The sequence below is a fragment of the Paenisporosarcina sp. genome (assembly GCF_049671445.1).
Classification (GTDB): Bacteria; Bacillota; Bacilli; order Bacillales_A; family Planococcaceae; genus Paenisporosarcina.
This window is the reverse complement of the sequence record NZ_JBATUX010000060.1, coordinates 1-57671: the sequence shown is the minus strand read 5'-3', so window position 1 is coordinate 57671 and position 57671 is coordinate 1. Positions and strand designations below refer to the sequence as shown.

Below are 57671 nucleotides of genomic sequence, written 5' to 3'. Positions count from 1 at the left end.
CGATAAGACGCCAGCACAAATTATTATTCGTTGGCATCTGCAGCATGACTTAACGGTGATTCCAAAATCAGTAACACCTGAACGAATTGCTTCAAATGCAGACGTATACGATTTTGTATTATCATTTGAAGACATGAAAAATATTGATTCACTAAATTTAAATGAACGAACAGGCGCTGACCCAGATAATTTCAATTTTAACTTTTAAAGATAAGGTTTTATTAACGACTGCTGTTGATATTACAATACGAAATAATCAGAAGAGCATGTTATAGAGAAGAGGGAATTAGCTCCCTTTCCGCTGACGAACAGTCAAGTTTCTCTCATAGTAACTTCGACCATAATCTTGGCGACGAAGCTAGCGCAGCGATGCAGAAATAGAAACAAATGTTTTTGAACCGATTCCTTACTTCAACACAATTTAGTTGAACCATTAGAAGTGCAATGTGAAAGAGTGCTATTGATATTGAAGAACAAACAAGAAACTACATTTTCGCCTAGCATGTAGCAAGAAAGAATATTGGGCTATCTCATAAGTCCCTAATACAAATAAGTGAAACATGCGTCTTTTTTCTGTACCTACATTCGAACATTGTAAACAGTTATAATTGTTTGTTTTGCAAATAAACTTAAGGCTGATTGGAGTGAAAGACGGCGACTCCAGCGGGAATAGCATGAGCTGAAGACCCCGGAGGCGAGCTTGCTCGTCGAGGAGGCTGAGGCCATGCCCGCGGAAAGCGTCCGTCTAGAACGGAAATCAGCCTCTACTAAGTATAAAAAGGGAACTGTAATAGTCATATTTTCTGTCTTTTAGGACAGCTCAGTATTCTTTGCGACGAAGCTAGCAAAGCGATGCAACTTACTTTCATGTTACGGAAAGTGAGGCTAGCGCAACTGTACGATAAACAAAAGCATACTTTTTACAGAACCGAAGAAAAGAGATTCACCGAGTTGAAAACACTCGGGAATCTCTTTTAATTTTTTTACTTATAATCTTCAACAATGACCATTTCTTTTGTAATCGGATGGACAAATTGCAATTTACGAGCTTGAAGTGAATAGTTATCCTGTCTCGTTCTTGAACCATACATTCTATCACCTGTTACGGGATGGCCAATTGAGCTAAAGTGAACTCGGATTTGATGTGTACGTCCTGTTTCTAAAATCACGTTTACTTTAGTGAAGTTGGCATCTTGTCCCACTACTTCAAAGTGGGTAATCGCTGTTTGACCAGATGGGGAAACAGCACGACGAGCCGAATCGTGACGGTCTGTACCTATTGATGTTCGAATAGATCCGCTTTTTTGTGTCATATAGCCGTCTACAATTGCTTCATACGTGCGAATAATTTTTTTCTCTTCAAGCATACGATCAAGCATTGATTTGATAAGTGGATGCTTCGCAATTAACACTAATCCTTTAGTTCCTTGATCCAGGCGGTGGACGTGTTCTGCATATACGCCACCTTGCTTATTCACATGGGCTATGACATGATTCATACATGTTCCAGTTTGTCCTGGTTCGTTTGGATGTGTAGCCATGTCTGCAGGTTTAGAGACGACAAGTACATGAGCGTCCTCAAATAAAATTGGTACTTCGCAATTGTTAGTTGCCACATAAGAAGAGGGTTCCACGTTTATATTGAAGGTAAGTTTAGTACCTATTGGAAAATGGTGTTGCCATACAATAGGCTCTCCGCTTTCATTCAAAATACTTTTAGCCATGCGCATCTCGTGCATGATTTTCTTGCCGATATGGAAATCGTCACGGAGAAGTTCTTCGATTGTAATATTATCTTGTTGTAATGCATATTGAAAAGTTGTAATCATTTTTATTCCTCCTAAAAATAGACCATGTACGATGACATGGTCTACGTTATCTTCTATTTTAATACAACATCACTTAAAAATGTTTTAATATTTTCTTCAGGTTGATTTCCAACCATGCGTGAAACTTCTTTTCCATCTTCAAAATGAATCAGGGTAGGCGTTGCTTTTATCTTATAATCTTCCCAACCTTGTTCAAATTCATAAACATTATATTGAACTATTTCAGCATCCATTTCTGCTACTACTGGCATTAAAACGGGTGTCATGGCTTTACAATGCACACAAATAGGGCTAAAGAAGTAGGCAGTTACAGGCTCTCCACTTTCTACCTTAGCTTTCAAGTCATCAGGTAGAATGATGTTTTGATAGTTTTCATCGTCAAGCTGGTCAATTGTTTCTTGTTTCAAGTCGTTAGTTCCGTAAGGATTGTCCGCTAGTTTATTGTTGTTGGACATATTATTCAGGACAATAATCAATGCGAAAACTGCGACAATAATTCCACCGATAATTAATAATTTTTTCATCTTTATTTTTCCCCCTTTGAATCTTTTAAAATCATGAAGCTGCTGATAGCGATGAGAATAAATGCAGTTAATGCTAAAAATGGAATGGTGATGAAGCCAAAGATGTTGATATACTCACCAGTACAAGACACGCGCCCACAAGCAGGTGCATTTTCAGATAAAAAGCTAACTTTTTGTAAACCATAATGATACAAAGAAATGGCTCCTCCAATCACGGAGAAGATTGCAGTCGTTACAGCAATTCTTGCATTTTTTTGCACATAGGCAATTCCTAAAATAAGAACGAGTGGATACATGAAGATTCGTTGGATCCAACATAACTCACAAGGTTCATAACCCCTAATTTCAGAAAAGAAAAGGGACCCCATTGTGGCTGTTAATGAAACGACCCACATAAACAATAAAATATTCTCTGATTTTTTCGTCATCGTTAATTCTCCTCTTCTGAGGGTAAACCCATAACAAATTATAATTCTAAGTGTCAAACAAGTAAAATATTTTCAACGGAGTCCGAAGTTCTATATAATAAAATAAGTAGCTTTTGTGAAGGAGATTGATCCACATGTCAGAAGAATTCGATTTATCCCAGTTTGAAGTAAGCATGGTCATCCGACAAACGACCATGGAAGATATAGAACCAATGTTAGCCATGCAAAGGCTTTGTTTTCCAGGAATGGATCCATGGAAAGTTGATCAATTACGTAGTCACTTAACTGTCTTCCCTGAAGGACAACTTGTTGCAGAACTTGATGGACATATTATCGGGTCTTGCTCAAGTTTAATTATAAACTTTGATGAGTATGATGATCGTCATTCGTGGTCAGATGTTACAGATGATGGGTATATTACGAATCATAATCCAGAAGGATACAATATGTATGGTATTGAAGTAATGGTACATCCCGAATATCGACGTATGAAAGTCGGTCAACGTTTATATGAAGCACGAAAAGAAATCGCCCGTCAATTTAACTTGAAATCCATTATTATTGGTGGACGTATTCCAAACTATCACAAACACTCAGACGAGATGATGCCACGTGATTATGTTGACGCTGTATCGAGACATAAAATTTATGACCCGGTGTTAACATTCCAAATTATGAATGGCTTTACGCTTATGCGTATTAACCCGAACTATTTACCGGATGATACTGCTTCGGGCAAATATGCGACGTTAATGGAATGGAATAATGTTGACTATAAACCAATGTCAAAACGTCATTTTAAAACGAGTTATCCCGTTCGGATTTGTGTGGTTCAATATATGATGCGTGCGATTGAATCGTTTGACGATTTAGCCAATCAATGTGAGTACTTCGTTGATGTTGCTTCCGATGCACATTCAGATTTTGTGGTGTTCCCGGAAATTTTCACTACTCAATTAATGTCATTTTTGAATGAGCCCTCACCAAGTCGAGCTATTCGACGTTTGACTGAATACACACCTCAATATATTGAGCTCTTTACCGATTTAGCTGTTCGCTATAACGTTAACATTATTGGCGGTTCACATTTTGTGAAAGAAGAAAATGATGAGATTTATAATATCGCTTACTTATTCCGCCGTGATGGTTCGATTGAGAAACAATATAAAATTCACATTACACCAAATGAACGTAAATGGTGGGGCATTAGTGCTGGTGATTCCGTTCGCGTATTTGATACAGATTGCGGGAAAATTGCCATCCAAATTTGCTATGATATTGAGTTCCCTGAAGTTGCACGTATCGCAACAGATATGGGTGCCAACATTATTTTCGTTCCTTTCTGTACAGAGGATCGACAAGGATTTTTGCGCGTGAAATATTGTGCACAAGCTCGAGCTGTTGAAAATCAAATTTATACGGTTATTTCAGGAACGGTTGGAAACTTGCCTCAAACTGAAAATATGGATATTCAGTATGCTCAGTCTGGCATTTACGCACCATCTGATTTTGAGTTTGCACGTGACGGTATTGTTGGTGAAACGAGCCTTAACTTAGAAATGGTGTTAATTGGAGACGTAGATTTAGAAATTCTACGTCGTCAACGACAAGACGGAACGGTTAAACAGTTGAAAGACCGTCGTCATGATATATATAGAATCGACTATAAAAAAGGGTGAAACGTATGCCGCATGTAGCAGTGATTTGCGATGCCATCTAGATTGAGCTTTCATTTATAGCGGATTTTTAGTTATAAAGTGTATGGATAGATTTAAGATGCCAAGCTTTTCATTGTTACTATGTGCTTCTATGCATCTCGGGGCTAGGAGTAGCAATTCCATCGTTTCAATTGGAGGAGAATGTATGAGTTATCAACAAACTGCTGCAAAATGGTTGGAGTACACTCAGCTTGAAGCTGAATGGAAGGATCAACTGTCTATCATCGTTCAAGATGATAAACGTTTGGAAGATGCCTTTTATAAGGACTTGGAATTTGGCACAGGTGGAATGCGTGGGGAAATTGGTGTTGGTACAAACCGCATGAATACCTATACAGTTCGCAAAGCTTCACAAGGTGTAGCAGATTACGTTAAAGCAGCCGGGACAGAAGCGATGAAAAAAGGAATTGTTATTGCTTATGATAGTCGTAGAAAATCACCTGAATTTGCACAAGAAGCTGCAAGTACATTTGCCAAAAACGGGATTCACGCCTTTGTATATGGCGAACCTCGAACCACACCACAATTATCATTTAGTGTTCGGGAACTAGGGGCATTTATGGGGATAGTAGTTACGGCAAGTCATAATCCTCCAGAGTATAATGGCTACAAAGTATACGGTGAAGATGGTGCACAGCTTAATATTGAAGATGCTGAAGCAGTGATTTCTTTTGTTCAAAAAGTTGGCGATGAGTTAGCTATTGAAGTGGGGAACACGGAAGAGTATTTACAAAATGGCTTGATTCAAACGATTGGGCAAGATTTAGACGAAGCTTATCTTGACAAGGTCGCTTCTATTCAACTTCAACCTGAATTTGCTGGTAAAAATGCGTTGAAAGTGGTGTTTTCACCTCTCCATGGAGCTTCAGGTTCAACCGTTCGTCAACTAATGAAACATACGGGATACGAGAATTTTATGTATGTTGAAGATCAGATGGAGCCAAATGGTGAGTTTCCAACACTAAAATCTCCTAACCCAGAAGAAGCAGGTGCTTTTGAGTTAGCGATGAAAATAGGAAAAGAAACAGCTGCAGATGTATTAATAACTGCTGATCCAGATGGAGATCGTGTCGGTGTTGCTGTTAAACAAGGGGAAGATTACGAACTATTAACGGGCAACCAAACTGGCGCAATCTTAATTGAGTATTTACTGACTCAGTTAAAAGAGAAGGGCCAAATGCCAGCAAATGGTCGCGTATTTAAAACCATCGTTACGTCTGATTTAGGTCGTGTGATTGCAGAATACCATGGTTCTTCAACAGAAGATGTACTAACTGGTTTTAAATTTATTGGAGAAAAAATTCAACAATACACTGAAACTAACGAATATACTTTCTTGTTTGGTTATGAAGAAAGCTATGGTTACTTAATTCAACCATTCGTTCGGGATAAAGATGCGATTCAATCTGTCTTGGCTATTACGGAAGCAGCTGCTTATTACAAAGCGCAAGGCAAAACATTGCTCGATGTTTTGGATGACTTATTTGAACGTCACGGCTATTACTTCGAAGGGTTAGTTTCGATAACTAAAAAAGGAGCGGACGGTGCACGTGCTATTCAAGGTCTGCTAACCAATTTGCGTCATCAACCTCTAACTGAAGTTGCAGGGATTGCCATTTCTTCTCAAGAAGATTATTTAATGCAAACTCGAAGCTTTACAGATGGACGTAAGGATGAAAATATTACATTGCCAAAAGCTAACGTATTGAAGTATTTCTTAGCGGATGGTTCATGGGTTTGTGTCCGACCAAGTGGGACTGAACCGAAGATTAAATACTATATTGGTGTAACGAGTCCAACTAAAGCTGAAAGTAAAGAAAAACTCAATACGATTAAAACGCAATTCACAGATGAAATGGAACAGCGTTTCAGTATGTAAAAGTGGACCCTATTAGTGAAAATGCTAATAGGGTTTTATTTTTTATGGAGGTATAAATATGTGGCAGTTACATGGAAGTGAGTTAAGAAGAGCCATCCAAGACGTCAACGGGGACGATATGTTGTCTTATTTAGCACGCAATCAAAAAGAAGTATTGCACCGAGTTAATCTTGAAAAGAAAAGCGTCATGAAAGTGATTCAAATTCACAATGAAGTGGTGCTGATTAAATTACATATTTTAGATAAGGAGCTCATCTTATCGTTTCCACAACTAATGAACCCAAGCAGGGAAGTTTCTAAAGCGGTGACTGACTTTGTTGATGAGTGGTTTGATTTATCACGTGATCTACAACCTTTCTATGATTTAGCGTATCGGGATGAGATTTTGAAGAAAGTCGTCCTAGCATACAAGGGACTTCGGATAATAGCTGTGGAGGAACTGTTTGAGGCACTTAGCTGGTCCATTATGGGACAACAAATCAGTTTACATGTTGCATATGGTTTAAAACAAAAGCTTGTTACAACGTATGGAGAGTCGATTGTGCATGACAACATAGAGTATTGGCTATTTCCTACATCGCAACAAATTGCTTCTCTAACAGTAGAAGATTTGCGCAAGCTCTCTTTTACTCAAAGAAAAGCAGAATACATTATTGGTGTTGCAAAACTAATTGCCACTGGTCAGTTAAATAAAGAACAGCTATTGATGATGTCTTTGGAAGAAATGGAGACACGTTTGACTGCCATTAGAGGTATTGGAAAGTGGTCTGCCAATTATGTCATCATGAGATGTTTACGTCATACGGATGCATTTCCATTAGCCGATGTAGGTTTACATAATGCGTTGAAAAAAGTGCTTAATCGAACTGAAAAACCATCATTGGCTGAAATTGAAGATTGGGCTAAGAATTGGAGTGGATGGCGTGCTTACGCGACATTCTATTTGTGGAGAACCCTACAAGAGTAACAATTCAGTCAAAAGTATGAACGATCCCTCATGCGAATGCATGAAAACGAGTGGTATAATTGAGGATATAATGACAAGTAAGATGGAGGCGACTGTATGCAATCAAACGAGCATTCTAACATCGGATTATTGAAAGAAATTGCCGAATTGTTGAATGAAGAAACCGAAATGATACCGATGCTACAGGGCGCATTACGTAAATTTTTAACAGGTACACAGTTTGAAACAGGTTGGATTTTCTTTATTGATACAAAAGGAAAGCATCAATTAGTGGCTCATGAAAACCTTCCACAAGCACTTGAATACGGCAGTTGTCGTCATTTGGAAAAAGGTGGTTGCTGGTGTGTTTCGAAGTACCGCAATGGAGAGTTGAAAAAAGCGACGAATTTGATAGAATGTCAACGAATAGAAAGTGCGATTGATGCAAAAGTGGGAGACCATGAAGGCATCACACATCATGCAACCGTACCTTTACAATCAGGACCAGAAAAATTCGGGCTGTTAAATGTGGCGTCTCCAAATACTGTGGCATTTAATGAACACGAGCTTGCTTTGTTAGAGTCTGTGGCCTTTCAACTAGGTTCAGCCATATAGCGCATTTTGTTAACAAAACAAGAACAGGAAATGGCGCTTGTTCAAGAACGAAACCGCTTAGCTCGAGATTTACATGACTCGGTCAACCAGCTGCTTTTCTCCGTCACCTTGACCGCTAGAGGTGGTAGCGAAATGGCAGATCAAACAGAAGTCAAAGAAACGTTCCGAGAAATTCAACATTTAACACAAGAAGCATTGACCGAAATGCGTGCACTTATTTGGCAACTGCGTCCAAAAGGATTAGAAACTGGATTGATTGAAGGAATTAACGGTTACGCCGAGATGCTAGGACTTACGCTAAAAGTTACGGTTTCAGGTGTAATTAATTTACCATCACGAACTGAAGAAACATTGTTCCGTATCGCGCAAGAAGGTTTAAATAATGTTCGAAAACATGCAGGAGTCCAGGTAGCGGAACTATTTATCACCGTGACACAAACGGATGTACTAGTCGTTTTAAAAGATGAAGGTTGCGGATTCCAGATGGATGCAAATGTACAAATCCCATCCATCGGTTTGCAAAGTATGAAAGACCGTGCAAAAGCTGCTGGGGGAACTGCTGACTGGGTCAGTCACATTGAAAAAGGAACGGAATTATTAATCCGTTTGCCACATTAAGGAGGAATCTGCATGATTAGAGTACTGATTGCGGATGATCATCATGTTGTTCGACGAGGCTTATTATTCTTTTTGAAAACGCAAAAAGATATGGATGTTGTGGGTGAAGCTACGAATGGTAAAGAAGCCGTTGAATTGGCAGCCAAGCTTAAACCTGATGTGGTATTAATGGATTTGGTCATGCCTATTATGGATGGAATCCAAGCGACCAAAAAAATCAAAGCACAGCATCCACAAACACAAGTGTTAATGCTGACAAGTTTTTCAGACCGTGACCACGTCATTCCTGCGATAGAAGCGGGAGCTGCAGGTTATCAATTAAAAGATATTGAACCCGACGATTTAGTGGAGTCCATTCGTAAATTAATGCGTGGAGAAAATACTCTGCATCCACAAGCTACCTCACAACTGATGAAAGTGAGAGAGCCACATGTCGAACCACCGCATAAACTTTATCCACTGACGCCAAGGGAACAAGATGTTTTGTCTGAGCTTACAAAAGGGAAGAGTAATAAAGAAATTGCTTCGTCATTGTTCGTGACTGAGAAAACAGTGAAGACTCATATATCAAATATATTTTCAAAATTACTTGTACAAGATCGTACACAAGCTGCACTGTATGCTGTTAAGCATGGATTAACTGAACCTAGCTCGTTGTGATCTGAATTGTTAAAAAGGAGAGAATAGAAATGAACATATTAGTAATAAGTGGTGGACCCAGAAAGCATGGACGGACTGCAATTGCAGCTCGATTTATTGAACGTACTTACGGATTCCACACAGTCGATTTAAGTATTGTGGACATGCCGATGTACACGGGAGAAGAAGATCAATCGTCTAATCCTTTTGTGAAATCATTACGACAGTCTGTTCTTGATGCAGATGCTGTTTTACTTTTATCACCTGAATATCATAGTGCAATGAGTGGAGCTTTAAAGAATACACTCGATTTCTTAAGCAGTACACAATTCCTGTACAAGTCAGTAGGCTTAATCGCTATGGCTGGTGGAGGTAAAGGTGGGATTAACTGTTTAAATAATATGCGAACGGTTATGCGTGGGGTGTATGCTAATGCAATTCCTCGTCAATTAGTGCTCGATCCTAGTGTTTTTGATTACGACCGCGATGGTTTGAATAGGGAAGCGGCTGAGCAAGTAGACGGGTTAGTTGAAGAATTAAAAATGTACGCTCGAATAGCAAAAGAAGTAAAAGAACAACAGTTGATATAGATAAAAGTAAGAACCGCATTCCTTTTATTATGGGATGCGGTTCTTTCTATGTGGGGGAATAATGGGAAGGTACACTCGTTTTGAAAATCTCAGTCTGACTTTTCGAGGTTGACGTCTGAAAAAATGGAGTTGACGTCTGAAAAAACGGGCATCACGTCTGAAAAATAGGCATTGACGTCTGAAAAAGACTAAAAGCACATACAGCTAGGTGAAAGAGTGCTTTCCAAAAAAAACAGAAAAGCCAGCCCATATTTGATGGGCTGGCTTTTGGATAATTATTATCTCTTTTTCCCAGGTCGCTTGCGCATGTCTTTCGTGATCTGTTTCCATTTCCCGCGCTCCGCTTTTTGAGCAGCAGCATCAGCTTTTCTTTCAACATAAGCTAGTTCACGTTTTAACTTTTCATAACTTGCATAGCGTTCACGGGTTAAAGAACCATTTTCAAGCGCCTCTTGGACGGCACAACCTGGCTGATTCGTATGTTGGCAATCAGAGAAGCGACATGAGCTTGCAAATTGCTTGACATCTTTGAAGCCTGTATCAAGACTTTCACTATTGTCCCACATCTGAAACTCGCGCATACCAGGTGTATCAATTAATAATCCTCCACCAGGCATACGGAACAGTTCACGATGAGTCGTTGTATGGCGACCTTTATCATCATCTTCTCGAATGTTTTGAACCGTCATAACGTTTTCACCACATAGTGCATTAGTTAAAGAAGATTTTCCTACCCCTGATGAACCGAGGAGAGCAGCTGTTTTCCCATCTTTTAATAACTCTTGAAGTTCAGCAATTCCTTCCCCCGTTACACTGCTGACGATATGAATCGGCACGCCAAAGGCAACATCTTTAGTTTGATCCACATAATACTGAGGATCATCACAAAGATCTTTTTTTGTGAGGACAATCACTGGGTTAGCGCCAGAATCCCAAGCGGCAATAATATATCGTTCGAGCCTCCGAACGTTAAAGTCTAAGTTTAAAGACATCACTAGAAAAACAATATCAACGTTAACGGCAACAATTTGTTCGACAGTCGTCTGACCCGCAACTTTTCGAGAAAATATCGATGTTCTTGGCAAAATACTGCGAATAATACCTTTTTCTTCACCAGGCATTTTTTCTACAGCTACCCAGTCACCAACAGCAGGGAAGTCTCTTCGATCATGTGCTGTATGCTTAAAGCTCCCTGAAAGAGAAGCTAACCATTCACCTTCATCTGTTACAACTCGGTACATATGTTTATGCTCAAGCAAGATACGACCTGCGATGCAATTTTGTAATTTTTCATTATTGGATTGGTCTGCCCATTTGGCATTCCAAGAATCGTTCCAACCGTAATTTTCAACTATTTTCAATGTGTATTCCTCCTGTTTTGTGTAAATAAAATAACCGTGTCTGCGAAAAGGCAGCCACGGTTAAAAATACACATCACAAGATACGGTCTACTTTTAGAAAGCACACGTGTGAAGAGATACCTGGAACATGCCAATTCGCATTTTTACATACTCATATAAAATTGTCATAATACCTCACCTGCTTTCTTTTAATAGTATAACTTTACCAAAAGCATATTCATTTAGTCAACCACTAAAATGAGAAATTTGTTCCTATTCTGAAAAAACATTTAAGTGAAATAAGAAGAGGGGAAAAGCAAAGACCTGACAAAGATAAAAACCATCCAGGTATCTTTATTTAGAGACACATCTAATACAAACGTGCTGATTCATTTTTTTTCGGTGGTACTGGCATATAGGGTTCGATATGGACCAAAACCATACAAAATGGTTTAACAATATGAATTTTTCTCTCGATTTCTTCCGTAATTCGATGGCTTTCTATTACATTTAAAGACGGATCTACTTTAACCGTTAAATCGACAAACATGAGATTTCCATGCATGCGTCCTTTAAAGTCTGTTAAAAGAATAACGCCTTGAACTTTTTTAACAAGGACCGATAATGTTTCAACTTCTTCTTCGTTAAAGCCATCTGTTAATGTAAGAACCGCTTCGACAAAAATATCAAATGCTGTTTTCATAATTAAAAAACCAACTAAGATAGCAGTAATTGAATCGAGAATAGGGACACCAAAAATTGCTGCTAGTATACCGATTGTGGCTCCAAGGCTGACAAGTGCATCGGATCTATTATCATAGGCAGCCGCTCGGACAGCTGAGCTATTAATGCGGTTCGCGAGCTTTAAATTATAGCGATAAACGAAAAACATGACGATGGCACTGCCACCTGCAACAAAAGCCGTTAATAGGGAAGGGGTTTCATGTATCGGGTGTAGTAAATTACCACCTGCATTAATTAGCACCTGCAATCCAACAGCAGCCATAATGAAGGCTGCTACAAGTGAGGCAACGGTTTCGGCACGAAGGTGACCATAATGATGATTTTCATCAGGAGGTTTTTGAGAAATACGTAGACCGATTAAAACGGCAATAGATGCTGCAATGTCTGTCGTATTGTTTAGACCGTCAGCTTTTAAAGCTTCAGATGTTCCGATATATCCAATTGTTAGCTTTAAAGCACTCAGTATAAGATAGGTTCCGATGCTAATCCATGCACCTTTTTCCCCTTCTCTTAATTGTGTATATAGCTCCATTTTGTTTCCCTCCTACAACACTCTCAGACATAAGAAAACGACTCTCAAAGTGAGAGTCGTTTATTTCTATGATTACACTGACTGATCTTCGAGAATATCAGCAATTTCTTGTTTTGTTAATTTGTTAACTTCTAGATACAGTATGTGATGACCTTCCATATCTTTAATCGTAAATTCATAGCCTTGCTCAATTATTTTTTCACCTTTAATGGCTTCAAAATGTTTGGTCAAGAACCATCCGCCGATTGTATCGATATCCTCTTCATCAATACCAATGCCTAAAAGATCATTGACATTTTCAATTAAGATTTTTGCATCAAGAATATAATGATGATCTCCTAATTTCTGAACATCTGGTAATTCATCGTTATCAAACTCGTCACGAATGTCACCGACAATTTCTTCAAGAATATCTTCGATGGTAACCAATCCAGAGGTTCCACCATATTCATCCATCAATACTGCCATGTGAATACGTTCACGTTGAATTTTAAGTAATAATTCACCGATAGGAATCGTTTCAATAACACGAATAATAGGCTGCATATATTCAATGACTGGTCGATTGATCGTCGACTCATCTTTAATGTAGGCCGTTAATAAGTTTTTCATATTCACCAATCCAATTACGTGGTCTTTATCACCGTCGGTAACTGGATAACGAGTGTATTGCTCAACATTGACTTGGTCGAACACTTGTCTAAGAGTTGTATCTTTATCAATGGTGCTCATCTCAGTACGAGGCGCCATGATTTCCTTGGCAATCCGATCGTCAAATTCAAAAATTTTGTTTACAAACTTATATTCTGATTGGTTAATTTCACCACTCTTCAAGCTATCCGAAAGAATCATACGAAGTTCTTCTTCTGTATGTGCAAGTTCAGATTCGGATGCTGGCTTTAATCCAAAAAGACCAGTTAGAGCACGAGCAGAACCGTTCAAGAATTTAATAATTGGATACATGATGCGGTAAAACCAAATTAATGGAGTTGCAGTAGCTAAAGCAACTTGCTCCGCTTTTTGAATAGCTAACGTTTTCGGTGCCAATTCACCGACAACTACGTGCAAGAATGTAACGAATGAGAACGCAATTCCGTAAGAAAGGATGCTCGACATGCTTTCACTAAGCTCGAAACGTTCAAATAGTGGATGTAATAAAAGCTCGACAGTCGGTTCTCCAAGTAAACCTAAACCTAATGCGGTCATTGTAATACCTAACTGACATGCTGATAAATATTCATCTAAATTTGAAATGACTCGCTTTGCGCGTATAGCACGCTTATTTCCTTCCTCAATTAATTGATCAATGCGTGTTGCTCTCACTTTTACAATAGCAAACTCACTTGCAACGAAGAATGCCGTAAAGGCGATTAAGACAGCAAATGCTGTCAATCGTATGGCTATGTCCAAAGAATTCCTTTGTTCCAAACCCGAATGAGGGGGAGAACAAAGTGTACACCTCCTGTTTTCTTAAAAATAGTTAATACCTATAATAATAAAATACTTACCTATAAAAAACAAATATTACTTTCTATCGCGATTAATACTGTTAAGCTGTTTGTTCCTCTTGTATCATATAAGAGTAAACTTATATGTTAGGAAGTGAATGAGATTTGAAGGAGAAAAAAACAGGTCGTTATCTTGAAATCTTAGCTGCATCAACCAAATTAGGTCTTACGTCTTTTGGAGGACCAGCAGCACATATTGGATACTTCAGAGACGAATATGTACAAAAAAGAAAATGGCTCGATGACAAACTTTATGCGGATTTAGTGGCTCTATGCCAATTCTTGCCTGGACCAGCAAGTTCACAAGTAGGGATTTCAATTGGTATGTTACGTGGTGGTTTGCTTGGAGGAATCTTATCGTGGATTGGTTTTACTTTGCCTTCAGTTTTTTTACTTATGGCATTTGCATGGATTATTATGCAAACCGGTTCTTTTGAAAGTGGTTGGATTCAAGGTCTGAAAATTGTGGCTGTTGCCGTTGTAGCACATGCCTTAATGGGAATGAGTAAATCATTAACACCTGATAGGACCAGGATCACGGTTGCGATGATTGCCGCTGCCGCCACATTGTTAATTCCAACAGCATGGGGACAAATTGCGATTATTGTGTTGGCTGGAATTTTTGGTGTTTTGTTTTACAAAAATGAAAAAGCACCAGAAGCGGTTGAGATGCCTTTATCTTTTGGAAAAAAGACAGGTATTATCGCTTGGTTACTTTTCTTTGCATTACTGATTTTACTACCTATCTTTAGACCATTCGTTCAAGCTACTTGGTATGCGATCTTTGATATTTTTTACCGAGTTGGTTCGATTGTCTTTGGAGGAGGACACGTCGTGTTGCCTATGTTAGAGCGAGAAGTCGTTCCAGCAGGTTGGATGTCCTCCGAAGCGTTTATTGCAGGATATGGTGCCGCACAAGCAGTTCCTGGACCATTGTTCACGTTGTCTGGATACCTTGGTCAAATTATGGGAAGCTTTTCAGGAGCGGTCATTGCGGTTATCGCGATGTTTTTACCTTCATTCTTACTTGTAGTGGGGACATTGCCATTTTGGACTGTAATTCGTACAAAGCCAAGAATACAAGCTGCCTTGAAAGGTGTTAATGCTGCGGTAGTTGGGATTTTACTAGCAGCTCTTTATGACCCAGTCTTTACGAGTGCTGTACATGACCCGATTGATTTTGTCATTGTGTTAATTTCCTTTACTCTGTTAGTATTTTATAAACTAGCACCGTGGATTGTCGTAATAATCACGGCGATTTTAGGTGCACTAAGCTTTGCCATGTTTGGCTAAAAGGAGAAATGACTGTGGATACAACTGTGCAGTTTGCGAAGGAAATGGACAAGCAAGACGTGTTAAGTGGATATAAAAAGGAATTCTATTTACCAGAAAACCAACTATATATGGATGGTAACTCTTTAGGGCTCATGTCAAAACGTTCTGAGCAATCGCTTGAAAATTTAGTATCAAGCTGGCGTGATAAAGGAATTGATGGATGGACAGAAGGGGAAGACCCTTGGTTTACCTATCCAGAAAAATTAAGTGAACGAGTGGCAACCGTCGTCGGTGCTAATGGCAATGAAGTGATGGTCACTGGCTCGATTACGGTTAATATTCACCAAATGCTCTCTACATTGTTTCATCCAACTGCTCAAAGATCAGTAATTGTTGTAGACGAATTAAATTTCCCTTCAGATATTTATGCTGTAGAAAGTCATTTGAGATTACGTGGACTGAATCCAGCAGTGTCGATGAGAAAAGTGAAAAGTGATGATGGCTATACATTAACACTTGAAGCTATTGAAGAAATGTTGACTGATGATGTAGCTATTTTAATGTTGCCATCCGTGTTATATCGAAGCGGGCAATTGTTGGATATGGGACGTATTACTGAAATGGCTCATAAGAAAGGGATTTTAGTTGGGTTTGATTTAGCACACTCAATTGGAGCAGTTCCTCATCAACTACATATAGATAACGTGGATTTTGCCATTTGGTGTCATTATAAATATATGAATAGTGGGCCTGGGGGTTCAGGCGGACTTTATATTCATGAGCGTCATCATAACGAATTGCCCGGGCTTGCTGGCTGGTTCGGTTCTGATAAAACAAAGCAATTTGATATGTCACATGACTTTTCAAAAGCAAATGGAGCAGGTGCTTATCAAATCGGCACGCCGAATTTATTTAGCACAGCCCCACTAACTGGCAGTGTTGAATTATTTGAAGAGGCGGGTATGAGAAATGTTCGAGCTAAATCGCTTGCGTTGACTAAGTACTTACGCGATTTAATTCAAACAGAAGTGGGTTCATTTGGTTTTGTCGATGTCACGCCAGTTGCTGATGAAGCTCGAGGCGGTCATATTGCGCTCGCTCATCCGGAAGCGGCTCGTATTTGTAAAGCGTTAAAACAAGCAAATGTGGTCCCGGATTTCCGTGCACCGGACATTATTCGATTAGCGCCAATTAGCTTTTATTCAAGTTTTGAAGACGTCTGGGAAATGGTCCAACGATTAAAAACCATTGTGGTAGAAGAATCGTACAAAACATTTTCTAATGAACGAAACGTGGTGGCTTAATTGAAAATACACGACATATCCATGATGTTGAACAGTGAGGTTGCAGAGTGGCCAGGTGATACTTCATTCCAATTCAACTTAAACTGGACGAAGCAACAAAGTGGTTCCGTGAATGTAGGACAACTCACGACTAGCACACATATTGGTACTCATATTGATGCTCCTTTTCATTTTGATGACAAGGGAGAGAAAGTACACGAACTGCCTCTAGAAAACTATATCGTTGAAGCAATTGTAATAGATGTGAGCGGGCAAGATGTCATTTCTCGAGAATCGTTAAGAAAAGTTGATATAGCAGCTGCCAAAGCAGTTCTCTTCCGTACAAATGCCTGGAATGACAGAACTGTTTTCCCTAAAGAAATTCCAGCCTTTGACGTAGAAGTGGTGGAGTGGATGATGGAAAATGACATTGTGTTATTTGGTGTAGATTTGCCGTCGGTAGATGCGATTACAAGTAAAGATCTGCCGATGCATCATGCGTTAGGTAAAGCAGGTCGATATATTTTAGAAGGACTCGTATTAGATGAAATAGTTGAAGGTGCATATAGATTAATCGCATTGCCTTTAAAAATCGAAGGTGCCGACGGAAGCCCTGTCCGTGCCGTATTAATTGAAGACGGGGATTTTTAGAGAAGAATGTTGTTGTTTCATGGTGCGTCAATGAAGTATACGTGTCTTTCTAGAGAAGAATCGTGTCCACCTCAGAGCGAATGGTCGTAACACTTGAGAGTTGGTCGGAAATACCATTTGACTGATCGCAAAGCCATAAAAGTTGGTCGGAAACTCCAAACAATTGGTCTTAAACACTCGAAAGTTGGTCGGAAACACCAAACGGCCAATAACTCCACCAAAAAAGGATAAACCCATTAAAATCGGGTTCATCCTTTTTTTATATCTTCATATGCTAACAATGCACGAGCCCGTCCAGCCTTATGTGTTACCACGGGGTATGGATACGTATCGCCTAAAACGACGCCCGCTTCTTTGAGTGAATCCTCAGAGGCTTGATCGGGTTCCATAATGTCTTTATCTGAAAGATGACGAAGTTCAGGAATCCATTTTCTAATATACATCGCTTTACCGTCGAACTTTGCACTTTGTAAATACGGATTAAAGATACGGAAATAAGGTGCAGCATCCGCTCCACTTCCTGATGTCCATTGCCAGCCAAAAGTGTTATTAGCGATATCACAATCAATTAGCGTGTCCCAAAACCAAGACATGCCTTTTGTGAAATCCACCAATAAATGTTTTGTTAAATAACTAGCAACATTCATACGTACACGGTTATGCATGTAACCTGTCGACCATAATTCACGCATTCCTGCATCGATTAAAGGGATACCAGTTCGTCCATAACACCATTTGTGGTAATGCTCTTCATTATTTAGCCAAGGGAACTTCTCGAAATTTTGGTTAAGCGGTTTATTGACAGTCTGAGGGAAATGGACCAGCATTTGATACGCAAATTCACGCCATACTAATTGCCGAATAAAGGCTTCACTAACGTCAGGCTGCATTTTTAATGCGTAATGATAAACACTTCGGACAGACAGAGCACCGATAGCTAAGTAAGGAGAAATACGTGATGTTCCTGAAATTGCTGGGAAGTCGCGCTTTGTTTTATAAGCAGCTATGTCTTCTTCGATAAAAGTTTTGACGAGTTGGATTGCTGCATCTTCACCAGCTGGCCAACTTTCGTCTATCCCGGCAGTCCAATCAATTGTTGGGACAAGTTGTAAATCATTCAGATCTGAAGATATGCTAGTTACGCTCACAGGAACTTTTGAAAATGTGGCGTCTCTAATATGTGGAACTACTAAAGGGACTGCTTTTTTTCGGAAATGATTATAAAAGGGTGTGAAAACTTTATAAGGTTCCCCGTTTTCTTTTACAGATTCCCAAGGGGGCAGTAGCATAGTGCCTTCAAATGTTTTCACAACGAAGCCATCTTCAAAAAATTGTTTAGCAAATTCTTCGTCCCGTAATCGCTGTTCGGGATGATACGAACGGTTGTAATATATCGCATCAATTGCAAATTCTTTTTGAAGTGTTTTAACCGTTTCGGGTAACGGGGAACTAGAAACATAAAGTTCTCCGCCAAGTTTACGAATGGATGCTTGTAATGCTTGTAAGTTACGGTGAGTCCAAAATTTAAACGCTGCACCTAAATCCATTTCTAATACATAGATGGGGATTATTTCGCCATCAAGCTGAGCTTGAGAAAGAGCTGGGTGATCGTGAAGACGTAAATCATTTCTTAAGAGAACCGCGATTTTCATCTATTCACGTCTCCTTTCGTGGTCTTACACCGTTTTCAATAATGTCATTGAGCATACTGGCCCATCCATCAATATTTTGATCATTTGAAGGGCGAGATAAAATGGAGTGAAAAAAGAAAGACGCAACAAGTTCATTTGGCAGGTCTGCACGAACTTCTCCCAAATCTTTCGCTTTCTTCACTTGATTAGATAACATGAAAAACATTTTGCCGTGAAGACCATCCATTTGTTTTAAACGATTACGCGCAATTTCAGATTCGGATTGATCTAATTGACCACGAATGCTAATCATATAGTGAACTTGATCATATTGCATGAACATTTTCAACCACTCTTTCATGGTTTCAAGGCCAGTTGTTGCAGATGCAATGAGTTCCATTTCCTTCATTACTTTTTCAACTAAAATAAACATATAATCGGTTATTAAATCATCTTTATGACTGTAGTATTCATATATGGTGCTGCGCGCAATATCTAAATTTGCGGACAATGCTTTAAACGAAAAACCCTCATACCCTTTTTCGAGTAATAACTTCTCGGTTTCTCTCAGCATTGCTGCTTCGTCCATTTTTTTTCGACGCGCCATTTTCCTCACACCTAACTTCTCATATTCTTTTTTCTAGTATACGTGAAAATGGAATGAAACCTAAATAAAAAAGCCCCCTATATAGGGAGCGAGAAAGTTTATCATTTTACTACGATTACAGTGCAAGGTGATTCTTTCACTATTTTTTCACTAACAGATCCAACAAAAAATTTCTGGAAGCCAGATTTTCCACTGTTCCCAACGATAATGACATCTGCTTTTTCTGTTTCAGCCAAATTGGCCAATGCTCTTGCGGGTTGACCGTCAATTGCTAAAATTTGCGCATCTACATGATGTCTATCTAATTGTATTTGTATAGATTCTGTCATTTGTTGAGCATATTCACGAGCTAAATATTGTGGCGAATTCTCATCTAATGTAGCTTGGGGTGCTACTGTCATATCGTTTAATATTGGAGCAGACCCAACTGATTCATTTGAATAGGTAATATCTTCACCCACAACATCATCGTTTACATAAGCTACTATTAGAGAAGTGTTCGGTCTATTATGCATTAAATCAACTGCATGGATTAATGCTGTTCGACTACCTTCAGAACCATCATAACCGACAATCATTTTGTTAAACATAAGATAGAACCTCCTTCCTTAACTGAACATAGGGAATACGTAATTAATTAGAAACCATAATACCGCGAAGAAAATGATTAAGTAAGCTGCATATTTAATAAATGTAGCACCTACCAAACCGCTGTCAGTTTTCTCTTCTCGATGGACTTCAATATTCTTTTTTTCTTCCATGATTAATCGCTCCTTTTAATTGAATGTTTTGTTACCTTATAAATACCCTACCTAAATATGTATAAACTCAAGTTATTAACAGAATAATAATCTTTTTCGAAATGTATTGACAATTAAAATTTTTTCATGATAATCTTAGTAAGTAAATAAACTATGAGAAGAGGAGGTACGTGTGATGATTAAAAGAATTGATACTGCTATAAATTATATAGTTCGTCCGTACCTGCTAATAAGTTCTCGATGATTTAATTAAATCAAGGGATAGGTATGGATACCTTTTCCTTTTTTCATGCGCACACGCATCTGGAAACAGGGCGTGTGCTTTTTTGTGTTTTCGTATTACCATTTTTTGGATGTTGCAGTGTAAACTGTTTCATAAAAAGCATTAGCCCTGTTGTTTAGGTTGTCGCTGATGCTTGTAGCTAGACACACTAAAATTGAAAAGGAGTGCTGAAGATGAACTATCAGCAACAGAAACAAATATTGATCAAGGAATCTCTAGAAGGCGGCTAGTGAATGCCAAACCTTAAAGGAAAGAAGGAAATTACATGTTCTCAGTATTATTTAAATTAAAATGGTTTTTCGCAGAAAACTGGAAACGATACACGATTGCGATTTCGTTGCTAATGGTAACAAACGTACTCGAGGTTGTACCACCATGGTTACTTGGAGAATCCATTGATGCCATATATCAAGAGACTTTGACATCAAAATTACTCATGGTATTCTTGCTGTCACTCATTGCTGTAACGGTAGTGAACTATTTAAGTAACTTTGTCTGGCAGTACCAACTGTTTGGTGGCGCATATGTCATTGAAAAACAATTGCGGAGCCGCTTGATGAAACAATTCTTACGAATGACTCCAACATTTTATGAAAAAAATCGTACGGGTGATTTGATGGCCCGTGCCACTAACGATTTAAAAGCAGTATCAACTACTGCAGGATTTGGTATTTTAACATTGGTTGACTCGTCCCTCTATATGCTGACCATTTTAGTGACTATGGGGATTTTAGTTAGCTGGAAATTAACTTTTGTTGCACTTTTACCTTTACCAATCTTGGCAATCATCATGCAAATTCTCGGAAAACGAATTCACGAGAGATATATGAAAGCACAAGATGCTTTCGGAGATATGAATGATAGTGTATTAGAAGCAGTCTCGGGTGTTCGAGTTATTCGAGCGTATGTCCAAGAACGTGCATCTGAAAAACAATTCGATGATATGACAGAAGATGTTTATGCAAAAAACATGGAAGTAGAAAAAATCGATGCACTTTTTAACCCGATTACCAAAATATTAACAGGTATTAGCTATATGATTGGCCTTGGTTATGGTGCTTTCTTAGTATCAGATGGCCAAATGACGCTTGGTGACTTGGTCGCCTTTAATGTGTATCTCGGTATGATTATTTGGCCAATGTTTGCAATCGGTGAATTAATTAACGTGATGCAACGAGGGAATGCATCTCTCGACCGTGTGCAAGAAACTCTTGATTATGACGAAGATGTCAAAGATGCAACCAATCCTGTTACGGTTCTTAAACCGGGTAAAATTGGCTTTAATCAAGTGAAGTTCCAATACCCACAATCCACTACAGTGAACTTAAGCGATATTAACTTGCAGTTAGAACAAGGGCAGACGCTTGGAATAGTAGGGAAAACGGGTAGCGGGAAAACCACACTGATTAAGCAGTTTTTACGTGAGTATCCTGCAGGTGAAGGGACACTGACATTTGCAAACATTCCAATCGAACATCAAACAAAGGATCAAGTGCGCAACTGGATTGGGTATGTCCCACAAGATCATGTGTTGTTTTCACGAACAGTTAAAGAGAATATCCTGTTTGGTCATCCACAAGGAACTAACGAAGATATTGAAGCAGCTATTCGTTTATCACATTTCCAAAAAGATCTTGAAATGTTACCACAAGGTTTAGAGACTCTTGTTGGTGAAAAAGGTGTAGCTTTATCTGGAGGACAAAAGCAACGTATTTCAATTGCTCGAGCACTCATCAAAAATCCGGAAATTTTATTATTAGATGATTCGTTGTCTGCAGTCGATGCAAAAACGGAGGCACGAATTATTGAAAATATTCAACTAGCACGAAAAGACAAAACAACCATCATTACTACACATCGTCTGTCTGCCATTCAACATGCAGATTGGATCATTGTATTAGATGATGGAGTAATGATTGAAGAAGGTACACATGAAGATTTGCTTGCGAATGAGGGCTGGTATAAAGAACAGTTCGACCGTCAGCAAATTGAGGAGGTGTCATCATGAGTACAGGGAAAAGATTATGGCTCTACGCCTTACATTATAAAAAACTATTAATCATGGGAATTAGTTTGCTAACGATTGCGGTGGCTGCAGATTTAGCAGGACCTTTAATTGCCAAAAAGATTATCGACGATCATATCGCCGATACGACTGCTGGCTCCATCGACTTTGAACCAATCGCGATATTGCTAGGTGTGTTTTTTGCCCTAACCATCGTAGCGGCAGTGTTCCGTTATGGAGAATATTTATTACTACAAAAAGCAGCGAATCGTGTGATTCAAAAAATGAGGAATGATGTTTATCAACACATTCAAACTTTACCGATTCGCTACTTTGATAACTTACCTGCCGGGAAAGTTGTAGCACGTATCACGAATGACACAGAAGCCATTCGTGAATTGTATGTGACTGTGTTATCGCAATTTGCATCAAGTGCTATGTATATCACAGGAATTTATGTAGCATTGTTCTTCTTGGATTGGAAAATGGCGACGATCGCTTTATTCGTTATACCGATTTTATTTATTTGGATGTTTTTATATCGAAAATATGCATCCAAGTATAATCACATTGTTCGAGCAAAAGTGAGTGATATGAATGCCATGATTAATGAGTCTATTCAAGGCATGACAATCATTCAGGCATTCCGTCGTGAAGAACAAATGCAAGAAGAGTTCGAAGTAATTAATCGTGAACATTATAAGTTTCAAAATAAACTGCTTTACTTGGATGCGGGAACGTCTCACAATTTAGTCGGAGTTCTACGCTCCATCACCTTTGTCTTATTTATTTGGTACTTTGGTGGTGCTTCATTAACAGCTGCCTCAGCAGTTTCTGTTGGTGTGTTGTATGCATTTGTGGATTACATCATCCGATTATTTAATCCTGTAACAGGTGTCGTGAACCAACTGGCAAAATTAGAGCAAGCTTTAGTTGCAGCGGAACGTGTTTTCCGATTACTTGACCGACAAGGTGAAGAGGTAAGTGATGAGAAAATCACTCGTTACCAAGGAAATGTTCGTTTCGAAAAAGTATGGTTTGCTTACAATCAAGAAGAGTATGTGTTAAAAGATATCTCGTTTGAGGCAAAAAAAGGGGAGACTGTTGCTCTAGTTGGGCATACGGGATCTGGTAAAAGTTCAATTATGAACTTATTGTTCCGTTTTTATGATGTGTCAAAAGGCGCAATAACTATTGATGGCTTTAATATTCAAGATTTGTCACGTCAAACCGTTCGTGACCATATGGGCATTGTATTACAAGATCCGTACTTATTTACAGGAACGATTGAATCTAATGTTAGCTTAGGGGACGCTAGAATTTCTCGTGAAAAAGTGCAAGCTTCTTTAGACGCAGTTGGCGGGGAGCGAGTTCTTAAACATTTACCAAATGGGATTGATGAACCAGTGATTGAGAAAGGCAGCACGCTTTCTTCTGGACAACGTCAATTAATTTCATTTGCTAGAGCATTAGCATTTGATCCAGCCATCTTAATTTTAGATGAGGCAACATCAAATATAGACACAGAGACGGAAGAAATCATTCAACATGCGATGGATGTCTTGAAAAAAGGAAGAACCACATTCATTATTGCACATCGACTTTCTACTATTAAAAATGCCGATCGTATCCTCGTTTTAGATCGTGGTGAAATTGTTGAGCAAGGTACACATGATGAATTAGTAACACTAGGTGGACGTTATGAACAAATGTATCGTTTACAATCTGGAGTGGCTCTTAATCCCCAAGCGGGTTAAGGGTACTCCCTTTTTTTGAAGTGTTATCAGGTAAAACTTAGAAAGTAAGCATAGAGATAGATTTTTCTTCCTAAATCAGCTATCTTAAAGGAAGAAGAAATGTTAGTTAGGAGTGAAAATCGTGCGCTATGAAAAAGATATGATGAATCGTTTGAAACGCTTAGAAGGACAAGTAAGGGGCGTTATCAAAATGATGGAAGAAGATAAAGGATGCCGCGATGTAGTCACACAGCTGTCCGCAGTGCGTTCTGCTGCAGATAGAACCATAGGATTAATTGTCGCGAAAAATTTAGAACAATGCATTATTGAAGCTAATGATAAAGGAACTTCTACGGAAGATGCCATTCAAGAAGCAGTTAGTATGTTGGTGAAGAGTAGATAAATAACAAAAAGGGAACTGCCCTAGTCATAATTATGACTAGGGCAGTTCCCTTTTTTAAAAAAGATAAGAAAGTATATAATTTTAGTTCCATAAATCCAGTGTTTCAGGGACAAAAAGATTGATTCATTAATATTGTAGATTTCCGTTTCAAGCGGACGTTTTCCGCGGGGCGGGGGGTGAGCCTCCTCGATCGCTTCGCGATTTGCGGGGTCTCACCTGTCCCGCTGATCCCGCTGGAGTCGCCGCCTTCCACTACAATCCATGAATTGTGTAGTAATCAACAAGGAAATTTATAAATTGCTTATTGCTAAGACACGAATAAATGATTCTAAGTTAAGTTAAGCTAGAGATAGAACTAACCTATAATCCTAGTTGCCATCTATATTAGTTGATTGAAGCGCAGGTGGTGACTTCTGCGGGAATAGCAGATGTTATGTTTTTCTGCACCGAAAGCGAAGCGGCAGGTGCATGAGTTGAAGACCCCGAAGGAAAGATACTGGCCAAGAGCCAGTATCTTTGCGACGAGTAACCGCAGGAGCACATGTTTTGGCAGTGACGAGGAGACTGAAGCCATGCCCGCGAAAAGCGTCCACCGTAGCGGAAATCAACAGGCTACTATGGTTACTCTTCTTAAAAGGACCGGGCGCACTTTGCCCGGTTTTTCTTATTTAGTAGAGGTTGATTTCCGTTCTAACGCACTTCTATGTTTCAAGCAAGCTAAGCAATGCAGAAACAGAAACAGCAAGACCCTATCCGTGATGTCTCTGAGTGAAATCAAAGAACGAGTTTACTCGTAAACATGAAATAGCATTAGTTCGTGAATCATTTTCTTTACAGCTTCTTCATCAGTTGGTTGGGAAGTGCTTGTCCAAGTGATAGTTCCATTTGGCAAATATTCACCGCTATAGCGGGTTTGCTTGTAAAAGAAAGAGAAGGTCCAGCCGGGTAATTGTTTGTTTTCATACATAGGTTTAAAGCTAAAATGTTGCAGCATTAAGTCTGCTCCTTTCATAGGTGAAGACGCACCCGCATACGCTAGGAAAAAGGCGGAAAAGGGAGTGGCCTATTGTTTAATGAACAGCTGAAACAAGCCATTGAAGACGAGTATCATGATTTTTATTTCTATAAATCCTTGCTAAAGTTAACCGAAGATCCGTATTGGCAAAGGTTTATCCAACATGCAGTGGAGGATGAAAAAAGTCATTATGAGATGTTCCAACAACTCCATTATATGCTGACGGGTGAATTTGTACAAAATCCCCCTAAACCTAAACCTGCAACTAATCTTAAGCAAGCAGTAAAAGCATCACTTGAGAAAGAACTGGAAGCAACGGATTTTTACAAAGAAATGCTTTTAACTGTACCAATCCCGGAAGCTTACAATCCCTTATTTATAGCGATGCACGATGAGATGGAACACGCAATCCGATTTTCGACAATGTACAATGCATTATAAATGAAAGGTTTACATTTTTAATAAATTTTCCTTTTCTGTTATAATGGTAAGCAGATTGACAGAAAAAGGTGAACAACTTGAACTTTATATGGACATTGCTTTTCATGGCACTAATAGGTGCATTAATAGGAGGGTATACCAACCACCTTGCAATTAAAATGTTGTTTCGTCCTCACGAAGCAAAATATATTGGTAAATGGAAGGTGCCATTTACGCCTGGGCTTATTCCAAAGAGACGTGATGAATTAGCTAAACAACTTGGTCGAACTGTCGTTGAACATTTACTAACACCGGAAACATTTAAAAGACGATTCTTTTCAAATGAGATGCGAGGCAAAGCAGAGTTGTGGATTCAAGGGCAACTTACTAAACATTTGTTTGAGTCAGAGATGACCTTAAAACAATGGTTGTCAAAAGCTGGTGTTGAGAATGTACCAGGTCGTTTAGAAGGGAAAATGGATTCAATACTCGATGAGCAGATGGCATCGCTCGAATCAAGATTCGCGTCCAAAACGGTACGAGAGCTTGCACCTGAGCAATGGCAACAACAAGCTGAAGAACGTATTCCTGAAATTGCTACCTATATGATTGACAAAGGGGAAGCGTACTTTGCATCAGAAGAAGGACGTAAAACCGTAAAACGATTAATTGATGATTTTCTAGCTTCTAAAGGAACATTTGGAAACATGATTCAAATGTTTATGGGTGAATCGTCGACAATTGTCGATCGTGTACAGCCAGAGATACAAAAATTCTTGCATGCTCCAGGGACAGCTGAACTTCTTGAAAATGTGATTCGTGGAGAATGGGAGAAATTAAAAGATCGACCATTAAATGAATTGATTGGTGGATTTGATTACCAGCCATTATTAACGCAGATTAAATTGTATTTGAAACAGGAGTTAGCTGTTGAAAAACGTCTCAATGGTACGTTACAATCGTATTGGAAAGACGGTGCAAGCTGGGCGTCACGAAATCTAACACCAAAATTAACAGATTTTGTTTTTACACAAGGTGAAATCAAGCTAGAAGAGACAATTCAACGATTAAAGTTGGAAGAAATGGTAGCAGAGCAGGTTGATACCTTCCCAGTCGAACGACTAGAAGATTTAGTATTAGGCATCTCAAGGAAAGAATTTAAAATGATAACTGTACTAGGCGCGGTCCTTGGTGGATTGATTGGTTTAATCCAAGGTGGAATCGTGTACTTAATGAATATGATTTAGGAGTGAGCACATGACGGTAAACATTTATGACGATATTAATCGTTTAGAGAACACATTTAGAAATACAACTGAATTTGCAGCTGTACAACAAGCAGTGACAGAGGTTAAAAATGATGAACAAGCACTTGCTTTGTTCAAGAGCTTTCGTGACTTGCAACTGACGTTACAACAAAAACAAATGCAGGGTGAAGAGATTTCAGGTGAAGAAATTGAGTACGCTCAAAAAACGGCGCAACTCGCACAAGCAAATCCTAAGATTGAAAAAATGCTTCAAGCCGAAATGGCGCTTAGTGGTCTCGTTGAAGAAGTAAACCGTGTATTGATGAAACCCGTTCAATCATTATATGAAGGAATTTAAACCAGCCCAGTGCTGGTTTTTCTTTTTGAGGAAAATAGATAAATAAATAGTTGTTGAAATGGATATTCTTAATGAAAAAGGGTATTCACATTAATATAGATTGCTTCGAAGGGTTGGCTTTGTAATGACACTTATTACGTTTTTATTCACTATTGGTCTTATGTCTGTTCATATTTTTTCGAAAAAACTGGATTTTTTGCACTCTGATAAAAGACAGCGATTTCTCTCACTTTCTTCAGGGGTGGCAGTCGCTTATGTATTTGTCCTTTTACTACCAGAGTTAAATACCTATCAAAAGATGTTAGAAAATACACTTGATAATAAAATCTTGATTTTGCTCGAAGATCATATTTATATGATGGCGATGTTTGGCCTAGTGGTTTTTTATTGTTTAGAATTAATTGTAAGGAAGATGAAACATGTAAATAAAACTGCAGAAGACGAAGAAGCTTCTATGAGGATTTTTCAAATACATATAGGCATGTTCTTTGTTTACAATGCGATTATTGGCTATTTACTTGTGAAAGGGGAGTATGATGGGGTTTTAGGTCTTTCCTTTTACTTTATAGCAATGGCAGTACACTTTCTTACAAATGATTGGAGTTTAAGAGAATCACATAAAGATGTATACGATCGATACGGAAGATGGTTACTGTCAATAGCGGTTCTTTTTGGATGGGCTGTAGGTAGATTTTCTGGTATTCCAGAAGTTATGGTATCGCTTTTAGCTGCTTTTATTGCAGGAGCGATCATATTAAACGTCATGAAAGAAGAGCTCCCTGAAGATCGTCAAAATAGCCTGAGAGCGTTTTTACTAGGCGTTGTGTTCTTTACTATACTGATTTTATTTATTTGAAACATTGGAAAGTCGCTGATATAAAGACCACTGCTAAGAAATTGAGCAGTGGTCTTTATAATTTTGGTCAAATAAAAAACAGACTCTACAAAGTAGAGTCTGTTTGAAAGTTAAAATTAAGCTTTGTTTACGTTTGAAGCTTGAGCTCCACGAGCGCCTTGCTCAACGTCGAAAGTTACTTTTTGACCTTCGTCTAAAGATTTGAAGCCTTCACTTTGGATTGCTGAGAAATGTACGAATACATCGTCCCCATTTTCACGCTCGATAAAACCAAAACCTTTTTCTGCATTAAACCATTTTACTGTACCTTGTTCCATTTTTGTTGCCTCCTAGTGTGAAATTCACACAATGTAATACTATCCCTGCCCAAAGTGATCATTAAGACGATAAGTTTGAAACGTATACTAATCTTTTACACCGACAAAAATAATTCTTCTTTATCATAGCACCTAATTCCAAGATTAGCAAATGATTTGTTTTACTCAAAAAAATAACACTTTGATAACTTTATAAAAGTATTTCAATTAGACAGTAATCACGTGACAAATGCCTTCTTTTTAATTAGCTCTGTTGTTCCATTTGCGCTATACGAAACTGTCCTCTTTCTATTGTACTTAAAATTAATCGCATTGTTTACCAATATTTTCTCTTATAGAATTTAAGTGTTTCTTCTATAAAAGGGATATAGGTGTCATTAATATAAAGTCTTTGGCAATTCACTTTTTAATCTATACACCAAATACTTTCCGATGAATAAGCAGATTAACGAAATATAAATAAACACTTGGGCCGATTCTTCATTGAAAACCGCTTTGTTATTGAACAATCCAAAATGAATTAACAGTTGGACAGCATAAAAAAATAAAAATCCTACAAATCCATTAATTGAAAGGTTGTAACCAAGAACTAATTTCTTTGATGTCGTTTTAATTTGTTTTAAATCATATTCACGATCTTTTAATTGCGATTTCAAACCTAATGAAAACAATAGAAATACGGCTAACACGCTTATTACTGTGAAAAAGTTTTCAATCATTCATAATCACTCATTCCTTTTAAGTTAGGTTGGTCTCAACGACAATGCTAAAAAAAATTCAACGACAAGGAATCAGTAGCCAAATTTATTCAAAATGATAACGAATCATTGAAGTATTTAATAAAAAATCATATAAGAGGACAAAATTACCATTGAAAGTAAAAATCAAATGCTGTAAGATACTCATACAAGCTGCATTGTACGTAATGATATTAAGTTTTAACCTTTAATCTGTAACAGGGAGTTTTTATAGAATCTGGAATGGCATGCCTCATTCATTTTATTATCAATGAGGACAAACAGGATAGTTTCTGCGAGCACCCACTTTGAGAAGTGGTGGTCTAAAACTTTCTTATTCAATTTACGGCAAAGGCGGCTTTTAAACTTTTAATTCAAAGACCAGTTCCTTCGGGAGTTGGTCTTTTTTTGTGAATTTTTTTTGCTACGCCGCTTTCTTAACGCCATACATAGATCTTAATAGTAGATAAAAATCGATGATTGCACCAATGAATGAATACAGAAACGTATTTGAAACATCGACGGTACCGAAAGCTACATTATTTTGGAGTGAGACGCTGTTTTGATTGATGGACAGATTTGGTTTGTCAGTTAAGGTCTTTATCAGTCCAACTAATCCAACCACTAAAAAATAGATTAGATGAATAATAAGGGAAGCGACAAATGCTTGTATTAAAATTTTCATAGAAACATCCTTTCTTAATAAGTACTTTACGTATAAAAAAGGAAAATGTTTCAATTAATTCACATGAGATAATGCAAGTAGACAAAAATGATACCGATATCAGCGAGTGTATGACTAATGATAGGAGCTATAATTGATGAAAGTCTTACTCTAAAATATCCCCAAAGTAAGCCTGCAAAGAAAATAGGGATTGTGGCAATGATGCTAAATGGCATGTCGAATAGTGGAATTAAGACTAACATATGATAGAGTGCATAAAAAAAAGATGTTAGAATGACGCTTTTCGTTACCCCTAACCTGTCAAAATAACGCTTGTACATAAATTCACGCCAGTACAATTCCTCTAATATTGGATTAATGAAGCTTAAAACTAAAATAAATAACCAAACCTTTGTACCGCTGAAACCCCACTGAATAAGTAGTTTTGATAGACGATTCATATCAAATAAGTGCCCTTGTACCAACGCGACAGAGGTATATATGGAAAGCAAACAAATAACGCCACTTATAACGCCAACTAATAAAGGTTTTACTGCCATCCCGTTTTTTATGGAACGTACAAACGCTTCTTTAATACTAGAATGTTTTATATATGTAATTAATGGAATAAAAAATAACCAGCAATAAAATAAGAGAAACGTCATAGGAATGGACTCTAAATAGCTAAGTCCGATAAAAATCATAACAGTTGGACCAAATAAATAGATAACGTTCTTCATAATACCCTCCTGGTTAATCGTTCATATCTTCTTAGTATTGGGTCCTTCGTGATTGAATATTCATACTAAATAACGGATTTTGGAAATCTAGATAAATGCTATTAGATGGTTAAATCTCATATCATATTTACGTCGTATGAATAAATTAACGAATTTAAAGGGATTTACAAAAGGACTCTCGAATATAATCTTATGAATGACTATTCACTCGGAAAGAGGTGTCTATAATGACATTTGAAACATTAACTATGGAAAAGAACGGTCGATTAGCAACTTTAACATTGAATAGACCACAAAGCATGAATGCGATGAATGGAACTATGATGAAGGAAATTGCGGAAGCTCTAGAAGAATTACATGAAGATAAAGAGTTACAAGTTTTATTGATTAAAGGAGAAGGACGGGCATTCTCAGCTGGTGGTGATATAAAAGCGATGATGGATCCAACAAATCCGTTAGATATTGATACAGTAATGGTGGATGTTTCTCGATTAGCAAAAGCGCTTTATACGCTTCCAATGATAACGATTGCATCTGTACATGGAGCTGCTGCAGGTTTAGGTTTTAGTCTTGTTCTAGGCTGTGATGTGGTTGTAGCTGAAGAAAATAGTAAACTTGCTATGAACTTCATAGGTATTGGTTTAGTCCCGGATGGTGCAGGACATTTCTTCTTAAAAGAACGTGTAGGAATTCCGAAAGCGAAACAATTGATTTGGTCTGGGAAAGTATTAAATGGTCATGATGCTTTAGCATTAGGATTAATTGATGAGGTAACAGCTGAAGGCAGAGCTTATGAGCAAGCGGAAGTTGTGGCCGCAAGATTCTTATCATCTCCGCTTAAGGCGATGATTGCCTCTAAACAAATATTACATACCCAAAACGTTCATGAGTTAGAGCGTGTTTTAGCACTAGAAAGTTCATCTCAGTCTGCAATGCGACGATCGAAAGATCACTTAGAAGGTATTCAAGCATTTGTAGAAAAACGTAAACCGAGTTTTAAAGGGCATTAATTGAAAAGTCTGCTACAGCGAATGATCGCCATAGCAGACTTTTTTTGGTTATAATTGTTAAAAGGAATCTGACTTTTAAAGTTAACTATGAAAAAGGATGAGTTTTCCAGCAGTGTTTACTAATCGATGGGTCATATTCGTAAAATCTTTTTCATCAATCATATCTTGGCCTTTTGCTTTTGCTTCATCGTCAGATTCGAAATTCCATGTTTCTTCAAGAATTAATTTTCCTGTTTGTTCAAATGCTGTGAATTTATAAGGTTTCATAAATGTCCAACCTTTCTGAAGTGAATGTATGTTCATTATACAAGTTTTCAAAACAAAAAAATAGGTTGAAAGGCAGCTAGACAACCAAGCCTAAATAAAAGGATTAGTTAATTATTGTTATGACTAAAGAACAACCGATTTATTCGGTATAGATTCTCGAATAAGTTAGTGTCTTTGAATAGTAGTATAGTTGTCGAGATAAAATTTATTAGGAGTGGAAATATGACATTACAAATTGAACATGTAACAAAGAAATTTGGTGATTTCTCAGCTGTTCGTGACTTAAACATGACTGTTCAGCAAGGAAGTATGTATGGATTTTTAGGAGCAAATGGTGCCGGGAAGACTACTACATTTCGCATGATACTTGGGTTACTCGATCCAACAGAAGGGGCTATCACTTGGAATGGAAAACCCATTACGTATGCGAATAGTTCACATATCGGATACTTACCTGAGGAACGAGGTTTATATCCGAAAATGAAGGTAGAAGATCAATTGGTTTATTTAGGCCAGCTTCGTGGCATGAAGAAAAACGATGCGAAAATCGCATCAAATGAGTGGCTGAAACGTTTTGAAGTGCCGCACTTTGCACACAAAAAAGTGGAAGAATTGTCTAAAGGAAACCAACAAAAAATTCAACTTATAGCATCTCTCGTTCATAAGCCATCCTTAATCATTTTAGATGAGCCATTTAGTGGACTAGATCCAGTCAATGTGGAAATGTTGAAGAAAGCTATATTGGATATTCAAAAAGAAGGAGCAACCATTGTATTCTCTAGTCATCGAATGGATCATGTGGAAGAATTGTGTGAGCAAATGTGTATCATGCATCACGGAGAAGCAATTGTCAGTGGCTCATTACGTGAAGTGAAACGTGGATTTGGACGTCAAAATGTGAGAATAAAAGCAGACTTTGACCTTTCTTTCTTAAAGGGAATGGAAGGTGTGAATTCGTTTAATCCTTCTATTGAAGGTGGACTCTTTCAAATTTCAGACGAACGAACCGCACATGAACTTTTGCGAACAGCATTAACAAAAGGTGATATTCGTTATTTTGCAATTGAAGAACCATCCCTTCAAGACATTTTCATTGAAAAGGTGGGGAAAGAACATGCGTGATTTTTGGACGATATTTAAACAGTCTTTCTGGACTAAAGTGAAAACTAAATCCTTCGTCATCACCACCATAATCGTGGTAGCCGGAATTTTCTTAATGGCAAACCTTTCTAGTATTATTTCAAAAGTTCAAGAGGTTGGGGTCTTTGGAGACGGAACAGACAAGGATACCATTTATGTAATTGATGATAGTGGTAGTCTAATGGCACAACTGCAGGAACAGTTGGACGCAAAAGACAGTGATTTAACATTGAAATCGACAACTGAACCCGTTCAAGAGTTAGAGAAGCAAGTGAAGGATGAAAAAATTACGAGTTTTCTTGTTTTACAATTAAATGATTCTGATACTATTCAAGCAACGTACACGTCTAAGAATGCCAATGCGATCGAGCAACCTATGACTCTTCGTGAAGCGCTACAAAACGTACAAACGAACCTTAAAGCGAATTCTTTAGAACTTACAGGAGAAGAAGTTGCTCAGTTATTTGCACCAATTCAATTCGAGCAAGATGCCGTTAGTGCTTCTTCTAAATCGGAAGAGGAATTAAGCGAAGCACGTGGGCTGGTTTATGTCTTAATCTTCGTGATTTATTTCGCCGTGCTTTACTATTCAAATATGATTGCGATGGAAGTAGCGACAGAGAAATCTTCACGAGTAATGGAAATCATCATTTCAAGTGTATCACCGGTTAAACATATGTTTGCTAAAATTGCGGGAGTTGGAACTCTTGGTTTATTGCAAATCGTCTTATTTGGATTGGCCGGTTTTGTTGCATTGAAAACGAGCTCGTCAGACTTAACGTCCGGAGTGTTTTCTTTCTTCGGTTTCTCAAACGTTAGTGTAAGCACGATGATATTTGCCGTTGTGTTCTTTTTATTAGGATACTTCCTATATGCGACTCTTGCAGCGTTACTTGGCTCTCTCGTAAGTAGAACGGAAGATGTGCAACAACTATTACTACCGATGACTTTCATCATTTTAATCGCATCATTTATTGCGTTTACAGGACTTGGTAATCCAGAGGCAACTTATGTTCAATATGCATCATATTTCCCATTCTTTACTCCTTTGGTGATGTTCTTGCGTGTAGGAATGCTAGAATTGCCACTTTGGGAACCGGTGCTGGGTATTAGTATATTATTAATAACGATTTTTATCTTAGGGTGGTTTGGATCACGTGTATATCGTGGTGGCGTGTTAATGTATGGCGCATCTCAATCGTTGAAAGACATTAAAAAGGCAATACAATTAGGCAAGAAATAGAATGTTGAGCGAGGCATATATTGCCTCGTTTTTTTATTTTTAGGTGAGTAGAACTAAACGGTAATGCTGTTATCGTAATAGCTTTTCGCAGCCTCACGTTCCGCATGAGCCTACAAGTAGGAAAACCATATACTTGTGTGACTCATTCTTCAAAGAGCTGCTTCTGCGGTTACTCGTCGCAAAGAATACTGGCGCCAAAATACTCTAATTAAGACAATTTCATAAATACCTTTTGATGGATAATACAAGTTGAAGGGTATCCCTTTGAATTTGTTAACAATTAATTGATTGGAGTGGAGGGCGGCGACTCCGGCGGGAAAAGTGCGTCCACGTGTGACCCCACAGTGAGCGGAGTGAACGAGGAGGCACACGGACCACCCGCGGAAAGCGTCCGCCTGGAACGGAAATCGACAGAATCTCTGTTTAAAGAAACTTCGTGTTTTCATCCGGTTTTATGAATGATGAAATAATTTCACTTCTATAACAATAAACTTCTTTGACATAGACAATAGTAAAGAAAAGTTTAACAATTTAAGACTTCGCTCAGATAGTAATTTACCATTTCAAATGATAAAATAAGAACAAGTATTCGATTATTGAAGGAGGGTCCCGTATGACATCCATTCGCTTTTTTCACGTAGCTGACTTGCATCTAGGTAGTCCATTTAAAGGAATTACGTCGATGCCAGATCACCAATTAAAAACTCTTCGGAATAGCACGTTCGATGCCTTTCAAACACTTATTCAATCTGCTGTCCAAGAAAAACCGGATTTCATTCTGGTCGTAGGCGATATATACGACGGGGAAGATCGCAGCTTACGAGCGCAACATAAATTCCAACAAGGAATGGAAGTATTAAATGAACATCAAATTCCGGTATTTATTTGTCATGGCAATCATGATCATCTTGGTGGCAAGTGGACGCGCTTTCAACTGTCTTCAAATGTTCATGTTTTTCAAAAGAAGACAGAAAAGGTTCATATTCGGATTCGACAGCAAGATATTTATATAAGTGGATTTAGTTATAAAGAACGTCACGTTAAAGAATCCATGATTTCTTCTTATTCAGAAGCAAATGACAAAGAAGCAATTCATATTGGCATGTTACATGGTAGTTTGGCTGGAGATAAAACACATGACGTGTATGCACCATTCACAAAAGATGAACTTATAAGTAAAAATTATGATTACTGGGCACTTGGTCATATTCACAAAAGACAAGTTTTACACATGGAGCCACCAATTGTGTATTCAGGTAATATTCAAAGTCGTCATCGCAATGAAAAGGGTCCTAAAGGATTTTATGATGTTACCCTTACGAAAGGCGATGCACAGCTAACGTTTATTCCGACATCTGCGATTATTTATGATCAAGTTATATGTCCGTGTAACGATATCGTTCATGCTAATGAATGGTTTGAAGTGATTGAAGTAGCGATTGAACAATTCCGCAGTAAATATGGAGCGGGTGTTTTAGAGGTTAAGTTAACTGAAGTCAATGCAAATACGTTGGCAATGCTTGATGGTACTCCAATGGATGAGTGGCTATCAATGGTTCGAGAAACCCAAGAAATGAGAGATCCTTTAATTTGGGTGCAGTCTATTTCAATGGAAACTTCAAAAACTATTGATATGGAATCGAGTGGATTAACAGATAATGTGATTTCAGTAATGGGAAATTGGGACACTAAAGATTGGAAAGAAATAGTTAGAGATGTTTATCAACACCCAAGGATGAGTAGATTTATGGAAACATTAACTGAAGAAGACTATAAGACTATTGGTAGAAAAGCCAGTGAATTCATACAAAAAGAGCTTGTAGTAAAGGAGTGATAACCAAACATGCGAATAAATAAACTCGTGATTTATGGTTTTGGACAGCACGAAGATACTACGATTGAACTGAAAAATAGGATGAATGTATTTTTCGGATGGAATGAGGCAGGTAAGACCACCATCCAACAGTTTTTACTATCAGTGCTGTTTGGGTTTCCACTTCGAAATCAAGGATTACTTAGATACGAACCAAAAGGAGGAGGTAGGCATGGTGGACAAGTACATATTACTCATCCGGAATTCGGAAAAGTAGTCATTGAACGGGTCAAGGGGAAATCTGCAGGGGACGTAACCGTATACTTTGATGACGGGACAAGAGGCGAAGAAGAAGCTTTGAAAAAAGTGCTTTATCACTATGATCGTGTTTCGTTCGAGTCGATTTTCTCGTTCTCAATTCATCAATTACAAAACTTTGACAAAATGACGGAAGAAGAATTAAGCAGAACACTCCTCGCTTCGGGTACAACTGGAGTCGATGCCATTACGAAAATGGAACAACGCGCTACAAAAGAAATGAACACTTTATTTAAGAAGTCAGGGAAAATTCCGGAAATGAACGTGAAAATAGAAGAAATTCGAACACTTGAGCAAACATTAAAAGAAGCTAGAATAAAACTTGATCAGTATGAGCCTACTATTTTACGCATATCTGAAATAGACCAGCAACTTGTCTCCTTGAAAACAGAAGAGCATTTACTTCAAAAAAAGAGTGAGCGATATGCCAAGTATCGCCAAGCAAAACCTTTGATCGAACAAAAACTACAACTAGAATCAAAACTTTCTGCAATAGGTCAACCATCATTTCCTGGAGATGGAATCCGACGATATGAAGCTTTAAAAGTTCGCGTACAAGAGCTCCACATTCAAATCATGCAACTTCAACAAGATATTTTAAAAGTAGAGCAACATACAAATGGCATAGACCATTCTAATCGGTTAAAAGAAATGGAAGACTTGTTGTCAAAAGAAACAGAATGGCATCATTGGAATCTTCGGAAACAACAGTTGTCCAACGAGTTAGAACAATTGAAACTAGACAGACAACAACAAGCTCGGTTGCTCGGCATTAAGGACGAGAACCACTTCAACCTGGTAATGGAAATGGATATGTCCCTTCAAAAAGAAGAGCACTTCCAACAAGTCATGCTGCGTTTGCAACAATCAGAAGAAAGCATTCGTTTTGAGATGCAGAGTCTTGAACGTTTGGAAATTGAAAGTGAAGATATTGTGAGGAAGCTTAACCAACTTAAGGCATCAGCTCCAAGTGAAGCAGATGAGCAACAGGTTGGAAAACTGCAAAATTTGATAAGGCAATTAGCAGAATTAAAAGCACTCCAACAAGTTTACAAAGAACCAACAACGCAAAAAACAAATACCCAATTTATTGTAAGTGCGCTTATTTTAATAACTTCTCTAATTGGAGCTATTTCTTTAAGTAATTGGGGAATCGCGATTGGAGGTATTCTATTAGCCGGCGTAATATATATTTTAATGAGTCGGATGAGTAAACCAACTACCGGAAAACAGCAGAAGGATTATAGTGGAGAAATAGCTTCCCTTGAACAACGACTGTCAAAGACTGAACAGTTAGCTGAACAAGTAAGATTATTTAACGATCGACTCTTGCAGCTCAATGAGCAAAGACAAGACAAAAAACAAATAGCTTTGAAACTTGACCAAAACTTATTAGCTTTTAATCGGAAACGCGATGAAGCTCAAGAATTACTAAACCAATTTTTAAAGCTGCATGGATTTGATAGTTTATTACAGCCGCAATTGTTTCCTGAACTTTTTAAACGAATTCGACAAATACAAGAAATTCACCAGCAAATTTCTAGAAAGTCACTGGAGTACGATTCAATTACAAATCAAATTCTTGTCCGACTTACGATTATGGAAAAAGTTACGGGCAAATCGCTCTCTGTAGAATCTGCTTATAGATCTTTAAGAGATGCGGCTAATTCTCATAAAGAGAGTGAAAAAGAGCAAGAACATGCGCAAATGAAACGAAAAGAATGGATATTGCAATTGAATGAGAAACAACAATTATTTGATACTCAGTCAGAAGAAGTGCAATTGTTGTGGAATGAAGCTGAGGTTAGAGATGAATCTGCATTTTATAAAGCAGACAGTGCATTTAGAGAAAAGCAATCTCTTCAACATGATTTAATAGCGATTGAGGCTCAGTTGGATACGATTGGTGAAATTCATTTAGCAACTGAAGATGAACAAGAACAGCATTTATCCTCAGAACAACTTCATGAGCAATCAGAAAATCTACTTAAAACGCGCAATGAGCTATTAGAGGAAAAAGCATCACTAAAACAGCAAACGAATTTTATGTTGAGTGACGAAAGTTATGGTCAAACTCTACAGCAATTTGAGCAAAAGAAGGCGGAACTTGCAGAACTCGCTCACAAATGGTCTGTCAATAAAGCTATTACTGAAGCAATTAATCAAACGATGTATAACTTGAAAGAGAAGCGTCTTCCATTTGTTCTGAATAAAGCGCAACAATTCTTTCATCTTTTAACGAAAGGTCGCTATGATTCGTTGGAGGTAAATGAAGAGGGAATTTTTGAAGCAGTCAATCCACATGGTATTCGTTTTCGAATTGCCGAACTAAGTCAAGCAACGAAAGAACAAGCATATATTTCATTACGCTTTGCCTTGGCGGAATCTCTAGTAAACACGATACCATTACCAATTGTTATGGATGATCCATTTGTCCATTTTGATCGTTTTCGAGTGAAACAAATGGTACAATTAATGACAGATTTAGAAAACAATCATCAGTTTTTATACTTTACTTGTCATGAAGATATGACAACAATTTGGCCGAAAGCGCACATCATTGATGTCGCAGCATTGCAAAACGAAAGGAGTGTGCCATCTATATGAAACGTATTACAGAATTAGCGGTAGGAGAAGCTGTAGACCACTTTCTATTAATTAAACAATCTACCAAAGCATTTACTACTACAGGTAATAAATTTATGACACTCATTTTACAAGATAAAAGTGGAGATATTGAAGCAAAGCTATGGGACACAACGGAAGAACATGAAACGTTATATCATGCTGAGGCAATTGTCCGAGTAGGCGGAGAAATTCAACATTATAGAGGCAAGAACCAGTTGCGAATAAAGAGCATTCGTGTTGTAAAAGAAGATGAGGGAATTTCATTATCAGATTTAGTTCCATCTGCTGAAAAAGCAAAAGAAGTATTATTTGAGGAATTAATGCAATTTTTCTTCGAAATGAAGAATCCCGCCATTCAACGAATTACTCGACACTTGTTGAAAAAACATCAAGCTGCTATTATGACATATCCTGCCGCTACTAAAAATCACCATGACTATGTTTCGGGATTAATAGACCATGTAGTATCTATGTTGAAACTAGGTAAGTCGTTATGTGATTTGTATCCATCATTAAACAAAGATTTACTATATGCTGGTATCATACTGCATGATGTTGGAAAAGTTACGGAGCTATCTGGTCCTATTGCAACCTCTTATACGATTGAAGGAAATTTACTAGGCCATATAACAATTATGGTTAATGAAATTTCTAAGGCAGCAGAAGAATTGCAAATAGTAGGAGAAGAAGTCATGCTTCTTCAACACATGGTGTTGTCTCATCATGGTAAAGAAGAGTGGGGAAGCCCTAAAAAGCCAATGCTACGCGAAGCTGAAATGCTTCACTACATTGATAATATTGATGCGAAGATGAACATGCTAGATCGTGCATTAAATAAAACAAATCCTGGTGAATTTTCTGAGCGATTATTCCCGCTAGACAATCGTTCATTCTACAAACCAACATTTGAATAAGAAAAGCAGAAAAGCCTACTCAAGCTCGACTCCGACGAATGAAAATCTAACAAATCTTGTCACAACGTTTTCTTGACCCAAATTCAGCTCCACCAAGCAGTGCAATATGCCTGCCTGGCGGAGCTGTCCAGTTAGACGGGTACACTATAAAGCGCGGAATAATATTAGGTACTTTAAACTAAACGAAACAATACAAAAAGGCGCTCCCAAATGGGAACGCCTTTTAAATATCTTATTCAGCTGCAGCTGGTTCTGCTGGCTCAGGGTTTAAAATTTGATCGATTGAATCTTTCAAATCTTCATCCTTGATTTTAATGTCAGCTTCTTTCATCAATTTCGAAACTTTTGGAAGTAATGAAGCTGTATCTGCTTTTTGTAATTTTAGTGTTTTCGTAATTTCTGCTTTATTTTCTTCAAGCGTGCCGATATCCGCTTCACGTTTGTCTGTAACTTCAATGATGTGGAAACCAAATTCTGATTTCACTGGCTCACTAATTGTATTCTTTTCTAAAGCTAACGCTGCATCAGAAAATTCTTTTACCATTTTATCTGGAGTGAACCAACCAAGTTCTCCACCTGATTCTTGTGCTGCTTGCTCAGTAGAGTATTCTTTAGCTACTTCAGCAAAGTCAGCGCCACCATCAAGCTTAGCTTTAACTTCTTTAGCAGTTGCTTCGTCAGCAACTAACACATGACGTGCATTTAACTCTGTTTGCATGTTTTTGTATTGAGCCTCAACTTCTTTATCCGAAACTTTAACGCCTTCTGTTAAAGCCTTTTCTTGCAATAAATTCAAACGAATGTACTTTTTATAGCCTTCTTCAGTTTGACCTTGTTGTGCAAGATATTGATCGAAGCCTTCGCCCATTTCTTTTTTCTCTTTGTCAAATTGAGCTTTTACTTCTTTGTCCGAAACTTCATATTCTGAAGCCAATACTTTTTCGATAATTAATACTTGAAGTGCTTGTTTACCAACAGACTGTTTCATTTCTTCATATAGTTCATTTTTTGAAATATCCCCAGCTTTTGAAGTAACAATTGCAGATGAATCATCTGATGCAGAGTCACCGCTACAAGCTGATAGTGCTAAAACTGATGCTGCTAAAGTTAATGTTAATACTGATTTTTTCATGGGAAATCTCTCCTAACTCTCTTCTTGATGCAGTAGTTACTATACCATAAACGAAGAAAAAACAAAAATGGTTCCCATATTTGCCTACAGATGACAAACAAGAAAGCATATTCTAACAAAGAGAGAGGGGGTGTGCGAAGTGAGTGGTGAATATCATCAACAATCCAGCTTTGCGTTAATTGTAGTCCTATTTATCTTATTAATTATCGTAGGTGCAGCGTTCTTGTGCTAACGAAGTTAGGTGAAAAGCGTTAATTAGTTTAAAACTGTGCGCTTTAAACTGAACGGAAAGACTCTCTATAAGAAGGAGTTTCTTACCAAGATTACTACTATTGTAAAAAAGAAAAAGTCCATTTGCCTAGTACAGGCGAATGGACTTTTTTATGCTGTTAATAAAATTTCTACGTAAAAGGAAACAAGTAAAATTGTTACCAATACATTTATTGTTCTGAAAATCTTATTTTGCTTTTCTTCAGGAATTTCTCGTTGTGCACATAACGCATAGGTCATGCGATTAATTTGGAATAAATACACAATCGAGAATAGCACTACTATTGTGATAATCACGCTTATTCCTCCCCTCTGCCAATCTACACAATCATATCAAAATCATAAGAAAAAGAACAGTAAACTGATTAGACAGTAGGAGGGACTAATATTTCATATCCAGTTTCTGTTTCTTCAATCAACGCTTTTTTCGGTGAGCGAGCAAGATTCTTAATATATAACAGATCAATTAGACAAAGACCACAATGATAAGCAAGTAACATTGTGAAATAATGTCCAAATTCCGGAAGTGTAAATGCACCTATAATTAAAATAGTGTTAATAATAAAAAACGGTGCAAGTAAAGCGAATAAGAATAGTGCCTTTGGAACCGGTTCTTTAATGCGAATTGACAAAATTGGCATAAAGCCAAATTGTTTTTTTATAGAAAAGCGAATTCGATTGCGATATCGAATCAATGGTAGGAAATGAATAGCTTTATGAATCGGATACAATGATATAAAACTTAATAGAAAAATAATGAATTTTTCATCAGAAAGTTGATTATCGTTTAATATTTCAATCATCACATAGAAAAATGAAAAGACGGCAAGGACGAGTAATGATGACAACATGAAAATACGATCAAAGCCGTATTGTTTTTTTACGTTAATAGTTTTCCAGCAGTGCAATGTATGCATCTCCTATAAATAAAATAATATGCTTGCAGATACATACATTACGATGTTTTGTTTAAAAAAGCAAGTCTGCAAATATTACATTTAAGATAGCGTTTCCATATATTCAGAGAAGAGGTTTCTATTTAAACTGTTGGTTTGATATTTCCTATCTTTTCATCGAAGCTTTTATCGATATTCTTAAATGAGTGTTCAAATATCTCCATGAAGTCATCTCCATAAATATTGCGAATTACAGCCATTACTTCCATAAATTCTGGAAACCTTCCGTATAAGTCTTTAAGAGGAAGAGAACCTTCAATTACGGAATGCTGAGAGTCATGGTAATGTTCAATCATATTCATTAATAATTCCTGACCTTGTTCTGTAAGTTCAACATATGTATTACGTTTATCATCTTCGCGTTTTGAAAATGATAATAGCCCACGTTCTTCTAATTTCTTTGAAAAATTGAATGCAGTAGACACATGCATTACACCAAATTTTGCTACATCAGAAATAGAGGCACCTTTTAAATGATATGAAATCCATAAAATATGATGTTCATTAATATTCAAATTATAAGGTTTTATCCACTGTTGCCAATCTTTTTCCACTGCCTTCCAGAGTGCTTTCGACAGCTGTGCAATCCGCTGGCTGTAGAGCATTGCCTCTTTCATTGTATACATCTGTTCAGACATGTCGTCACCTGCTTCCATGAAAATCTTTTTTTATCATTATAGCAAAAAAGTAAAGTTCTGCATAGTTGGAATTTTTAAAATATTATGATGACAATAATATTCTACTATAAAAGAGATTAAATCAAATAATACTTTTATAGGTATGAAGATGATAATGTGTTGTTGAAAAATTGATAAAAAAACTGCCCTACAAATTTATGTAGGACAGGAATTTTACCTTCAGCTAACAGAGGAAGGATTTTTTTGATGTTTAGCTATAGATTTTTCTAATTCTTCCATAGCCATTTGAATTGAAGAAATTTCATTTTGTAAATTTTCTTGAATTGGTCCGGTTTGATTCTGCCACATTTGAACAGAATGTTTTAGTTCATCAATCGTTTGTGGAACTTCTGTTTTTGCTTCTTTTGTCAAGCGGGCAATTGATTGTTTTAAATCGCTTAATTGAAATTTCACTTCAGATAATTTATCTTTCCAATCAGATGATGCCGTTTTAACATTCGATCGTAACTCGCTACCAGATTGAGGAGTAGAGAATAAGGCAGCTGCTGATCCTGCAACAACACCTGTTACTAAACCAATAAAAAATGTAGATGCTTTCATTTTAGACGCACTCCCTTCATATATATGTATACTATTCCTTCATTTCAATTAATTAAAACATGTTGGACAAGCTAAGACAACACGAAAAGCGAAAAGCGCTGTTGTAGATCGACACCGGCGCTGGAAGAAAGGAATTGAAAACGTAGTTTTCAAATGAGTTTCTGAAGCTTAGGTGCGAGCTAGCGCTTGTAGCTAGACAACACGAAAAGCGAAAAGCGCTGTTGTAGATCGACACTTCGCTTGTAAAAAAACAACAAGATAATACGGAATTCTCAACTGAAATAGGGGGTGGAACGAAAAAAAGTGGCCTACCATGATTGGCAGACCACATATAGTTAGTTTGAAAGTGCTGTTTTGAATTTCGATCTTTTCACCAATTGAGTCACAATCGGGAAAATAAAGAAAAATGCGATTGCGTTTAAAGCCACTGATGGCAAGACTACAGTTGTAACCAGGAACCCAAATGATAATGGGATTTCTACACCGAGCACAAAAATTGCAACGGACAAGAAAATAACGCCTGATAATAACGTGCCTAATGCTGTAAGTGCTACTGCAACAGGAAGTTTAGTTGTTAAATGTTTCAACGCCACAACTATTGCAAAAAATACAAATGCCGTAATGAATTTATCGACGACGTTAGGAATAAATCCTGCTGGGAAAGTTGAAAACAGTCCAGATATAACGCCTGTAGTGATAGCTAATAAAAAAACATGTGATACTTTTGGAAATAGCAGAATTCCAATAAACATCATTGTTAACATAAAGTCTGGTTTCATCCCACCATTAAATCCCGGGATGACTAAATATAAAGCGGCTCCTACACTAACTAGTAGGGACATTAACACTAAATTTTTTGTATTCATTTGCTCATCTCTCCTCAACTATTCTAATCTAATTTTTGGATTCTCCTGGCGTATCCTGTGATCGACAGCGAGAAACTTATTCATCATTTTACAGTCTTAATTAGATAAATGCAAGATTACTTGCTTAGGTTTAAGCGGATTTGTTCAGCATACTCAGCAAACATTTCATTCGTATACTGTTTTTCTTTTGTTTGCCATGTAGCTTTAAAGCCATCCGTTTGATCGTATCTTGGAATAAAATGAAGATGGAAATGGAAAACACTTTGTCCAGCAGGCGCACCGTTGTTATTTAGTAGGTTTAAGCCAACTGGTTGGAATGATGCTTTAATAGACTCAGCAATTTTCGGCGCAACGGAAAATAATTGTCCTGCTTCTTCCGAAGACATGTCATAAACATTTTCATGGTGTTTTTTCGGAATTAATAACGTATGACCTTTTGTAAGTGGCATAATATCCATAAAGGCTAACACATGGTCATCTTCATACACTTTTGTACTTGGAATAGAACCGTCTACAATTTTACAAAACAAACAATCACTCATTGTCGGTCACGTCCTTTCATGATATGGTCCTAAGTTTATCATAAATAGAAGTTGCTAGTGAAAAGCCAATCCGTAATTTTTTTGTTAAGATATAGATTAAAAGGGGTGCATTTGATGAACGTATTAGAAGTAAGTGGAGTTACAGGTGGCTATACTCGTAAACCAATCATTCATGATTTATCTTTTTCAATCGCACCCGGAGAATTAGTCGGTCTCATAGGACTAAATGGGGCAGGGAAGAGTACCACAATTAAACATATTATCGGATTAATGAATCCAAAAGATGGAGAAATTCGTTTAAACAAAGTGACAATGAAAGAAGACATGGACGCTTACCGAGCTGCGTTTTCTTATATTCCTGAAACACCTGTATTGTATGACGAATTAACATTAAAGGAACATTTGGAACTTACAGCAATGGCTTATGGCTTAGATGAAGTAACATTAGCCGCTCGCTCCGAAGTGCTATTAAAAGAATTTCGCATGGAAAAACGCTTAAATTGGTTCCCGTCACACTTTTCTAAAGGAATGCGTCAAAAAGTGATGATTATGTGTGCGTTCTTAGTGAATCCTTCCTTATATATAATTGACGAACCTTTCGTCGGACTAGACCCACTTGGAATTCAATCATTACTTGATCAAATGAATGAAAAGAAACAAACTGGTGCATCGGTTCTTATGTCTACGCACATTTTGTCAACTGCTGAACGATATTGTGACCGTATATTGTTATTGCACAACGGACGAATTCGGGCTCAAGGTACAATGAGTGATTTACGCGCTGCATTTAACATGCCTCAAGCTACTCTTGATGACTTGTACATCGCGATGACTAAGGAGCGAGACAATGAAGAACCTGCATGACGTATGGCGTATACGTTTTCTTCATTACGTAAACGAACTTCAAAAATACTTGAAATATGTTTTCACGGGTCATCTTGCGATTGTCGTGGTTTTCGTCCTTGGAGCAGGAGGTTATCAATATAGTGAATGGTTAAAGACTGTGCCTAGTGATTTTCCTGGTACTTGGTTAGTAGCTTTTGTTTTAGGAGTTTTACTTTCATTTAGCATGCCAACAACATTGATTCGTGAACCAGATCAAGTGTACTTACTGCCACTTGAAACGAAATTAATGACATACATGAAGAAAGCATTATCGTGGACGTTTTGGTCACAACTTTTTATTGTAGTCATTCCATTTATTGTGGCACTACCCTTACTGAGTCAAGTGAGTAAAGTTCAACCACAAACACTTGGTCTAGTATTTATCCTTATGTTGATTTTAAAATGGTGGAATGTGCAGGTAGAATTCGCTTTTAGATGGGCAAACCAAGGACAAGGTGTTTGGGGTGATCGCTTAGTTCGAGCACTAGTGTCTATCGCCGTCCTTGCATCAGCATTCACACTAAATCCACTGTATATATTGTTATTAATCTTTCCAATCGTATTTTATTTTATTTCTTGGAGTCGTCAACTGAAAGGACAACCTTTCCCTTATGAACACTTCGTGAAAATGGAGCAAAATCGGATGTTACGGTTCTATCGATTTGCTAATTATTTTACCGATGTCCCACATATTCAGGGGAGTATCAACCGTCGTGCATGGCTAAATGCATTGTATCGTTTAGTTCCTAGTCATCAGAAAAATGCACAAGACTATTTGGTATTCAGAACTTTCGTACGAACTGATGACACATTTTACTTATGGTTGCGATTAACTTTGTTGTCAGCATTAGGCGCAGCATTTATTGATATTCCTATAGTTGTGATGATTTTTGTTGGTGCGTTAGCATTTGCTTCTGCGATTCAAATCAAGCAAGCGTTGTCGGCATCCAGTGAATTCAGGATGGATATGCTTTTCCCGATAGCAGAAAACGCAAGGAACAAAGGGATTCTAAAACTAGTCCGGGTAGTTCAAGTTTTACAAGCTTTGATAGTACTAGTGACTTTAGTCATTGCAGGAGTGGAACAAGCAAGTTTGTATGCATTGCCTATTGTTGTAGTGCTTGTAAGTGAGATTACCCTACGGATGACTAAATAGAATGAATAATTGTTAATGGTCTCAAACCCCTTTAGATTTAGGGGTTTGAGACCATTTTAATTAGACGTCCATGAGAATGTAATTAGTCAATGCAGTTTTCTTCAAGTGATTAAAAAGGAAGTAATTTATCTAATGCTCCACCAGGTTGGATAATATCTTGAATGTCGAGGATGGGAATAGGGAAGTATGGGAATCCCCAAACGTAGGGTGTGATTTCATAAAGTTGAAAATAAATAACCAGGGAATGGTCAGCAAAGTAGAAATCTTGGTCAGGTCTAATGTTAGTGAATTCATCAAGAAGCTGTATTTTCCAATCTTTAATTTTCTGTTGAATAATTGACGATAGTACTGTGACGTAATCACTTCCAGGTTTAAATAAGTCCTTTAATTCATACTGTTTGCCTGTGTTTACGTCAAAATTCAGAGCTTTAATAATGGTCATTCCATGCGCGCCGCCTGTGAACGAATACACTGTTAAAGTCAAACTCAAAATATTTCTTTCATTGGTTTTAATTTCAAATTGTCCAACCATTTCTATAAGGCTTGAATCATGATAGCCAAGTTCAATCATCGTTTTATTTAATGTGGAAACAATGGCTGCGTTAATCTTTGCTTCTCCCTGATGATTGGCCAAACCTATTACAAATGGATAATAAATGTTAACTTTTGGTGTTTGCTTCTGAAGTGATTTGTAGCCAATTGCAACTGGAAAGTCCATCAATACATCCTTTCAATCAATTATTAGGTATTTGGATTTCTAATCTTTATCTTCTAAAACTTTCACTTCAAACGTACCCAGACCTGAAGAAGTAGATAGCTGATTCGTTAGTTGCTCAATATATTTCTCAGCTTTTTTTCGGCTTGTATCAATACCATGTAATACAATCGTGATTTCTTTTTTATCCATACTAAAGATTGTATAGGCAATGCTCCCAGTAGGTTTATATCCTTCATTTTTTAATTGAGTAATGAGCTCCTCTTGAAAGTTTGAATCAATAAGTTTACTGGTAACAGTTTCTACCTCTTGCACATCACGCAGATACAAATCCTGGTCAGATTCAGATGACAAAGACGATAGGATAAAAATCATGACCACAATGATCAATAATACAAAACCTAGCATTAATACTCCTTTATTAGACCTTCTCATTCTGAGCCTCCAATAATACAGTCATTTTTTAATAATATGCCTATAAGCTTCGATTATTCGAAAAGGAGCATGAAAGTGAGAACCAGAGTAAGCTCCAAATAGTGCACACATTCTTTTTCACGAATGAATATTTCTTATTAGAATTATCTGTAAACTTCTATTTTTGTCATGTACAATATAAATAAAATGTATATAAGTTTGTTCGACTAGATAATTTCTTAGGGAGATGGAGTTATGAAACAATCGTTTTCTATTGTTCGAGAAGTGCTGGAGAATTATAAGACATCTATTTTCGAAAGAGATGTTGAGAAATTTCTTTGTTCGTATTCCGAGAATATAAACTTGTACGATTGTTGGGGTAAGTGGGATTGTAATGGATTGTGGGAATGGCGAAAATCTGTAGAGAGTTGGTTTCAGGAGCTATCAGGAGAAGGTGTATATTTAAAAGTAACGTTCTCTGACATGACGATTGAAGAAGGTGAATCAGTGGCTTTTGCGAAATGTGCGATTACTTTTTCAGCGTATGCTCAGTCATCGTCTGAAAAACTTCGCCAAATCACAAATCGATTTACGTTTGGGTTGTGCAAGGTGGATGATTCTTGGCAAATTGTACACGAACATTCTTCCTTACCAATTGATCCTGCAACAGGAAAAGGCATGTTTCATTTGAAATAAAAGTTGAACCAATACTTCAAGTTTTTCTATGGGAAAATATCGATAGGTTCTTATGCTAGTGTTATAGATTTTTACAAAAGGTTTTAGTTAATTGGATTTTCATTCATACCAATGCGAAATAAGAACCCGACATCATTATTGACGTCGGGTTCTTATTATTTCACTTCTTGATAATTGACCACTGCAGCGCCTAATGTTTTCGCAGCGTGTAACATTGCGCTTTCGTCGAAATCAAACTTCGGATGATGATGTGGAAATACTTCGCCTTTAGGCTGAGCCCCAGTGAAAAAGAAAGTGCCCGGAACCTTTTCTAAGTAGTAAGCAAAATCTTCGCCGCCCATATGTTGTTCCGACTCGCGAACTTCGTTGATGCCTGGAATTTGTTCGGCTACTTCTTTAAGAAACTGTGTTTCAGCTGCATGGTTAACAACAGCGTTATATCCACGTTCGTATAAGAATTCATATGTGCAATCATTTGCAAGACACGTACCTTGTATCACACGTTCCATTTCTTTTTCGATTAAGTCACGGACTTCAGGGCTGAATGTGCGAACTGTACCAATTAACTTCGCCGAATCTGCGATTACGTTAAAGGCATTGTGTGCAACGAATGAACCAACAGACAATACTGCTGATTCTACAGGACTAACCCGGCGAGAAATGATTTGTTGTAAGTTTGTAACCAGCTGAGCACCAATGACAATTGAATCTTTTGTTTGGTGTGGGCTAGCCCCGTGTCCACCGCGCCCCTGAATGTTGATTTCAAATCGATCCGCTGCAGCCATGACAGGACCAACGCGATATTCAATAGTACCAGCTGGAGTTAATGACCATAAATGAGTTCCGAAAATGGCATCGACCCCTTCTAAACAACCGGCTTCGATCATTGGTTTTGCTCCACCTGGTGCATACTCTTCAGCATGTTGATGAATAAGAACATACTCACCAGATAGTTGCTCGCGCATTTCATGCAATGTTCTTCCTAAAATTAATAAAGTTGCAGTATGACCATCGTGACCACATGCATGCATAACACCAGGGACCGTCGATTTGTACTCTACATCTTTCTCATCTTGAATTGGCAATGCATCAAAATCTGCTCGTAATGCAACAGTTTTTCCTGGTAGTGCACCTCTTACCCGAGCAACCACACCATTCCCACCAACATTTGGTGTGAAATCAATACCTAGTTCAGCATAAAAATCTTGTATGTATTTTGCTGTTTTGGTTTCTTGAAATGATACTTCAGGATTCATATGTAGATATCTGCGAATGACTTGCATTTCCTCATACGCCATATCCAGTTTTTCAAATAATTGATTTTTCATAAAAAGCTCCTTTCGAATGTCGAAATAGTTTGAATGTTTGTTATTATATCATTAGGAAATCTGCAGAACAATTGAAGTTTTATAGATTCACAAAACAAAGCAAAATCCTTCTTTAAACGGAGAACAGATTCCTTAGAGAGAGAATTATTGATTAACGTAACAGCTATTTTAGCGTATAGAAAAATTAATCGGTTTTTTTCTTAGAAAGGAGTGCCTCATTATGCCTATCATAAAACTCAAAACTTTTATAAAAGCTCCGATTGACATGTGTTTCGATTTAGCGCGCAATGTTGAAATTCATACGAAAACTACATCTCATACAAATGAACGAGCAGTTGGAGGTGTTACAACAGGAAGGGGGATGAAGTCATCTGGGAGGCCATTCATCTTGGTATAAAACAAAGATTAACTGCTAAGATATCGGGGATGGACGAGCCACATACATTTACGGACGTCATGGTAAAAGGTGCCTTCCACTCTTTTACACATACACACTCTTTTGTCGAGAAAGACAATGGGACAATAATGAAAGATTATTTTGAATATCAATCACCTTTTGGCATCATCGGCCAACTAGCTGATAAATTGTTTTTAGAAAAGTATATGAGAAATTTTTTAGTATCGCGTGCAAATGAATTGAAGAAAATAGCTGAAATTGAAACTATTCGAATTCAACAATACTGAATTACTACTTTTTCAATTAATTCAAAACATCGCGTGTTGTGATGAATTCACAATTCCGCTTCTTCTTCCATACACTATGACTATTGATTAGAAGGAGTGTGACATGAATGAATGGTCAACCACAGCAATCGGTAGAGTATGTCAGCAATTACGACCCATATGTGTATCAAACATTAACGTTAATTATTGGGAAAGAAATTGTTGTGCAGTTATCAAATAATGGTGTAGTAAAAGGTGTCCTAACTCAGGTTTTGCCAGACCACATTGTGGTTGAAACGAATAAAACGCCATTTTTTGTACGTACTCAACAAATCATCTGGGTATCTCCGGCAACTTATTAAAATTAAATGAGCATAGTAACTTAAATCCTTTCATACACATAAACTTGAAGGGTCGAGTTCGTTTAGTTGATAAAAAATGAGAGAAGGAGATTCCATGTTTAAACGGATAAATAGGTTGCAGATTGACCTGCCGATCCCTGAGTATGGGGATGCAAATGCTGCAGCGGCAGTACAGGAATTACTTGGCGGAAAATTTGGAGAAATGTCGACATTGAATAACTATATGTATCAGTCATTCAATTTTCGTCAAAAAACCAAATTTAAACCCTTTTATGATTTGGTCGCAAGTATTACCGCGGAAGAATTTGGTCATGTGGAGCTCGTATCCAACACTATTAATATCTTGAACAAAGGAACCTCTTTTGCGGGTGATCCAGATGTCACACCATTACAAAACGGCAAAGATAAGCGAAATACGTATGCTCTTATAGCTACTGCACAAACTTCAATGGCAGGGGATTCCATGGGTAATCCATGGCGTGGTGATAATGTTTTTTCCAGCGGAAACTTAGTGCTGGATCTGCTTCACAATTTCTTCTTAGAATGTGGAGCTAGAACTCATAAAATGCGTGTTTATGAAATGACAAGTCACGAAACGGCCAGAGAAATGATTGGGTATTTATTGGTACGGGGCGGTACACACATCCTTGCTTATGCGAAGGCTATACAAATGGCCACAGGTGTTGATTTAACTGGAATGCTTCCGATTCCGAATTTAGATAATCGTGCATTTGATCATGCGCGCAAATTTGAAGATCAAGGGTTAGGAAACATATTATTTACATGGAATGATGAAGGACAATACAAAGATATCCGCTCCATCTGGAAAGGCGATAATCCAAGCACTGGTCAGCCGCTTGTGGTGCAAGATGGCACACCTAAAGGGGGCCCAATCCCTGATCTTGATGATCTTCCAGAAGAATTTGCACCAGGAATTGGTCCAGATGAGTATCAACAAATAGCAAAACGACTAATGGAAAATATGTAAGTTGAGAGTCGGCATGAGCTGACTCTTTTTTCTTGTAACTTAATACCTCAACCTTCGCATAGAAAAAAGAGCCTCCAATCATAGGGGGATATCCACTGATCCATAAACTGATATCCCCTTTTACTACTAGGAAATGCGCATGTCTCTTCGCTCCTTTTTATCGGTAATCGGTCTACGGTTGTGCATTCCACACGTCATTAGAAGGTTTTTTTAAGCTATGATCAAACCAATATGAGGTTGATATTTCGCAAAACTGCTACGCTTTCCGCGGCCTTGCGCCGAACTAACTCGAACTGGTCGTTCGAGTGGATTTCGACACTTCGCTATTCCCGCTGGAGTCTACGCTTTTTTACTTCATATCTCGACAATAAGTAGATTAATGAGACAGATAATTTAGAAGGTTATTGGATAGTTGCAACAAAATCAAAAAAAGATAAGGACTTTTTGAATAGCTTCATTTCTAACTCCTTCTTTCTTGTGATGAAGGGTTTTTCCTCTCAGCATTCACAACAACCTAAAGGCAGTTCACTTTAGATGAATTAGAGTTAAGCTTCGTAAAACCGGATAAAAAAAGAAGGAACCTGCCAAAATTTCATCTTTGGCAGGTTATTTTACCGAGAATAGGTGTCGAATCTTTAGTTAACCAAAAGCACTTAAACATGGGCACATCGATGTATGGGAAGCGACGGACGAAAATTCGCCGCAGGATTGCCCAGGAGCTTACCGTTCAGGTCAATGGTGCAGTGGATTGAATTCCAAAGCAACCGGAACTCATTGTCTTTGTGATTCTATGTAGATCATCAATAAAACATTTCTTCTTTCGTTAAGATTCTACTTAGAATAAGTTTCCTTCAATTTCACGTAGGGGGGAAGTATATTTTCATGCTGCGAAAGTTGGGTTAATAAGATTTGTCTAAATATGTGACGCAGTATTCTGTCCAGGTTGACTACCTGAGACTAAGGGTTTTATTAAATAACATAAATCCAAGTTCTACAATTTAAAAGCGCCAATTCCAAAAAAGGAATTAGCGCTTTATCAATTATATAGATTCTTCGTTCTTTTTAGCAGTCGTATATTTAGTCACATAAGAAGCACTTGAGAAAATATTTGGACGTTTATCGATGCCTTCATCTGTTCCGCGCTTTTCGTGGGCTTTGTTATAAGCTTGAGATGTTTGCCATGCTTCAAATGAAGATGGACCAGTCCACTCTGTCAAAATTACGTACGTATCAGAACCAACGGGACGTAACACGCGAATCGCAATAAATCCAGGTTCATTTTCAATAGCACGTGCGCGATTACTAAAACGATGTTCAAATATTGGACGACCTTCATCCGTAACGGGAATGTTGTTAAAAACGAAATAGCCTTGATCACTTAATTCGCCTGACGAGTCAATAACTTCGTATTTCCGTGGTGTTTGAAAAATGGTTTGGCCAGTTGTCTCGTGAAGAAGGACTGCATTGCCTTCACCGTGGAGAACAACCATCTTTTCTCCAGCATGCTTTTCTTTTAAAGAATTCATGAATTCAGGTGTACCTGACGTTAAGTAAATGTTCATGTTTTTCCCTCCGTATCTATATGTACAGTATAATCTTCCCCAAACAAAAACGCTCGAAACAAATCTTTGTCAAAAGAGTGTCTCCTAATCTAGACAATTCTATGACATTTGCACCTGAAATCTATACAATAGTGTAGAGAACGTCTATATTTAGAACGAATATAAAAGGGCGACAACAAAAATGTGAAATTGAAGGGCAGGAAAGAACATCATGACAAATTTTAACGATACATTTCTACGTGCTGCACGTGGCGAGAAAGTTGATCACACACCAGTATGGTATATGCGTCAAGCAGGACGTTCACAACCAGAATACCGAAAAATTAAAGAGAAGTATTCATTAGAAGAAATTACACATCAACCAGAACTGTGCGCGTATGTTACTCGCTTACCAGTTGAAAATTACAATGTAGATGCTGCAATACTTTACAAAGATATCGTAACGCCACTGCCAGGAATCGGAGTGGATGTGAAAATCAAATCAGGTATAGGTCCTGTTATTTCAAATCCAATTCGCACGGTACAAGATGTTGAGAAACTGGGAGAACTTTCTCCACAAGATCATATCCCATTTGTACTAGAAACGATAAAGATTTTGACACAAGAACAATTGAATGTACCGTTGATTGGTTTCTCAGGAGCTCCGTTTACACTTGCGAGTTATATGATTGAAGGCGGCCCTTCAAAAAATTACAACAAAACAAAAGCATTTATGGTTTCCGAACCAAAAGCATGGTTTGCATTAATGGACAAGCTTGCAGATATGATTATTGTTTATACAAAAGCACAAGTTGAAGCGGGAGCAAAAGCCATCCAAATTTTCGATTCTTGGGTAGGTGCTTTGAATATTGAAGATTACCGTATCTTCATTAAACCAGTAATGACACGTATCTTTACGGCAATACAAGAGCTAGGTGTACCCGTTACGACATTTGGTGTAGGTGCAAGTCATTTAGCAAAAGAATGGCATGACCTTCCAGTAGACGTTGTAGGTTTAGATTGGCGTTTATCAATTAAAGACGCTCGTGCTATGGGCTTAACGAAGACACTTCAAGGTAACTTGGATCCGTCACTATTACTAGCTGATTGGTCGGTTATTGAGGAACGTGCAAAAGACATCGTTGATCAAGGTCTCGCACATCCGTCACACATTTTTAATTTGGGTCACGGAGTTTTCCCTGAAGTAAATCCAGATGTTTTAAAACGATTGACTGAATTTGTCCATGATTATAGCCGTAAACAAATGAAAGCACATTCATAAGTCGTTCATGTTCGCATGAATAAATTGAACGTGGCAAAATGAAGGTTGTAAATAATTGAATGAGGTGATGAAGTTGTCTAAGAAAACTATGGGACTGCTTGTCATGGCTTATGGTACGCCATACAAGGAAGAAGATTTAGAACGTTATTATACTCATATTCGTCATGGCCGTCCGCCAAGTCCAGAAGCTCTTATTGACTTAAGAGACCGCTACCGTGCGATTGGGGGAATTTCTCCATTAGCTAAAATTACGGATGATCAAGCCGCAGCACTTCGCGACCGATTGAATGAAGTCCAAGATGACATTGAATTTAAATTATATATTGGCTTAAAGCATATTGAACCTTTTGTAGAAGATGCCGTAGAGCAAATGCATAAAGACGGAATTACTGAAGCAGTGTCGATTGTATTAGCACCGCATTTCTCTACGTTCTCGGTTAAATCTTATAATGGACGTGCGAAGGAAACCGCAGAAAAATTAGGCGGTCTTCACATTACCTCTGTTGAGAGTTGGTACGATGAACCGAAGTTCATTCAGTATTGGACAGAAAAAGTATCTGAAACGTTTAACTCGATGTCAACGGAAGAACGAGCTAAAGCTTGTTTAATCGTTTCTGCGCATTCTTTACCAGAAAAAATAATCGCAAATGGCGATCCTTATCCAAACCAATTAAAAGAAACAGCTGATTTAATCGCACAAGCTGCAGGTGTAGAAAGCTACGAAGTTGGGTGGCAAAGTGCTGGTCAAACTCCAGAGCCATGGATTGGACCAGACGTCCAAGATTTGACTCGTGAATTACACGAACAAGAAGGCTATAATACATTCGTTTACACACCGGTAGGTTTTGTGACAGATCATTTAGAAGTGCTATTTGACAATGATTATGAATGTAAAGTAGTAACGGATGAAATCGGAGCTAATTATTACCGTCCTGAAATGCCAAATACGCAGCCATTATTTATTGATGCAATGTCTGACGTTGTGTTAAAACATTTAGGGAAAAAATAAGTAAACTGAAATCGAAAGTGATGATGACTGTGTCGCGAGAAAAACGAAAAGTAGCAATTATAGGTGGAGGAATTACAGGATTGGCGGCTGCGTTTTACTTGCAGAAAGAAGCGAGAGAAAAAGGATATCCCCTTGACGTGGTTTTGATTGAAGCTTCCCATCGTCTTGGCGGGAAAATCCAGACAGTCCGCAAAGATGGATTTGTCATCGAACGGGGACCTGACTCGTTTTTAGCACGTAAAAAAAGCTTTGGCATTTTAGCCGAGGACCTTGGTATCAGTGACCAACTTGTAAGCAATGCAACTGGGCAGGCATATATTCTGGTTAATGATGGTCTACACCCGATTCCTGGAGGGTCTGTAATGGGCATTCCTACACAAATATCGCCATTCGTCACCTCGGGATTATTCTCATGGAGCGGAAAACTTCGCGCAGCTGGTGATTTTATTTTACCTAAGTCTTCGGTTAATGGAGACCAATCGGTGGGACAATTTTTACGTAGACGTTTTGGTGGAGAAGTAGTTGAAAACTTAATTGAGCCTTTATTATCGGGAATCTATTCAGGAGACATTGATAAAATGAGTCTACAAGCAACGTTTCCACAGTTTTATAAACTGGAACAGGAACATCGCAGCCTGATTATTGGTTCGAAAAAAACTACACCAAAACAACCTGTACAAAAGTCTAAAGAAGGTATTTTCCGAACTTTCAAAAATGGCTTAGAAACGATTGTGGAAGCAATAGAAGACCAGCTCGAACCAGGCTCAGTGATGAAAGGGGTTCGTGTTGAACGTTTCGAAAGAGTTGGGAATCAAGTGAATCTATTCCTCAACAACGATTCTGAAATGCTTCTCGATCAATTGATTATTGCAACTCCGCATCTTGCAGCTCTTCCACTATTTGAAGAGCATGGGTTGATGACGGATTTCCAAGACATGCCAGCTACTTCAGTAGCGACTGTTGCTATGGCTTTTAAAGAAGAAGCGGTCCAACAAGATAGAGAAGGTACTGGATTTTTAGTGTCGAGAAACAGTGATTATTCCATCACTGCCTGTACATGGACACATCGAAAATGGCCAACGACCACACCTGAAGGACATGTGTTAATTCGAGGATTTGTAGGTCGACCAGGCGATGAGTCTGCAGTGGAGTTATCGGACAGCGAGCTTGAAAAAGTCGTTCTTTCAGATTTACGAAAAACGATTAAAATTGATCGAAATCCTATTTTTTCAGTTGTTACTAGATGGAAAAATGCATCTCCACAATATGTTGTAGGACATAGAGAACGAGTGGCTAAGTCGAAAAAGGAAATTCAAGAACATTTCCCGATGATTCAGCTTGCTGGAAGTTCTTATGAAGGTCTTGGCTTACCAGATTGTGTTGATCAAGGGAAAGC

58 protein-coding genes, 1 other RNA gene and 2 pseudogenes (1 of these 61 running past the window's edge) are annotated in these 57671 nt (G+C 37.9%); 34 read left to right on the top strand and 27 right to left on the bottom strand.

Translation table 11 applies throughout. From position 1 onward, the window contains the following. Nucleotides 1-208: the 3' end of an aldo/keto reductase gene (locus tag WBG45_RS07895; protein ID WP_424413513.1), read on the top strand. The gene continues 629 nt to the left of window position 1, outside the view; 208 of the gene's 837 nt are visible here — the last part of the coding sequence; its start codon lies off the left edge, out of view; its stop codon occupies nt 206-208. 775 nt (nt 209-983) lie between these two features. On the opposite strand, the gene WBG45_RS07890 is transcribed toward WBG45_RS07895, so the two are convergent. Genes WBG45_RS07890 through WBG45_RS07880 form a run of 3 tightly spaced genes read right to left on the bottom strand, consistent with a single transcriptional unit; the run spans nt 984 to nt 2781 of the window. Next, nucleotides 984-1829: an RluA family pseudouridine synthase gene (locus tag WBG45_RS07890; protein WP_424413511.1), complete on the bottom strand. Its 846-nt coding sequence runs from the start codon at nt 1827-1829 to the stop codon at nt 984-986. Between the two features lie 53 nt (nt 1830-1882). After that, complete coding sequence (locus WBG45_RS07885; RefSeq protein ID WP_424413509.1) at nt 1883-2353, bottom strand: thioredoxin family protein; 471 nt, start codon at nt 2351-2353, stop codon at nt 1883-1885. Between the two features lie 2 nt (nt 2354-2355). Next, a complete protein-coding gene (locus WBG45_RS07880) occupies nt 2356-2781 on the bottom strand; it encodes a disulfide oxidoreductase (RefSeq protein WP_424413507.1) in 426 nt (141 codons plus the stop codon). A 134-nt stretch (nt 2782-2915) separates the two neighbouring features. Between WBG45_RS07880 and WBG45_RS07875 the strand changes: the two genes are divergently transcribed. The 6 genes and pseudogenes from WBG45_RS07875 (at nt 2916) to WBG45_RS07850 (ending at nt 9786) form a co-directional block, all read left to right on the top strand. Beyond that, a complete protein-coding gene (locus WBG45_RS07875; protein WP_424413506.1) occupies nt 2916-4460 on the top strand; it encodes a GNAT family N-acetyltransferase in 1545 nt (514 codons plus the stop codon). Nucleotides 4461-4644: 184 nt separating this feature from the next. Beyond that, a complete protein-coding gene (locus tag WBG45_RS07870; protein WP_424413504.1) occupies nt 4645-6378 on the top strand; it encodes a phospho-sugar mutase in 1734 nt (577 codons plus the stop codon). Between the two features lie 58 nt (nt 6379-6436). Further along, nucleotides 6437-7345, top strand: coding sequence for a DNA-3-methyladenine glycosylase family protein (locus WBG45_RS07865; protein WP_424413502.1), 909 nt, complete (start codon nt 6437-6439; stop codon nt 7343-7345). Nucleotides 7346-7441: 96 nt separating this feature from the next. Further along, nucleotides 7442-8557, top strand: a pseudogene (locus tag WBG45_RS07860) (GAF domain-containing sensor histidine kinase). Nucleotides 8558-8569: 12 nt separating this feature from the next. Continuing rightward, a complete protein-coding gene (locus tag WBG45_RS07855; RefSeq protein WP_424413500.1) occupies nt 8570-9217 on the top strand; it encodes a response regulator in 648 nt (215 codons plus the stop codon). A 29-nt stretch (nt 9218-9246) separates the two neighbouring features. Next, complete coding sequence (locus WBG45_RS07850) at nt 9247-9786, top strand: NADPH-dependent FMN reductase (protein ID WP_424413498.1); 540 nt, start codon at nt 9247-9249, stop codon at nt 9784-9786. 278 nt (nt 9787-10064) lie between these two features. On the opposite strand, the gene rsgA is transcribed toward WBG45_RS07850, so the two are convergent. The 3 genes from rsgA to WBG45_RS07835 all read right to left on the bottom strand — a co-directional run bounded on the left by rsgA (nt 10065) and on the right by WBG45_RS07835 (nt 13812). Beyond that, nucleotides 10065-11147 carry a ribosome small subunit-dependent GTPase A gene (rsgA, locus tag WBG45_RS07845; protein WP_424413496.1) on the bottom strand — a complete coding sequence of 361 codons (1083 nt, stop codon included), beginning with the start codon at nt 11145-11147 and terminating at the stop codon, nt 10065-10067. Nucleotides 11148-11496: 349 nt separating this feature from the next. Next, nucleotides 11497-12402 carry a cation diffusion facilitator family transporter gene (locus WBG45_RS07840; protein WP_424413494.1) on the bottom strand — a complete coding sequence of 302 codons (906 nt, stop codon included), beginning with the start codon at nt 12400-12402 and terminating at the stop codon, nt 11497-11499. A gap of 72 nt (nt 12403-12474) precedes the next feature. Further along, on the bottom strand, nt 12475-13812 hold the full coding sequence (locus tag WBG45_RS07835; RefSeq protein ID WP_424413492.1) for a hemolysin family protein: 1338 nt from the start codon (nt 13810-13812) through the stop codon (nt 12475-12477). Between the two features lie 203 nt (nt 13813-14015). Between WBG45_RS07835 and chrA the strand changes: the two genes are divergently transcribed. The 3 genes from chrA to kynB are packed head-to-tail and all read left to right on the top strand — an operon-like array spanning nt 14016 to nt 17119. Further along, complete coding sequence (gene chrA / locus WBG45_RS07830) at nt 14016-15203, top strand: chromate efflux transporter (protein WP_424413490.1); 1188 nt, start codon at nt 14016-14018, stop codon at nt 15201-15203. A gap of 14 nt (nt 15204-15217) precedes the next feature. Continuing rightward, nucleotides 15218-16489, top strand: a complete 1272-nt coding sequence (gene kynU, locus WBG45_RS07825; RefSeq protein ID WP_424413489.1) for a kynureninase — start codon at nt 15218-15220, stop codon at nt 16487-16489. Further along, nucleotides 16490-17119 (top strand): arylformamidase, encoded by a 630-nt coding sequence (kynB, locus tag WBG45_RS07820; RefSeq protein WP_424413487.1) that lies wholly within the window; start codon nt 16490-16492, stop codon nt 17117-17119. It begins immediately after the preceding gene. 248 nt (nt 17120-17367) lie between these two features. On the opposite strand, the gene WBG45_RS07815 is transcribed toward kynB, so the two are convergent. From WBG45_RS07815 to WBG45_RS07800, 4 genes are all read right to left on the bottom strand, one after another. Further along, nucleotides 17368-18771, bottom strand: coding sequence for a cryptochrome/photolyase family protein (locus WBG45_RS07815; protein ID WP_424413485.1), 1404 nt, complete (start codon nt 18769-18771; stop codon nt 17368-17370). Between the two features lie 4 nt (nt 18772-18775). After that, on the bottom strand, nt 18776-19357 hold the full coding sequence (locus tag WBG45_RS07810; protein WP_424413483.1) for a TetR/AcrR family transcriptional regulator: 582 nt from the start codon (nt 19355-19357) through the stop codon (nt 18776-18778). Nucleotides 19358-19458: 101 nt separating this feature from the next. Continuing rightward, the gene (locus tag WBG45_RS07805; RefSeq protein WP_424413481.1) at nt 19459-19947 is read right to left on the bottom strand and encodes a universal stress protein; all 489 of its coding nucleotides are present in this window, start codon (nt 19945-19947) and stop codon (nt 19459-19461) included. Nucleotides 19948-19965: 18 nt separating this feature from the next. Continuing rightward, a complete protein-coding gene (locus WBG45_RS07800) occupies nt 19966-20118 on the bottom strand; it encodes a hypothetical protein (protein WP_196810260.1) in 153 nt (50 codons plus the stop codon). Between the two features lie 548 nt (nt 20119-20666). On the opposite strand from WBG45_RS07800, the gene WBG45_RS07795 reads away from it, so the two are divergent. The 3 genes from WBG45_RS07795 to WBG45_RS07785 all read left to right on the top strand — a co-directional run bounded on the left by WBG45_RS07795 (nt 20667) and on the right by WBG45_RS07785 (nt 24545). After that, nucleotides 20667-22409, top strand: coding sequence for an ABC transporter ATP-binding protein (locus WBG45_RS07795; protein ID WP_424413478.1), 1743 nt, complete (start codon nt 20667-20669; stop codon nt 22407-22409). Next, entirely contained in the window at nt 22406-24163 is a 1758-nt protein-coding gene (locus tag WBG45_RS07790) for an ABC transporter ATP-binding protein (RefSeq protein ID WP_424413476.1), read from the top strand. The genes WBG45_RS07795 and WBG45_RS07790 overlap by 4 nt, the downstream gene beginning before the upstream one ends. Before the next feature lie 139 nt (nt 24164-24302). Further along, nucleotides 24303-24545 (top strand): metal-sensitive transcriptional regulator, encoded by a 243-nt coding sequence (locus tag WBG45_RS07785; protein WP_424413523.1) that lies wholly within the window; start codon nt 24303-24305, stop codon nt 24543-24545. Nucleotides 24546-25332: 787 nt separating this feature from the next. On the opposite strand, the gene WBG45_RS07780 is transcribed toward WBG45_RS07785, so the two are convergent. Beyond that, nucleotides 25333-25539, bottom strand: a complete 207-nt coding sequence (locus WBG45_RS07780) for a YheE family protein (protein WP_377733633.1) — start codon at nt 25537-25539, stop codon at nt 25333-25335. A gap of 72 nt (nt 25540-25611) precedes the next feature. On the opposite strand from WBG45_RS07780, the gene WBG45_RS07775 reads away from it, so the two are divergent. From WBG45_RS07775 to WBG45_RS07760, 4 genes are all read left to right on the top strand, one after another. Further along, nucleotides 25612-26001: a ferritin-like domain-containing protein gene (locus tag WBG45_RS07775; protein ID WP_024533930.1), complete on the top strand. Its 390-nt coding sequence runs from the start codon at nt 25612-25614 to the stop codon at nt 25999-26001. A 77-nt stretch (nt 26002-26078) separates the two neighbouring features. After that, nucleotides 26079-27227 (top strand): DUF445 domain-containing protein, encoded by a 1149-nt coding sequence (locus WBG45_RS07770; protein ID WP_424413474.1) that lies wholly within the window; start codon nt 26079-26081, stop codon nt 27225-27227. Between the two features lie 10 nt (nt 27228-27237). Further along, nucleotides 27238-27585 carry a YlbF family regulator gene (locus WBG45_RS07765; protein WP_024533932.1) on the top strand — a complete coding sequence of 116 codons (348 nt, stop codon included), beginning with the start codon at nt 27238-27240 and terminating at the stop codon, nt 27583-27585. Nucleotides 27586-27709: 124 nt separating this feature from the next. Further along, nucleotides 27710-28441 carry a hypothetical protein gene (locus WBG45_RS07760; protein WP_424413472.1) on the top strand — a complete coding sequence of 244 codons (732 nt, stop codon included), beginning with the start codon at nt 27710-27712 and terminating at the stop codon, nt 28439-28441. A gap of 116 nt (nt 28442-28557) precedes the next feature. On the opposite strand, the gene WBG45_RS07755 is transcribed toward WBG45_RS07760, so the two are convergent. Both WBG45_RS07755 and WBG45_RS07750 read right to left on the bottom strand, forming a co-directional pair. Next, entirely contained in the window at nt 28558-28758 is a 201-nt protein-coding gene (locus tag WBG45_RS07755; protein ID WP_108585255.1) for a cold-shock protein, read from the bottom strand. A 377-nt stretch (nt 28759-29135) separates the two neighbouring features. Then, complete coding sequence (locus WBG45_RS07750; RefSeq protein ID WP_424413470.1) at nt 29136-29477, bottom strand: hypothetical protein; 342 nt, start codon at nt 29475-29477, stop codon at nt 29136-29138. Nucleotides 29478-29663: 186 nt separating this feature from the next. On the opposite strand from WBG45_RS07750, the gene ssrS reads away from it, so the two are divergent. Further along, a non-coding RNA gene (ssrS, locus tag WBG45_RS07745) (6S RNA) lies at nt 29664-29860 on the top strand. Nucleotides 29861-29919: 59 nt separating this feature from the next. Here the strand turns inward: ssrS and WBG45_RS07740 are convergent. Then, complete coding sequence (locus WBG45_RS07740) at nt 29920-30180, bottom strand: hypothetical protein (RefSeq protein WP_424413469.1); 261 nt, start codon at nt 30178-30180, stop codon at nt 29920-29922. Nucleotides 30181-30239: 59 nt separating this feature from the next. Beyond that, a complete protein-coding gene (locus tag WBG45_RS07735; RefSeq protein ID WP_424413467.1) occupies nt 30240-30899 on the bottom strand; it encodes a CPBP family intramembrane glutamic endopeptidase in 660 nt (219 codons plus the stop codon). A gap of 227 nt (nt 30900-31126) precedes the next feature. On the opposite strand from WBG45_RS07735, the gene WBG45_RS07730 reads away from it, so the two are divergent. Beyond that, a complete protein-coding gene (locus WBG45_RS07730; protein ID WP_424413465.1) occupies nt 31127-31909 on the top strand; it encodes an enoyl-CoA hydratase in 783 nt (260 codons plus the stop codon). An 81-nt stretch (nt 31910-31990) separates the two neighbouring features. Here WBG45_RS07730 and WBG45_RS07725 read toward each other — a convergent pair whose 3' ends face one another. Further along, on the bottom strand, nt 31991-32176 hold the full coding sequence (locus tag WBG45_RS07725) for a YhzD family protein (protein ID WP_424413463.1): 186 nt from the start codon (nt 32174-32176) through the stop codon (nt 31991-31993). A gap of 222 nt (nt 32177-32398) precedes the next feature. On the opposite strand from WBG45_RS07725, the gene WBG45_RS07720 reads away from it, so the two are divergent. The 5 genes from WBG45_RS07720 (at nt 32399) to yhaM (ending at nt 40232) form a co-directional block, all read left to right on the top strand. Beyond that, nucleotides 32399-33298 (top strand): ABC transporter ATP-binding protein, encoded by a 900-nt coding sequence (locus tag WBG45_RS07720; RefSeq protein WP_424413461.1) that lies wholly within the window; start codon nt 32399-32401, stop codon nt 33296-33298. Then, nucleotides 33291-34559 (top strand): ABC transporter permease, encoded by a 1269-nt coding sequence (locus tag WBG45_RS07715; protein ID WP_424413459.1) that lies wholly within the window; start codon nt 33291-33293, stop codon nt 34557-34559. The genes WBG45_RS07720 and WBG45_RS07715 overlap by 8 nt, the downstream gene beginning before the upstream one ends. 613 nt (nt 34560-35172) lie before the next feature. Continuing rightward, complete coding sequence (locus tag WBG45_RS07710; RefSeq protein ID WP_424413457.1) at nt 35173-36393, top strand: metallophosphoesterase family protein; 1221 nt, start codon at nt 35173-35175, stop codon at nt 36391-36393. Nucleotides 36394-36402: 9 nt separating this feature from the next. After that, nucleotides 36403-39297 carry an AAA family ATPase gene (locus WBG45_RS07705; protein ID WP_424413456.1) on the top strand — a complete coding sequence of 965 codons (2895 nt, stop codon included), beginning with the start codon at nt 36403-36405 and terminating at the stop codon, nt 39295-39297. Next, nucleotides 39294-40232: a 3'-5' exoribonuclease YhaM gene (yhaM, locus tag WBG45_RS07700; protein WP_424413455.1), complete on the top strand. Its 939-nt coding sequence runs from the start codon at nt 39294-39296 to the stop codon at nt 40230-40232. Before WBG45_RS07705 ends, yhaM begins: the two co-directional genes overlap by 4 nt. Nucleotides 40233-40464: 232 nt before the next feature. Here the strand turns inward: yhaM and WBG45_RS07695 are convergent, their stop codons facing one another. Then, a complete protein-coding gene (locus WBG45_RS07695) occupies nt 40465-41364 on the bottom strand; it encodes a peptidylprolyl isomerase (RefSeq protein WP_424413454.1) in 900 nt (299 codons plus the stop codon). Between the two features lie 139 nt (nt 41365-41503). On the opposite strand from WBG45_RS07695, the gene WBG45_RS07690 reads away from it, so the two are divergent. Continuing rightward, nucleotides 41504-41596 (top strand): YjcZ family sporulation protein, encoded by a 93-nt coding sequence (locus WBG45_RS07690; protein ID WP_424413452.1) that lies wholly within the window; start codon nt 41504-41506, stop codon nt 41594-41596. A gap of 149 nt (nt 41597-41745) precedes the next feature. Here WBG45_RS07690 and WBG45_RS07685 read toward each other — a convergent pair whose 3' ends face one another. From WBG45_RS07685 to WBG45_RS07660, 6 genes are all read right to left on the bottom strand, one after another. Next, on the bottom strand, nt 41746-41931 hold the full coding sequence (locus WBG45_RS07685) for a hypothetical protein (RefSeq protein WP_024533945.1): 186 nt from the start codon (nt 41929-41931) through the stop codon (nt 41746-41748). Between the two features lie 68 nt (nt 41932-41999). After that, the gene (locus WBG45_RS07680) at nt 42000-42542 is read right to left on the bottom strand and encodes a DUF3267 domain-containing protein (protein ID WP_424413451.1); all 543 of its coding nucleotides are present in this window, start codon (nt 42540-42542) and stop codon (nt 42000-42002) included. A gap of 131 nt (nt 42543-42673) precedes the next feature. Beyond that, complete coding sequence (locus WBG45_RS07675) at nt 42674-43228, bottom strand: HTH-type transcriptional regulator Hpr (RefSeq protein ID WP_024533947.1); 555 nt, start codon at nt 43226-43228, stop codon at nt 42674-42676. A 219-nt stretch (nt 43229-43447) separates the two neighbouring features. Beyond that, nucleotides 43448-43828 (bottom strand): YtxH domain-containing protein, encoded by a 381-nt coding sequence (locus WBG45_RS07670; RefSeq protein ID WP_424413449.1) that lies wholly within the window; start codon nt 43826-43828, stop codon nt 43448-43450. 335 nt (nt 43829-44163) lie between these two features. After that, nucleotides 44164-44694, bottom strand: a complete 531-nt coding sequence (locus tag WBG45_RS07665) for a tryptophan transporter (RefSeq protein ID WP_424413447.1) — start codon at nt 44692-44694, stop codon at nt 44164-44166. Nucleotides 44695-44810: 116 nt separating this feature from the next. Further along, a complete protein-coding gene (locus tag WBG45_RS07660; protein WP_424413445.1) occupies nt 44811-45236 on the bottom strand; it encodes an HIT family protein in 426 nt (141 codons plus the stop codon). A 114-nt stretch (nt 45237-45350) separates the two neighbouring features. Here WBG45_RS07660 and WBG45_RS07655 point away from each other — a divergent pair, with 114 nt between their 5' ends. Together WBG45_RS07655 and WBG45_RS07650 are read left to right on the top strand one after the other, a co-directional pair. After that, on the top strand, nt 45351-46100 hold the full coding sequence (locus tag WBG45_RS07655; protein WP_424413443.1) for an ABC transporter ATP-binding protein: 750 nt from the start codon (nt 45351-45353) through the stop codon (nt 46098-46100). Further along, entirely contained in the window at nt 46084-47277 is a 1194-nt protein-coding gene (locus WBG45_RS07650; RefSeq protein WP_424413441.1) for an ABC transporter permease, read from the top strand. Before WBG45_RS07655 ends, WBG45_RS07650 begins: the two co-directional genes overlap by 17 nt. 109 nt (nt 47278-47386) lie before the next feature. Here WBG45_RS07650 and WBG45_RS07645 read toward each other — a convergent pair whose 3' ends face one another. Together WBG45_RS07645 and WBG45_RS07640 are read right to left on the bottom strand one after the other, a co-directional pair. Next, complete coding sequence (locus WBG45_RS07645) at nt 47387-47995, bottom strand: DUF3298 and DUF4163 domain-containing protein (RefSeq protein ID WP_424413439.1); 609 nt, start codon at nt 47993-47995, stop codon at nt 47387-47389. Nucleotides 47996-48034: 39 nt separating this feature from the next. Next, the gene (locus WBG45_RS07640) at nt 48035-48427 is read right to left on the bottom strand and encodes a hypothetical protein (RefSeq protein WP_424413437.1); all 393 of its coding nucleotides are present in this window, start codon (nt 48425-48427) and stop codon (nt 48035-48037) included. Nucleotides 48428-48661: 234 nt separating this feature from the next. Between WBG45_RS07640 and WBG45_RS07635 the strand changes: the two genes are divergently transcribed. Beyond that, nucleotides 48662-49102, top strand: coding sequence for a YybH family protein (locus WBG45_RS07635; protein ID WP_424413435.1), 441 nt, complete (start codon nt 48662-48664; stop codon nt 49100-49102). A gap of 155 nt (nt 49103-49257) precedes the next feature. Here WBG45_RS07635 and WBG45_RS07630 read toward each other — a convergent pair whose 3' ends face one another. Next, a complete protein-coding gene (locus WBG45_RS07630) occupies nt 49258-50430 on the bottom strand; it encodes a M20 metallopeptidase family protein (RefSeq protein ID WP_424413433.1) in 1173 nt (390 codons plus the stop codon). 220 nt (nt 50431-50650) lie between these two features. On the opposite strand from WBG45_RS07630, the pseudogene WBG45_RS07625 reads away from it, so the two are divergent. The 3 genes and pseudogenes from WBG45_RS07625 to WBG45_RS07615 all read left to right on the top strand — a co-directional run bounded on the left by WBG45_RS07625 (nt 50651) and on the right by WBG45_RS07615 (nt 52443). Next, a pseudogene (locus WBG45_RS07625) lies at nt 50651-51114 on the top strand (SRPBCC family protein). A 107-nt stretch (nt 51115-51221) separates the two neighbouring features. Beyond that, the gene (locus tag WBG45_RS07620; RefSeq protein ID WP_424413431.1) at nt 51222-51455 is read left to right on the top strand and encodes a DUF2642 domain-containing protein; all 234 of its coding nucleotides are present in this window, start codon (nt 51222-51224) and stop codon (nt 51453-51455) included. Nucleotides 51456-51549: 94 nt separating this feature from the next. Further along, nucleotides 51550-52443, top strand: a complete 894-nt coding sequence (locus WBG45_RS07615) for a manganese catalase family protein (RefSeq protein ID WP_424413429.1) — start codon at nt 51550-51552, stop codon at nt 52441-52443. Nucleotides 52444-53483: 1040 nt separating this feature from the next. Here WBG45_RS07615 and WBG45_RS07610 read toward each other — a convergent pair. Continuing rightward, nucleotides 53484-54005, bottom strand: a complete 522-nt coding sequence (locus tag WBG45_RS07610; RefSeq protein WP_424413427.1) for an antibiotic biosynthesis monooxygenase family protein — start codon at nt 54003-54005, stop codon at nt 53484-53486. Nucleotides 54006-54216: 211 nt separating this feature from the next. Between WBG45_RS07610 and hemE the strand changes: the two genes are divergently transcribed. From hemE to hemY, 3 genes are all read left to right on the top strand, one after another. Further along, complete coding sequence (hemE, locus tag WBG45_RS07605; protein WP_424413426.1) at nt 54217-55266, top strand: uroporphyrinogen decarboxylase; 1050 nt, start codon at nt 54217-54219, stop codon at nt 55264-55266. Nucleotides 55267-55339: 73 nt separating this feature from the next. Next, nucleotides 55340-56275: a ferrochelatase gene (hemH, locus tag WBG45_RS07600; RefSeq protein WP_424413424.1), complete on the top strand. Its 936-nt coding sequence runs from the start codon at nt 55340-55342 to the stop codon at nt 56273-56275. Between the two features lie 20 nt (nt 56276-56295). Next, the coding region (gene hemY / locus WBG45_RS07595) for a protoporphyrinogen oxidase (protein WP_424413423.1) at nt 56296-57671 on the top strand (1376 nt) is incomplete at its 3' end.

Bases quoted from the DNA above. Each gene is read 5' to 3' on its own strand.
- WBG45_RS07790 (WP_424413476.1), top strand. From the start codon at position 22,406: ATGAGTACAGGGAAAAGATTATGGCTCTACGCCTTACATTATAAAAAA.
- WBG45_RS07720 (WP_424413461.1), top strand. From the start codon at position 32,399: ATGACATTACAAATTGAACATGTAACAAAGAAATTTGGTGATTTCTCA.
- WBG45_RS07785 (WP_424413523.1), top strand. From the start codon at position 24,303: ATGATGAATCGTTTGAAACGCTTAGAAGGACAAGTAAGGGGCGTTATC.
- WBG45_RS07865 (WP_424413502.1), top strand. From the start codon at position 6,437: ATGTGGCAGTTACATGGAAGTGAGTTAAGAAGAGCCATCCAAGACGTC.
- WBG45_RS07755 (WP_108585255.1), bottom strand. From the start codon at position 28,758: ATGGAACAAGGTACAGTAAAATGGTTTAATGCAGAAAAAGGTTTTGGT.
- WBG45_RS07855 (WP_424413500.1), top strand. From the start codon at position 8,570: ATGATTAGAGTACTGATTGCGGATGATCATCATGTTGTTCGACGAGGC.
- hemE (WP_424413426.1), top strand. From the start codon at position 54,217: ATGACAAATTTTAACGATACATTTCTACGTGCTGCACGTGGCGAGAAA.
- WBG45_RS07665 (WP_424413447.1), bottom strand. From the start codon at position 44,694: ATGAATACAAAAAATTTAGTGTTAATGTCCCTACTAGTTAGTGTAGGA.
- WBG45_RS07620 (WP_424413431.1), top strand. From the start codon at position 51,222: ATGAATGGTCAACCACAGCAATCGGTAGAGTATGTCAGCAATTACGAC.
- WBG45_RS07675 (WP_024533947.1), bottom strand. From the start codon at position 43,228: ATGTCTGAACAGATGTATACAATGAAAGAGGCAATGCTCTACAGCCAG.
- WBG45_RS07655 (WP_424413443.1), top strand. From the start codon at position 45,351: ATGAACGTATTAGAAGTAAGTGGAGTTACAGGTGGCTATACTCGTAAA.
- WBG45_RS07880 (WP_424413507.1), bottom strand. From the start codon at position 2,781: ATGACGAAAAAATCAGAGAATATTTTATTGTTTATGTGGGTCGTTTCA.
- WBG45_RS07735 (WP_424413467.1), bottom strand. From the start codon at position 30,899: ATGAAGAACGTTATCTATTTATTTGGTCCAACTGTTATGATTTTTATC.
- WBG45_RS07780 (WP_377733633.1), bottom strand. From the start codon at position 25,539: ATGCTGCAACATTTTAGCTTTAAACCTATGTATGAAAACAAACAATTA.
- WBG45_RS07870 (WP_424413504.1), top strand. From the start codon at position 4,645: ATGAGTTATCAACAAACTGCTGCAAAATGGTTGGAGTACACTCAGCTT.
- WBG45_RS07800 (WP_196810260.1), bottom strand. From the start codon at position 20,118: ATGGAAGAAAAAAAGAATATTGAAGTCCATCGAGAAGAGAAAACTGAC.
- WBG45_RS07705 (WP_424413456.1), top strand. From the start codon at position 36,403: ATGCGAATAAATAAACTCGTGATTTATGGTTTTGGACAGCACGAAGAT.
- WBG45_RS07725 (WP_424413463.1), bottom strand. From the start codon at position 32,176: ATGAAACCTTATAAATTCACAGCATTTGAACAAACAGGAAAATTAATT.
- WBG45_RS07660 (WP_424413445.1), bottom strand. From the start codon at position 45,236: ATGAGTGATTGTTTGTTTTGTAAAATTGTAGACGGTTCTATTCCAAGT.
- WBG45_RS07715 (WP_424413459.1), top strand. From the start codon at position 33,291: ATGCGTGATTTTTGGACGATATTTAAACAGTCTTTCTGGACTAAAGTG.
- yhaM (WP_424413455.1), top strand. From the start codon at position 39,294: ATGAAACGTATTACAGAATTAGCGGTAGGAGAAGCTGTAGACCACTTT.
- WBG45_RS07630 (WP_424413433.1), bottom strand. From the start codon at position 50,430: ATGAAAAATCAATTATTTGAAAAACTGGATATGGCGTATGAGGAAATG.
- WBG45_RS07885 (WP_424413509.1), bottom strand. From the start codon at position 2,353: ATGAAAAAATTATTAATTATCGGTGGAATTATTGTCGCAGTTTTCGCA.
- WBG45_RS07850 (WP_424413498.1), top strand. From the start codon at position 9,247: ATGAACATATTAGTAATAAGTGGTGGACCCAGAAAGCATGGACGGACT.
- WBG45_RS07645 (WP_424413439.1), bottom strand. From the start codon at position 47,995: ATGGACTTTCCAGTTGCAATTGGCTACAAATCACTTCAGAAGCAAACA.
- WBG45_RS07710 (WP_424413457.1), top strand. From the start codon at position 35,173: ATGACATCCATTCGCTTTTTTCACGTAGCTGACTTGCATCTAGGTAGT.
- WBG45_RS07650 (WP_424413441.1), top strand. From the start codon at position 46,084: ATGAAGAACCTGCATGACGTATGGCGTATACGTTTTCTTCATTACGTA.
- WBG45_RS07695 (WP_424413454.1), bottom strand. From the start codon at position 41,364: ATGAAAAAATCAGTATTAACATTAACTTTAGCAGCATCAGTTTTAGCA.
- WBG45_RS07810 (WP_424413483.1), bottom strand. From the start codon at position 19,357: ATGGCGCGTCGAAAAAAAATGGACGAAGCAGCAATGCTGAGAGAAACC.
- WBG45_RS07740 (WP_424413469.1), bottom strand. From the start codon at position 30,180: ATGAAAATTTTAATACAAGCATTTGTCGCTTCCCTTATTATTCATCTA.
- WBG45_RS07840 (WP_424413494.1), bottom strand. From the start codon at position 12,402: ATGGAGCTATATACACAATTAAGAGAAGGGGAAAAAGGTGCATGGATT.
- WBG45_RS07635 (WP_424413435.1), top strand. From the start codon at position 48,662: ATGAAACAATCGTTTTCTATTGTTCGAGAAGTGCTGGAGAATTATAAG.
- WBG45_RS07750 (WP_424413470.1), bottom strand. From the start codon at position 29,477: ATGATTGAAAACTTTTTCACAGTAATAAGCGTGTTAGCCGTATTTCTA.
- WBG45_RS07890 (WP_424413511.1), bottom strand. From the start codon at position 1,829: ATGATTACAACTTTTCAATATGCATTACAACAAGATAATATTACAATC.
- WBG45_RS07760 (WP_424413472.1), top strand. From the start codon at position 27,710: ATGACACTTATTACGTTTTTATTCACTATTGGTCTTATGTCTGTTCAT.
- WBG45_RS07765 (WP_024533932.1), top strand. From the start codon at position 27,238: ATGACGGTAAACATTTATGACGATATTAATCGTTTAGAGAACACATTT.
- WBG45_RS07640 (WP_424413437.1), bottom strand. From the start codon at position 48,427: ATGAGAAGGTCTAATAAAGGAGTATTAATGCTAGGTTTTGTATTATTG.
- WBG45_RS07815 (WP_424413485.1), bottom strand. From the start codon at position 18,771: ATGAAAATCGCGGTTCTCTTAAGAAATGATTTACGTCTTCACGATCAC.
- WBG45_RS07795 (WP_424413478.1), top strand. From the start codon at position 20,667: ATGTTCTCAGTATTATTTAAATTAAAATGGTTTTTCGCAGAAAACTGG.
- WBG45_RS07805 (WP_424413481.1), bottom strand. From the start codon at position 19,947: ATGTTTAACAAAATGATTGTCGGTTATGATGGTTCTGAAGGTAGTCGA.
- WBG45_RS07875 (WP_424413506.1), top strand. From the start codon at position 2,916: ATGTCAGAAGAATTCGATTTATCCCAGTTTGAAGTAAGCATGGTCATC.
- WBG45_RS07610 (WP_424413427.1), bottom strand. From the start codon at position 54,005: ATGAACATTTACTTAACGTCAGGTACACCTGAATTCATGAATTCTTTA.
- WBG45_RS07670 (WP_424413449.1), bottom strand. From the start codon at position 43,828: ATGAAAGCATCTACATTTTTTATTGGTTTAGTAACAGGTGTTGTTGCA.
- WBG45_RS07615 (WP_424413429.1), top strand. From the start codon at position 51,550: ATGTTTAAACGGATAAATAGGTTGCAGATTGACCTGCCGATCCCTGAG.
- WBG45_RS07730 (WP_424413465.1), top strand. From the start codon at position 31,127: ATGACATTTGAAACATTAACTATGGAAAAGAACGGTCGATTAGCAACT.